The following is a 57,671-nucleotide window of genomic DNA, read 5'->3' on the forward strand; positions in this document are numbered from 1 at the left end:
AGGAACGGACGCTTCCTTCGTACTCACCGCGAGAGACTCTCTCGGGCTTTCCTCCGGGCGCTTCCCTTCGGTCTTGCGTCTCCGACTCTATCAGATCCTTTTCCGATCCGATTTCCTCGGTGCTTTCCAGGTTCCCGCTTCCGCGTTTCCCTTTCCGGCGCTTCCGACTTTATCAGAGGTTCCGAGTCGGAATTTCCGCCCCGCTCCGGGGAGTCGGTCCCAGAGCTTGGAGCGTCCGGGTTCCCCTGCGGCGGAGCCGTAAACGTACTGGAGCGGGGCGCCTCGATGCAAATCGAGGCGCCCCGCTCCCGGTTGACGCGTGCGCGAGCCCGCGGGACGGGCCGTGCCGGTGGGTCAGACCTCCACGACGACCGGGAGGATCATCGGCCTGCGGCGGTAGGTGTCCGACACCCACTTGCCCAGCGTGCGGCGGATGAGCTGCTGCAGCTGGTGGGGCTCCACTACGCCGTCCTGGGCCGAGCGCTCCAGTACGTCCGTGATCTTCGGAAGGACCGCGTTGAAGGCGGAGTCGTCGATGCCGGAACCGCGGGCCTGGACATGGGGGCCGGCGGTGATCTTGCCGGTGGACGAGTCGACGACCACGAAGACCGAGATGATGCCCTCGTCGCCGAGGATCTTGCGGTCCTTCAGCGCGGGCTCCCCGACGCCGCCGACCGAGAGGCCGTCGACGTACACGTACCCGGCCTGGACCTTGCCGGAGATCTTCGCCTTGCCCTCGACGAGGTCGACGACCACGCCGTCCTCCGCGATGACGATCCGGTCGTGCGGAACGCCGGTCATGGCGCCCAGCTCGGCGTTGGCGCGCAGATGGCGCCACTCGCCGTGGACCGGCATCAGGTTCTTCGGGCGGCAGATGTTGTAGAAGTACAGCAGCTCGCCGGCCGAGGCGTGGCCCGAGACGTGCACCTTGGCGTTGCCCTTGTGCACGACGTTGGCGCCCCAGCGGGTGAGGCCGTTGATGACCCGGTACACCGCGTTCTCGTTGCCGGGGATGAGCGACGACGCCAGGATGACCGTGTCGCCCTGGACGATGCGGATCTGGTGATCGCGGTTCGCCATTCTCGAGAGCGCCGCCATCGGCTCGCCCTGGGAACCCGTGCACACGAGCACGACCTCGTGGTCCGGCAGGTCGTCCAGCGTCTTCACGTCCACGACCAGGCCCGGCGGGACCTTGAGGTAGCCGAGGTCGCGGGCGATGCCCATGTTCCTGACCATGGAGCGGCCGACGAAAGCCACCCGGCGGCCGTACTCGTGGGCCGCGTCCAGGATCTGCTGGATGCGGTGCACGTGGCTGGCGAAGCTGGCCACGATGATCCGCTTGCGGGCGCCCGCGAACACCTGGCGCAGCACGTTGGAGATGTCGCGCTCGTGCGGGGTGAACCCGGGGACCTCGGCGTTGGTGGAGTCCGTGAGGAGGAGGTCGATGCCCTCCTCGCTCAGCCTCGCGAACGCGTGCAGGTCCGTGAGCCGGTTGTCCAGCGGGAGCTGGTCCATCTTGAAGTCGCCCGTGTGGACCGCCATGCCGGCGGGGGTGCGGATGGCGACCGCGAGGGCGTCCGGGATCGAGTGGTTGACCGCGATGAACTCGCAGTCGAAGGGGCCGATGCGCTCGCGGTTCCCCTCGGCGACCTCGAGCGTGTACGGGCGGATGCGGTGCTCCTGGAGCTTCGCCTCGATGAGGGCGAGGGTCAGCTTGGAGCCGATGAGAGGGATGTCCGGCTTCTCGCGGAGCAGGAACGGGACGCCGCCGATGTGGTCCTCGTGGCCGTGCGTGAGGACGATGCCGTCGATGTCGTCGAGGCGGTCCCGGATGGACGAGAAGTCCGGCAGGATCAGATCGATTCCGGGCTGCTCCTCCTCGGGGAAGAGCACCCCGCAGTCGACGATCAGAAGGCGGCCGCCGTACTCGAAGACGGTCATGTTGCGGCCGATCTCGCCGAGACCGCCGAGCGGGGTGACCCGCAGGCCGCCCTGGGGGAGCTGCGGCGGCGGGCCGAGTTCAGGATGCGGATGACTCAAAAGACTCTCCTCACCATGCGCGCCACGTGCCTCCGAGGCACGTGGCGCGCATGACGTTCGTGCAAAAGCAGTTGTTGGTGGGGTGCAGGCACTTGTGTCCTGCCTATTCAGTTGTGAAGTCCGGTATCAGAGCTGTACCCCGCCGGCGGCGAGATCGATCTGCAGCTGGGCGGTCTCCTCGGGCGTCAGCTCGACCATGGGCGCCCGCAGCGGACCGGCGGGAAGTCCCTGGAGGGCCAGCGCCGCCTTGGTGGTCATCACGCCCTGGGTGCGGAACATGCCGGTGAAGACCGGGAGCAGCTTCTGATGTATCTCCGTCGCCTTCTGGACGTCACCGGAGACATACGCCTCGACCAGGGCGCGCAGCTCCGGGGTGACGACGTGGCCGACGACGGAGACGAAGCCGACCGCGCCCACGGAGAGCAGCGGCAGGTTCAGCATGTCGTCGCCCGAGTACCAGGCCAGGCCGGACTGGGCGATGGCCCAGCTCGCGCGGCCGAGGTCACCCTTGGCGTCCTTGTTGGCGACGATCCGCGGGTGCTCCGCGAGCCGCACGAGGGTCTCCGTGTTGATCGGCACACCGCTGCGGCCGGGGATGTCGTACAGCATGACCGGCAGTCCGCTGGCGTCGGCGACGGCCGTGAAGTGCCGGTACAGGCCCTCCTGCGGAGGCTTGTTGTAGTACGGCGTGACGACGAGCAGGCCGTGCGCGCCGACCTGCTCCGCCGCGCGGGCCAGTTCGATGCTGTGGTGGGTGTCGTTCGTGCCGACCCCGGCGACCACGTGGGCACGGTCGCCGACGGCCTCCAGGACGGCTCGTACGAGGTCCGCTTTCTCCGCGTCGCTGGTGGTGGGGGACTCGCCGGTGGTCCCGTTGATGACCAGGCCGTCGTTGCCTGCGTCCACCAGGTGGGTGGCGAGCCGCTGTGCGCCGTCGAGATCGAGTGCGCCGTCCGCCGTGAAAGGCGTGACCATGGCGGTGAGGACCCGCCCGAAGGGGGTCTGCGGAGTGGAGGTCGGAGCCATGGGTAACACGCTACTCGTTGCTCAAGGCGCGGTCTGCCCTCGGGGTGCGCGAAAAGTCCGGACAAAGGGGGAGCCCGGCACTGCCTGCTCGGGGGTTCAAGCAGTGCCGAGCTCGTTTGATCAGGCTAAGTGAACTTCGCGAAGGCCCGCAATCCAGACACTTCGCCTGGCTGACCCGCACATGCGTGCGCCCAGGATGTCAGGGACACCACCGGGCGCTGCCGAGGGCGTCCCCGACGCCCTCCGCCGTCACGGGGCCACGCGTCCGTTCGCGTTGAAGGCCGCGTACGTCAGCGGCATGAGCTTCGCCCACTCCGCCTCCATCTTCTCGCCGACCATCTCGATCTCCCGCTGCGGGAAGGAGGGCACCTTGGCCAGTTCGTGCTGGGTGCGCAGGCCGAGGAAGTGCATCAGCGAGCGCGCGTTGCACGTGGCGTACATCGAGGAGTACAGGCCGACGGGCAGGACCGAGCGGGCGACCTCGCGGGCGACACCCTCGGCGAGCATCTTCTGGTACGCGTCGTACGCGGCGGCGTACGACTCCTCCATCACCCGGCCGACGAGCTCCTGCTGCGCCTCGGTGCCCGCCACGAAGCGGTACTTGCCGGGACGGCCCTCCTGGACGAGCTTGCGGGACTCGTCGGGGACGTAGAAGACCGGCTGCAGCTCCCGGTAGCGCCCCGACTCCTCGTTGTACGACCAGCCCACGCGGTGCCGCATGAACTCACGGAAGACGAAGATCGGGGCGCTGATGAAGAAGGTCATCGAGTTGTGCTCGAAGGGGCTGCCGTGCCGGTCCCGCATCAGGTAGTTGATCAGGCCCTTGGATCGCTCCGGGTCCTTGCCCAGCTCGTCGAGGGACTGTTCCCCGACGGTGGAGACGCGGGCGGCGAAGAGCACGTCGGCGTCGGACGCGCTGTGCTTGACCAGCTCGACGGTGACGTCGCTGCGGAACGCGGGCTGGAGTTCGCCGGCGGGGGTGTCGGTCACGGCTCGGGGAGTCCTTCCTTCACTTCTCTCGTGCGGCGCCCACTCTACGGCCCGGCACCGACAACGGCGGTTTCGTGGCGTGCCGGAACTTTCGGCTGCGAACTTCTGCGAAGTTCTGCGAATTCGGTGATACAGGGCACCTTTTTGGCCACTCGTTCGTCTGTGTTGATGTCAGTGTTCCGTGCGAGTTCCCGAGGAGGAGCACCACCCATGTCCCGTCGGCGCGAGTCCGTTCCGTTCGCCTTCGTCGCCGAAGCCGAGAAGTTCCGCAGCAACGTCACTCCCCCGCCCCGCGAGCGGGCCACCGTGAGCCAGATAGCCGGGCGGTGGCTGATGGGGCTCACCATCACCGCGGGGCTGGTCGGCTCCGTGATCCTCGGGCTGCCCGCGATGTCGACCGACCAGAACCGGCCCCCCGCGCAGTCGCAGCAGTCCGAGGTGTCCCAGAACCGCTGACGACGTCCGCGTTCGGCCGTTGGGGCGCGGGGTCCGCCGTCCGAATGGCGTGGCGCGTGCCTCCCGGGCCGCCGAGGGTGGTACGCGGCGATCCGGCTCGATAACCTCACCGGGCACAGCCCTGGTGATGGAGTGAGGATCAGCCGTGCCCCTGCCCTTCCTGACCGCCGACCGCGCTTTCGACGAGGCGGCGGACGACATGGCACTGCCCTTCGACGACCGCGACCGCTGGCGGCGGCCCTACCGTCCCGGACCGTGGCGGGTGGGCGCCGCCGCGCTTCTGCTGCTGTTCGCCTCGTACGTGCTCGCCGCGGCGGTCATCATCGGGTTCGCCGACGCCCTGTCGGCCGGCGCGGTGTGCTTCGGCGCGGCGCTGCTCGTGATCGTGGGCGCCGTGCGGCTGCTGCGCATGGGGATCTGGGTGAGTGCGCGGGGACTGCGCCGGGTCGGCTTCCTCACCACGCGCACGGCGCCCTGGGAGCAGGTCGTCTCCGCGCGCACGGTGCAGCAGCCGGTGCGCTGGCTGGGCGCGCCGCGCACGGTGCAGGGGCAGGCGCTGGTCCTCGCCCGGAGCGGCCGGGCGGCCGAGGGCGCCGTACCGCTGATGACCACGCACAACGCCGACTTCCTGGGCCGCCCGATGGCCTTCGACCGGGCGGCGGACACGGTGGAGGCCTGGGTGGCGGAGTACGGGCGCGCCTGAGCGCCGAGGTGTCGTGAAGGGCCGGTCCGCGGGACACCGCGGACCGGCCCTTCACACATGTACGCGCTTGCCCCCGGTGCCCTCAGGCCGACTGGACCGGCTTGCCGTCGTGCAGGGCGATCGCCCGCTGCATCGCCTTGCGGGCCCGGGGAGTGTCCCGGGCGTCGTGGTAGGCGACGGCGAGCCGGAACCAGCTGCGCCAGTCGTCGGGGGCGTCCTCGGTCTCGGCCTTGCGCCTGGCGAAGACCTCGTCGGCCGAGTCACGGTCGATCCGGCCTCCGGGCGTGCGCTTCAGCTCGTCGACGGGCAGGCCGCCCTCGGCGTCGAGCTCGGCGGCGAGGGCGTTGGCCCTGCGGACGAACTGCGTGTTCTTCCACAGGAACCAGAGTCCGATCAGCGGCAGGACGAGCACCGCCACCCCGAAGGCGATCGTCAGCGGGGTACCGGCCTCGATGAGCAGCACGCCGCGGCTGCCGACCAGGACGAAGTAGACGACCAGGACGGCGGCCGTGACGGCGTACGTGATCTTCGCGCGCATCGTTTCGGTGTCGGCTCTCGGTTCAGCCCAGGTCGAGGAAGTGCTCGAGGCCGAAGGTGAGCCCCGGGGTGCTCACCACACGGCGGGCGCCCAGCAGGATGCCCGGCATGAAGCTGCTGTGGTGGAGGGAGTCGTGGCGCACGGTGAGCGTCTCGCCCTCCCCTCCGAGCAGTACCTCCTGGTGGGCGAGGAGGCCCCGCAGGCGCACGGCGTGCACGGGCACCCCGTCGACGTCCGCACCGCGGGCACCGTCGAGGGCCGTCACCGTGGCGTCCGGCTGCGGGGCGCTGCCCGCGTCCCGGCGTGCCTGGGCGATGAGCTGGGCCGTGCGCGTGGCGGTGCCGCTCGGGGCGTCCACCTTGTTCGGGTGGTGCAGCTCGACGACCTCCACCGACTCGAAGTACGGCGCGGCGATCTGCGCGAACTTCATGGTCAGGACCGCGCCGATGGAGAAGTTGGGCGCGATGAGCACGCCCGTCCCCGGGGCCTGGTCGAGCCACCCCCTCAGCTGCGCGAGACGGTCGTCGGTCCAGCCCGTCGTACCGACCACGGCGTGGATGCCGTGCCGTACGCAGAAGTCGAGATTGCCCATGACCGAGGCCGGGGTGGTCAGCTCGACCACGACCTGGGCGCCCCGCTCGGCCAGCGTCTCCAGTCTGTCGCCGCGGCCGAGGGCGGCCACCAGTTCCATGTCCCCGGCCGCCTCGACGGCCCGTACGGCCTCGGATCCGATCCGGCCCCTGGCCCCGAGGACCGCCACACGCAGCTTGCTCATGTCGTTGCTTCCTTGTGAGTCGATGACCGCCGGCCGTCAGGCGACGGCGTCGTGCAGCCGGGCGGCCTGCTTGTCCTTGAGCGGGCCGATGACCGACAGCGAGGGCCGCCGGCCGAGGATGTCGCGGGCGACCTCGCGGACGTCGTCCGGGGTGACCTCGGCTATCCGGCCCAGCATGTCGTCGACGGACATCTGTTCGCCCCAGCACAGCTCGCTCTTGCCGATACGGTTCATCAGCGCGCCCGTGTCCTCCAGACCGAGGACCGTGGAGCCGCGGAGCTGGCCGATGGCCCGGTCGATCTCCTCGTCGGGCAGACCGTGCTCGGCGACGTGGTCGAGCTCGTCGCGGCAGATCTTCAGCACGTCGTGCACCTGGCTGGGCCGGCAGCCCGCGTAGACACCGAAGAGTCCGCAGTCGGCGAAGCTGGAGGTGTACGAGTACACGCTGTACGCCAGTCCGCGCTTCTCGCGTACCTCCTGGAACAGCCGGGAGGACATGCCGCCGCCGAGCGCGGTGTTGAGCACGCCGAGGGCCCAGCGGCGCTCGTCGGTGCGGGCGATGCCGGGCATGCCGAGGACGATGTGCGCCTGCTCGGTCTTGCGGGTCAGGAGCTCGACGCGGCCGGCGGTGCGGATGGCGCGCCGGCCGTCGCGCGGGGCGATCGGGGTGGCGTCGGTGCGCGTCAGGGCGCCCGCGCGCTCGAAGGCGGCGCGGACCTGTCGTACGACCTTGTTGTGGTCGACGTTGCCGGCGGCCGCGACGACGAGGTGCGTCGGGTCGTAGTGCTTCTTGTAGAAGCGGCGGATGCGGTCGGCCGTGAGGGCGTTGACCGTGTCGACCGTGCCGAGGACCGGGCGGCCGAGGGGGGTGTCGCCGAGCATCGTGTGCGCGAACAGGTCGTGCACGCAGTCGCCGGGGTCGTCCTCGGTCATCGCGATCTCTTCGAGGATGGCGCCGCGCTCGACGTCGACGTCCTCCTCGAGGATGAGCGAGTCCGTGAGCATGTCGCAGACGACGTCGATGGCGAGCGGCAGGTCGGTGTCGAGCACGCGCGCGTAGTAGCACGTGTACTCCTTCGCCGTGAACGCGTTCATCTCGCCGCCGACCGCGTCGACGGCCGAGGAGATGTCGAGCGCGCTGCGCCGCGAGGTGCCCTTGAAGAGCAGGTGCTCCAGGTAGTGGGTGGCGCCGTTCAGGGACGGGCTCTCGTCGCGGGAGCCGACGTGCGCCCAGATGCCGAAGGTCGCCGAGCGCACGGAGGGCAGGGTCTCGGTGACGATGCGCAGGCCGCCCGGGAGGGTCGTCTTGCGGACCGTACCGATGCCGTTCTCGCCCTTGATGAGGGTTTGGGTACGGGCGACGGCCCGCGCCTCGGTGGAGGTGCGGGCCGTCGCCTTCGTGCTACGGGACGTCACTGCTCGGCGTCGTCCTTCTTGTCGTCGGAGCCTTCTTCGCCCTCGCCCTCGATCACGGGGATGAGGGAGAGCTTGCCGCGGGAGTCGATCTCGGCGATCTCGACCTGGACCTTCTGGCCCACGCCGACCACGTCCTCGACGTTCTCCACGCGCTTGCCGCCGGCCAGCTTGCGGATCTGCGAGATGTGCAGCAGACCGTCCTTGCCCGGGAGCAGCGAGACGAACGCGCCGAAGGTCGTCGTCTTCACGACGGTGCCCAGGTAGCGCTCGCCGACCTCCGGCATGGTCGGGTTCGCGATGCCGTTGATCGTGGTCCGGGCGGCCTCGGCGGCCGGGCCGTCGGCGGCACCGATGTAGATGGTGCCGTCGTCCTCGATCGTGATCTCGGCGCCGGTGTCCTCCTGGATCTGGTTGATCATCTTGCCCTTGGGGCCGATGACCTCACCGATCTTGTCCACGGGGATCTTGACGGTGATGATCCGCGGGGCGTTCGGGGACATCTCGTCCGGCGTGTCGATCGCTTCCATCATCACGTCGAGGATGTGGAGGCGGGCGTCGCGGGCCTGCTTGAGGGCCGCGGCCAGGACGGAGGCCGGGATGCCGTCCAGCTTGGTGTCGAGCTGGAGGGCGGTGACGAACTCCTTGGTGCCGGCGACCTTGAAGTCCATGTCGCCGAAGGCGTCCTCCGCACCGAGGATGTCGGTGAGGGTGACGTAGTGCGTCTCGCCCTCGATCTCCTGGGAGATCAGGCCCATGGCGATACCGGCGACCGGGGCCTTCAGCGGCACACCGGCGTTCAGCAGCGACATGGTGGAGGCGCAGACCGAGCCCATGGACGTCGAGCCGTTGGAGCCGAGGGCCTCGGACACCTGGCGGATCGCGTAGGGGAACTCCTCGCGCGTCGGCAGCACCGGCACGAGCGCGCGCTCGGCGAGGGCGCCGTGGCCGATCTCGCGGCGCTTCGGGGAGCCGACGCGGCCGGTCTCGCCGGTGGAGTACGGCGGGAAGTTGTAGTTGTGCATGTAGCGCTTGCGGGTCACCGGGGAGAGGGTGTCCAGCTGCTGCTCCATGCGGAGCATGTTGAGGGTGGTGACGCCCAGGATCTGGGTCTCGCCACGCTCGAACAGCGCGGAGCCGTGGACCCGCGGGATGGCCTCGACCTCGGCGGCCAGGGTGCGGATGTCGGTGACACCGCGGCCGTCGATGCGCTTCTTCTCCTTGATGACGCGCTCGCGGACCAGGGTCTTGGTCAGCGAGCGGTACGCGGCGGAGATCTCCTTCTCGCGGCCCTCGAACTGCGGCAGCAGCTTCTCGGCGGCCAGACCCTTGACGCGGTCCAGCTCGGCCTCGCGCTCCTGCTTGCCCGCGATGGTCAGCGCCTGGGCGAGCTCGTCCTTGACCGCGGCCGTGAGGGCCTCCAGGACGTCGTCCTGGTAGTCGAGGAAGATCGGGAACTCGCCGGTCGGCTTCGCGGCCTTGGCGGCGAGGTCGGCCTGGGCCCGGCAGAGGACCTTGATGAAGGGCTTCGCGGCCTCGAGACCGGCGGCGACGACCTCCTCGGTGGGCGCCTCGGCGCCGCCCTCGACCAGCTTGATGGTCTTCTCGGTGGCCTCGGCCTCGACCATCATGATCGCGACGTCGCCGTCCTCCAGGACGCGGCCCGCGACGACCATGTCGAAGACGGCGTCCTCGAGCTCGGTGTGCGTCGGGAAGGCCACCCACTGGCCGTTGATCAGCGCGACGCGGACGCCGCCGATCGGGCCGGAGAAGGGCAGGCCGGCCAGCTGCGTGGACGCGGACGCGGCGTTGATCGCGACGACGTCGTACAGGTGGTCGGGGTTGAGCGCCATGACCGTGGCGACGACCTGGATCTCGTTGCGCAGGCCCTTCTTGAAGGACGGGCGCAGCGGGCGGTCGATGAGGCGGCAGGTGAGGATCGCGTCCTCGGAGGGCCGGCCCTCGCGGCGGAAGAAGGAACCGGGGATCTTCCCGGCCGCGTACATGCGCTCCTCGACGTCCACCGTGAGGGGGAAGAAGTCGAGCTGGTCCTTCGGGTTCTTGGAAGCGGTGGTGGCCGACAGCACCATGGTGTCGTCGTCCAGGTAGGCCACGGCGGAGCCGGCGGCCTGACGGGCCAGGCGGCCCGTCTCGAAGCGGATGGTGCGGGTGCCGAAGGAACCGTTGTCGATGACGGCCTCGGCGTAGTGGGTCTCGTTCTCCACCAGCGTTTTCTCCGTTACTTTTCGTCTTTCGCCCCGGCCGCCCGTGTGGCGGAGGGGCTGATGGCGGAGAAGCGCGCCGTCCTGTGCGGGCCGGTCTTCGATCGAAGCACCCGGGGACCGCTGTCCCCCGGGGGCCACTACCGAGGACCGGCGGCGGCGAGGTGCGCTTCTCCTCGTTCGTGTCATTCGTACTGCGTTGTGCTAACAGCCTACAAAGCGGCAGTGACACCGCGCACGTTCCCGTACGCACGGCAGGTATGCACAGCGGATCCATACGGCGGGTGCATACGGCAAAGGGAGCGGCCCCCTTGTCCCGGGAACCGCTCCCTCCACGGCGTCTTACTTGGCGCCCGCCGCACCGCGGCGGATGCCGAGGCGGTCGACCAGCGTACGGAAGCGCTGGATGTCCTTCTTGGCCAGGTACTGCAGCAGGCGGCGGCGCTGACCGACCAGGATCAGCAGACCACGACGGGAGTGGTGGTCGTGCTTGTGGGTCTTGAGGTGCTCGGTCAGGTCCGAGATCCGGCGCGAGAGCATGGCGACCTGGACCTCGGGGGAGCCGGTGTCGCCCTCCTTGGTACCGAACTCGGCGATGATCTGCTTCTTCGTAGCGGCGTCGAGCGACACGCGTACTCCTTATGGGTCTTCTTCGTCTGCCACCGAGTGCCCCTGGTCTTCCTCGCAGGGGAGCTTCCACGACTCGGGAGGCGGGGATCCGCCGGCCGCGGCCACCGGACCGCTGCGGGCAACCGGAGGCGCGTGCACAGACGGCCGTCACACAGCGTACCAGCCCGCACGTGACCGGTTCCCCGCGGTGGCCCGACGGCCGGTGCGCGGCCCTCAGACGCCGCCGCGGACCTTGGCGTAGACGTCGAGGACGGCCAGGCAGACCGGGATCAGGGAGAGCAGCACCAGCGAGTCCGCGAGGTCCAGCATGCGGCCCCAGAAGGGGGACAGCCCCTTCCGCGGGACGATCAGGGCGATCGCGATCAGGATCAGCACGCCGGCCGCGACCGAGGCACCGAGCCACAGGGTCCGTACGTCGACGGGGCCGGTGTTGCCCTGGGCCAGTTCCACGAGGATGTCGGCCGGGGGCGAGATCGCGAGGCCGAGGACCAGCAGGCCGAGGGTGACGACACCCGCCACGAACAGGCATGCGACCTGGGCCGTGTAGCGGAACAGACGCGCCCGCAGCATCGCGGCGAGGCCGGTGCACAGGGCCAGCAGCTGGGCCCAGCCGTTGTCGCTGAAGCCGAGCACCGCGCCGCCGGCGCCGACGACGACGGCGGCGCAGCCACCGACGAGGCCGAGCAGCAGCTCGTGGCCACGGCTGGTCTGGGCGACGATCTGCTGGACGTCGAAGGCCTCCAGGTCGCCCTCGCGGCCCTCGCGACGGGCCCTGGCCAGCTCCTCCGGGTTGCGGAAACCGATCGGCAGCTTGGCGAAGCGGGCCGACCAGCCGGGCAGGAAGCCGACGACCGCCAGGGCGACGACGGCGGCGCCGGCGGCGATCTCGCGCGGCCGGGCCTCGGTGAGCACACCGACGAACACCGCGAGCGTGCCGATGGCGGCGGCCAGCGCGGCGCCCACGAACGGGGCGTCCCCCTGCGGCAGCAGCATGATGAGCACGACGGAGAGGACCAGTACGGTCACGCAGCCCACGAGGAACTGGATCCTGCCGGGTCCCTCGCCCGCGTCCTGGGGGATGATCCCGGAGCCCGCGATGAGCGCGTGGGGCAGCGCCGAGACACCGAACGCGACGGCGCTGCCGCGGTCGTCGTACACCCGGGCCCGCACGCCGGCGAGTGCCGTCAGGGCCACCGCGGTCACGCCCGCGAGGATGCCCTGGAGGCCGTTCATGTCGTGCCGCACCGGGTCCGCGAACCAGAAGACGAAGCCGAGCATGACCAGCAGCAGCGCACCCGCGACGAGACCGGCCACCCGCATGAGGTCGTCGTTCCAGCCGCGGAGGTCCCGCTTGACCGCGGCGGCGATCGCGTCCACCACGTCGTCGTGCACGGCCGGCGGCAGCGAGTCGGCGAAGGTCCGCAGCAGCAGTACGTCGCCGTCCCTGACCCGCTGCTCGAGCAGCGAACGGCTCGCGTCCAGCACCTGGCCCTCACGGCTCACCAGGTGGTAGCCGGCGGGCCCGGCGTCCGCCTGGACCAGTCCCGAGAGTCTGACGATCTCCGGAAAGAGATCCTGGATCGGCAGGTCCTCCGGCAGCGCGACATCGACACGACTGTCCGGCGCTGCGATCGTGATGCGGCAGAAACCTGTCGATGTCCCCGTGCTCACGTGGTACTTCCCCCTGTAGGACAAGACTTCTCGCGTCGTACGTCTCCGACGCCTCCCGGGCCGTCCGCACGAAGCCCCTCGGGGGCCGTACGTCCGACGCCTCTCACGCCGTACGTACGACGCGGAGCGCCACCATATCCGCTGCCCCGCCGGGCACAGGGCCTGCCTCCCTCATTTCTCCCCCCAACCTCCCGGCATCTCCATCCTCCTGCCTCTCTCGGGCATCCGGCGCATCAGTAGGATCGACGCTCACGCGGTCGACGCCTACGCGAACGGAGCACGTCGCGATATACGGGGGCGTCATTACCAGACGTAGCAGACGTAGCAGACGTATCAAGCGCGAAGGATGAGTGCATCGGTGAGCGTCGTCATCATCAAACGGCCGCCGCGGATAGCGCCCCCGGTGGTTCCGGACGGCGAGGTCAAGCTCGAGACACCGCCCGAGATCCCTCGTGAGGGCGACGAGAGCATGCTCATGACCCTGCTGCCCATGATGGGCATGCTGGGTTCCGTCGGTTTCTTCTTCATGCCCAACCTCCCCTCCTACATGCGGGTGGTCGGCGGGCTGATGCTGGCCTCGACGCTGGCCATGGCCATCGCCCAGTTCGCCAAGTCGCGGCAGCGCGGCGGCGCGGGGATGGCCCAGGAACGGCGCGACTACTTCCGCTATCTCGAGCAGGTCCGCAAGGACGTGCACAAGACCGCCGAACTGCAGCGGCGCAGCCAGCTCTTCCAGCACCCCGAACCGGACCAGCTGTGGGCGGTGGCCGCCGACAGCAAGCGCCTGTGGGAGCGGCGGCCGACGGACGCGGACTTCGCCTCCGTACGGGTCGGCCGCGGCGTCCAGCAGCTGAACACGCCGCTCGTCGCCCCGGAGACGGCGCCCAAGGACGAGCTGGAGCCGCTGACCGCCGCGGCCATGAAGGCCTTCCTCGACGCGCACGGCAGTCTGTCCGACCTGCCCCTCGCCGTGTCGCTGCGCGCCTTCTACCACCTGACGGTCTGCGGGGACACCGACACGGTCTACGGCAACGCCCGTGCGGCCCTGGCCCAGCTGGCGACCCTGCACTCGCCCGAGGACCTGCTGATCGCCGTGGTCGCCCACCCCTCCGCGGCGGCGGACTGGGACTGGATCAAGTGGCTGCCGCACAGCCAGCACCCGAAGGCCAAGGACGGAGCGGGTTCGGCCCGGCTCCTCTTCGACGACCTCGGGGAGCTGGAGGAGGCGCTGGCGGACCAGCTGGCCGACAGGCCGCGCTGGAGCCGCGACGCGAACCCCGTCTACGACCAGCCGCATTTGATCGTGGTGCTCGACGGCGGCACCGTGCCGCCGGACTCCGAGCTCGCCAGCGCCGAAGGGCTCCAGGGCGTCACCTTCCTGGAGATCGCGCCCGGCGAACTGGAGGAGGAGCTGCGCGCCGGCCTGACCGTCTACGCCAAGCCGGACCGGATGCGGCTGTTCGTCGGCCACGAGTCGGCGTACAGCGGCAGGCCCGACGTGCTGAACGCGGCGCAGGCCGAGTCCCTGGCGCGGCAGCTCGCCCCCTTCCGGGTGGGCTCCGCCGAGGAGGGCGAGCCCCTGCTGTCCAACCTGGACTTCACCGACCTCATGGGCATCGGCGACGCGGGTTCCGTCGACGTCTCCCGCACCTGGCGGCCGCGCACGCTGCACGAGCGGCTGCGGGTGCCGATCGGTGTCGGCGAGAACGGCGAGCCGGTCATGCTGGACCTCAAGGAGGCCTCGCAGGAGGGCATGGGCCCGCACGGCCTGTGCGTCGGCGCGACCGGTTCCGGCAAGTCCGAGCTGCTGCGCACGCTGGTGCTCGGACTCGCGGTGACGCACTCCTCGGAGACGCTGAACTTCATCCTCGCGGACTTCAAGGGCGGTGCGACGTTCGCCGGTATGGCGGACATGCCGCACACCGCGGCCGTCATCACCAACCTCGCGGACGACCTCACGCTCGTCGACCGCATGCGGGACGCGATCACGGGTGAGATGCAGCGCCGGCAGGAGCTGCTGCGCACCGCGGGCAACTACGCCAACCTGCACGACTACGAGAAGGCCCGGGCGGCGGGCGCGGCCCTGGAGCCGATGGCCTCGCTGGTGATCGTGCTCGACGAGTTCTCCGAGCTGCTCACCGCCAAGCCGGACTTCATCGACATGTTCATCCAGATCGGCCGCATCGGCCGTTCGCTGGGTGTGCACCTGCTGCTGGCGTCGCAGCGCCTGGAGGAGGGCAAGCTGCGCGGCCTCGACACCTACCTCTCGTACCGGATCGGTCTGCGCACCTTCTCCGCCGCCGAGTCCCGCACGGCGATCGGTGTCCCGGACGCCTACCACCTGCCGTCGATCCCCGGCTCCGGCTACCTGCGGTACGACACCGACACCATGGTCCGCTTCAAGGCCGCGTACGTGTCGGGGCCGTACCACGGCGAGGGCCCGTCCCGGGTGAGCCGCTCGACCCAGCTGCGGCCCGCGCTGTTCACGGCGGAGCACGTGGCGCTGCCCCCGCAGCCGGTGATCGAGGAGCCGGAGGCCGACGACCGGGTGGACGACGCGCTCGCCGACACCGTCCTCGACGTCATCGTGGCCAAGATGGTCAACCAGGGGCCGCCCGCCCACCAGGTGTGGCTGCCCCCGCTGGAGGAGGCGCCCTCGCTGGAGCAGCTCCTCCCCCAGCTCGCCGTCACCCCGGACCGCGGCCTGACCGCCCCCGAGTACACGGCGCTCGGCCGGCTCACCGTGCCGGTCGGCATGGTCGACAAGCCGTTCGAGCAGCGGCGCGACGTGCTGTACCGCGACTTCTCGGGCGGTGCGGGCCACGGTCTGTTCGTCGGTGGCCCGCAGTCCGGCAAGTCGACCCTGCTGCGCTCGCTCATCTCGTCGTTCGGCCTCACCCACACACCCGCCGAGGTGCAGTTCTACTGCCTGGACTTCGGTGGCGGCGGTCTCCTCTCGATGGAGGAGCTGGCGCACGTCGGCGGGGTCGCCAACCGTCTCGACGCCGAGAAGGTGCGCCGGACCGTCAGTGAGGTCGAGGGCATACTCAACGCGCGCGAGGAGTACTTCCGGGCGAACAACGTCGACTCGATCGCGACGTACCGGCAGCGCAGGGCCGCGGGACAGCTGCCCGACCAGCCCTGGGGCGACGTCTTCCTCGTCATCGACGGCTGGGCCACCTTCAAGACGGACTACGAGCTGCTCGAGGCGACCGTCACCGACATCGCGACGCGCGGCCTCGGCTTCGGTGTGCACCTGATCATCACCGCCAGCCGCTACACCGAGGTCCGGCCCGCGCTCAAGGACATGCTGCAGAACCGCATCGAGCTGCGGCTCGGCGACCCGACCGAGTCGGAGATCGACCGCAGGGTCGCGCAGAACGTCCCCGCCACCGTGCCGGGCCGCGGCCTGACGCAGGAGAAGCTGCACTTCATGACCGCGCTGCCGCGGGTCGACGGATCCTCGGAGACGGAGGACCTGGCGGAGGCGACGTCGATCCTCATCCGCGGTATCAACGACAACTGGCAGGGCAACCGCGCCCCGGCGGTGCGGCTGCTGCCCACCCTCCTGCCGTCCGACCGGCTGCCCAAGGGCTTCGAGCACCCGGACCGCGGAGTCGCCTTCGGCATCGACGAGTCGACCCTCTCGCCGGTCTTCGTCGACTTCGAGACCGACCCGCACTTCATCGTGTTCGGTGAGAGCGAGTCCGGTAAGTCGGCGGTGCTGCGACTGCTCATCAAGCAGATCACCGAGCGCTACACGCCGGACCAGGCGAAGATCGTCATGGGCGACTACCGGCGCGCCCACCTGGAGGGCGTCCCCGAGTCGCACCTGTCGCGGTACTGCGCGTCGGCACCCGCGCTGCAGGAGACACTGGAGGGCCTGGCCGGTTCGATGAGCCGCCGTATGCCGGGCCCGGACGTCACGCCCGAGCAGCTGCGCAACCGCAGCTGGTACAGCAGTCCGGACGCGTTCGTCATCGTCGACGACTACGACCTGGTGGCGACGGGCGTGAACCCGCTGGCCCCGCTCCTCGAGTACCTTCCCTTCGCCCGCGACATCGGCCTGCGCGTCATCATCGCGCGCGCCTCGGGCGGTGCCAGCCGGGCGCTGTACGAGCCGGTGATGCAGCGCATGCGCGAGCTCGGCGCCCAGGGCATCGTGCTCTCCGGCGACCGCGCGGAGGGCGCGCTGCTGGGGAACATCACGGCGTCGCAGCTGCCGGCCGGGCGCGGGTACTTCCACACGCGGCGGCGCGGCGGACAGCTGATCCAGACGGGGTGGCTGCCGCCCCGGTTCTGACCGGTTGTACGAGGTGTGGCGGAGGGCGGTACCCGTACGGGTGCCGCCCTCCGCATCGTGCGCTGCGCCATGTGCTGTGTTCGTTGTGTGAGCGTCGTGTTGTGTGAGCGTCGTGTGGAACGAGTTGTGAGGCTGGGCTTGTGTCCGAGGCGCCCGTTAGGGTGGCGTGGTCGCGACGGAAAGCCGAAACACGGGGGGCAGTTGTGACGAGCGACGGTCTGCGCGCCGATCCGGAGGTCCTCAAGACCGAGGGCTACAACATGTTCACGGTGGGCCAGGACTTCAGCAAGGCGGTACAGGCCCTGCAGACGGGTCTGAGCGCGCTGGAGGGCGGCAACGGCGCCACACCGCCGTGGGGCGACGACGACATCGGCGAGAAGTTCGGCACCGTCTACACCGGTCTGCGGGACGGCATGTACGAGTCGATGGGCAGCCTGGCGGAACGCCTCGCGGGCATGGGCCTGGCCTTCACCGAGATGGGCGTGCGCCACGAGCGGAACGAGGGCGACGAGGACGCCGCCTGGACGGCTCTGACCTCCGAGTACGACGGCCAGGTCGAGGTGCCGGCGGGGGTGCAGGTGTCGTTGCGGCCCCGGCAGGAGTGGTGAGCCGGGGCTCAACGACCCCGGGCTGCAACAGGTCTGTGACAGCCACAGGTCTGTGACAGCCACAGGTCTGTGACAGGAACTGCCTGAAGTCGCTCGGGGTGAGTCCGTAAGCTGTGCCGACGGTTGTGCGTCTGTGTGATCTCCCGTGCTGACGAGGCCGGTTGAGTCAGGTGTGCGGCCGGGTCGTTCTGTACGGGGGTGCTGTACTGCTATGTCGATGATGCTGCCGGACGAGCTCGAGTGGGTTCTCCAGATGCTCGGCTACAACTGGCCGACGGCGGACGAGGACAAGCTCAGGGAGTCCGCCACGATCTGGCGGACGTTCGGCGACGACGTCGTCGAGCTGCACACCTCGGCGAACACCAGCGCCCGGCAGGTGACCGCCCACAACGCCGGCGAGTCGATCGACAAGTTCACCGAGACGTACGCCAAGTTCGACGGTGGCAACGGCTCCGACGGCTACCTCACGAACGCCGCCCAGGCCGCGCACACCATCGCCAACGTGCTGGACATGTGCGCCTACCTGGTCGAGTTCGCCAAGTGGGCGGTGATCGCGCAGCTGATCGCGCTGGCCATCGAGATCGCCGCGGCCCAGGTCGCCGCGCCCTTCACCCTCGGCCTGTCCGAGGTGGCCGCGCTCGGTGCCACCCAGGCCACGCGGCTGATCGTGCGTCGCCTGCTGGACGAGCTCAAGCAGGCGCTGATGGACGCGGTCGTCGAGGCGCTGAAGGAGCCCGCCGTCTCCGCGGTCGAGGCGATGGTCACCGACTTCGTACGGCAGTCGGTGAACGTCGGTTTCGGCGCCCAGCAGGGCTATGACCTCAGCCAGACCGCCAAGGCCGGCGCCCAGGGCGGCTGGGAGGCCGTCAAGGCGACCCCGCAGACGCTGGCCGAGGGGGTGCGCGACAGCCTGGGCCAGAAGGCGGGGAACCGGTTCCACCATGCGATCGACAGCCGGGTCGACGGGACCGGCGGAATCGACGGGACGTCGGGGACGTCGGGGAGTAGCGGCGGTGATGGCGGGACCGGTGAGCGTGGCGGCTCCGGTGGCTCCAGTGGCTCCGGCAGCGGTGACTCCTCGTCGTCGGCGCGTACGGGGACCGGGTCGGGGGCGGGGTCGGGTATTGGTGGCGGGATCTCCGCCGACGGCGGAGGCAGCGGTGTCGGCGCACCCGGGGTGGGTGCGGGACCCGACCCGGGCACCGGGGCCGGGTCCGGGTCCGGGTCCGGTCATGGTGCTTCTTCCTCGGACACCCCGGCCCCGCGGCCGACGCCGGTACTGAACGGGCCCACTCTCTCGGACTTCGACGATCCCTCACCTGGTGGCTTCTCAGGCGGCAACGGTTCGTCGGGCGGCGCCGGTACGGTCGGCTCGTCCAGCGGTGGCGGCGGCTCGTCCGTGTCCGGCCTCTCCTCGCCGACCGTGCAGTCAGCGCCCACCCACACGTCGTCCGGCGGTACGTCGTCCTCGACGGGCGGCGGCTCGATCGGCACCCAGATCGACAGCTTGGCCGCCGGCGTCCCCACCCAGGCCAACGCCGCCCCGGCCACTACGACGGCCGACCCCTCTCCCACCGGCACCGGCGGCCGTACGGACGGCGCCTCGGCCATGCCGACGTCGCCCATGGCTTCTTCGCACACCGGCGGGGCGACCACCCGAGCCGGCGCCCACACCCCCAACAGCGGCACCTCGGCCACCGGCCCCACCGGTCCGACCCCTCACTCGGGCGCGGCACGCACCCCCGCCTCCGCGACGTCCGGCACCCCTGCCTCCACCGGTACCGCGGCCGGCCCGACCAGCCCGAACGCCTCCTCCGCGGGCACGGCGCGCACCCCTTCGGCCGCCACATCCGGCACCCCCTCGTCCACGGGAGCCGGCCCCGCCTCCACACCGAGCGTCGCATCCCCGACGACTCCTCGGACGGCCCCGACCGCATCGCCGGACGGCCGAGCACCCGGCACGGCGGCGGACAGGGCGGACAACCGGGTACCGGGCACGGCGGACAACCGCGCCCCGGCCCAGAACGCCCCGGGCACCGCATCGGGCGACCGCACTCCGCCGCAAAGTACCCCGCACTCGACGACGCCCCGGACCACGCCGGCCCCGACGCCGGACGGCCGCGTCCCGACCCAGCGCACGCCCGGGACGACACCGGGCGACGACCGCACGGCACAACGAGACACCCCCGGCACCGGCACCACGCAGGGCACCGGCACCACACCGCGGAACACCCCGGAGGCGACCGGTACCCGCACCACCGCTCCGGGGCCGAACACCGCTCCGGGGCCGCACACCACGCCGGGGCCGAACACCACTTCGGGCCCGAACCAGACAGCGAACCAGCCCCAGCCCCAGCCCCAGCCCCAGCCCCAGCCCCAGCCCCAGCCCCAGCCCCAGCCAGCGAACCAGAACCAGACGGCGAACCAGAACCAGACGGCGAACCAGAACCAGACGGCGAACCCGGCGACGAGCCGGAATGCGGGTACCACCGCCCCCGCCCCGGCTCCCGCTCAGACTCCGGCCCAGCCGTCTCCCCACAGGACCGCGTCGTCGTCCACCGGCACGCCTGGTACGACGACGCCAGGGACGGGGCCCTCGACCTCGCCCAGCACTGGCGGTCCGGAGCGGACGAGTCCGTCCCCGACACCGGGCAGCCACACGGCGCAGCACACGCCGCCCAACTCGCAGGAGCAGCAACAGCAACAGCAACAGCAGGTGACGGCGGTCCCGATCCACACGATCACCCCCGCCACCAGTTCCTCGGCGTCGCCGTCGCAGGCAAGCCCTGCCACGCCGCCGTCACCGGGTACGCACCAGCCCGATGCCGGCGTCCCGACCCCCCAGCAGCCGCAGCAGGACAGCCTGCAGGACATCCGCGCCGACCTGGACCACCACCCGGGAGGCCTGACCCCACCGCACCCCGGCGACCAGCAGGCCCTGGCCAACGCGGTACCGAGAAACCCCGACGGCACCCCGCAGCGCTTCCCCGACCCGTTCGCCGGCAACTGGGCACAGCTCCAGAACGACGGCGGCAACACCGTTCCCGGCCGCAGCAACAATTGCGCCGACTGCTCCCGCTCCTTCCTGGAGACCTGGTACGGGAACCCCCAGGTGTCAGCCCCCCGGACCCTCGACACCGACGCGAACGGCAAGCCTGACTTCTGGTCCCCCGAAAGCAACGCGAACGAGAACCAGATCCGCTGGACGGGCGCCGCCCACACCTACGCCGGCCCCGGCAACGACCCCTACACCCCGGCCCGTATCGCGTGGGACCTCCAGCAGGCCGGCCACGGCTCGGCGGCCATCGTCCAGGTCTCCTGGCCCAACGGAGGCGGCGGCCACGCCTTCAACGCCGTCAACCACAACGGCTCCATCATCTGGATCGACACCCAGAGCGGACAGGTCAGCCACACCCCACTCCACATCGCCAACGCGGAGAACGTCTGGCACATCCCCCTGGACGCCAACCGCAACCCGATCCACCCCACACAGTCCCAGTCCGAGGCGGACGGCTCCCAGAGCACGAACGACGAGTCGCAGAACCAGAACGGTTCGTCGCAACCAGAAAACAATCAGAACCCGCAGAACGACGTCCTGGGCGACCAGCAGCCGCAGCAGTCCTCTCCCACGGCTCCTGCGGAGCACGACCGCCCCTCACCGGCCAGGACAGCGGAGGCCACGTACCAGCCGTCATACCCGGACGAGACGGCGCACTCCGACGAGCGGGGCCGCACCCCCGACAAGGGATCCGCACAGCCGAGCGCGGCGACGGAGAGCCCGACCCGGCAGGACCTCCCGCCGCAGCACCGGCAACCACCCGCCCATGACGCACCCGACGACGGTGACGACGGCGACGGCGACGGCGACGGCGACGGCAGCGACAGTGGCCCGCCGGACAAGGGCACGACTCCCACCCGGGAGGTGAGGGACACCCCCATCGGTCCCACGACCGACGCGGACGCATCTTCACGGGCCACCACGCCCACGGATCCTCGTACGTCCCTTACGCATCAGCACGCCACGGATCCCCGAGCGACCGACCCGCGCACCACGGGTTCCCGCACCGCGGATCTCCGCACAGCAGATCCCCGTACAGCAGATCCCGGCGCCTCGACCACGCGTACGCCGAATCCCGCTCAGGACGCATCCACGCGGCCAACGCACGGGACCAGTGAGCACCTGGACGGCCGACACCCGGACACCCGGCCACGAGCCGACCGGACCCCTGAACACGTCGATGACCTACGGTCCGAGCCGTCGGACAGGGACCGGACCGGGGCCCCGGACCAGACACGTCCCGCCGAGCCGACCCGGTCACCGGCCGATGGCCATCGCGACCGCCCGAGCGATATGACCAAGAACTCGGCGGTCCTCACGCGCGAGAGCCTGCCGGACGGCAGGAACGCCGATGCGGCCACTTATGTGAGGGACTCCGTCAACGGGAGGAAGCCGCTGTACGGCAACATCGTCACGGAGGATCCGGCGGCGCGAACCTCCCGGCCGCCGAGCACCGAGCGGCCGGCAGCTCCGACGGCTCCGACGGCTCCGGCAGGTCCGGCCGGTCAGGCAGGCCCTGCAGATCCGGCAGGCCCTGCAGGCCCGGCAGGTCCGGCGGGCAACTCCCCCGACGCCGACCCGAACAGCCGCCGGCAGCGCGATCTGGCGATGCTCGCGCGCGCCAATTCGAGGGATCCGAAGGACAAGGAGTGGTTCGAGAAGCACTACTGGCCCAGAAGCGGCTACCGCAGGAGCAGGACAGCCCCCGCCGAGGACGGGCGGCCCGTTCCCCAGCTGCACCCGACGGGTGATCCCAACGCTCCCTGGAAACTGGCGAGCGACACACCGGATGCCGAACCGGAGGAGTACATCCCCGAGGGCGCAGGGTCGGGTGACCGGAAAACCGGAATCTCCGACGGGAACCTGAAGCGGCTGGACGGAGCCGCGAAAGCCCGCCAGCAGGCGATCGACGCGGACCGGCAGCCCCACAAGGACCGCCAGGCGGCCAAGGAGGCGTACGAGAGGAACAGAACACCCGAGAATAAGCAGAAGTTCGAGGAAGCAAGCGCGAAGCACAGCCCTCTGCATGGAAAGATGACCCGAGCGAGCGAGGATTACGGTGATCAGGTCGCCGAATTCCACGCCATGCCCCGGCACTTCCGCGATTACGACCGGATCGACGATCGAGGCACCGGCAACAATCGCTTCGACCAGATCTGGGTCGACCCGAACACCGATCCGCCCGAGTTCGTCGTTGTCGAGGCGAAGGGGTCACCCACTGCCGGCCTCGGTGAACGCTACGGTGTCCCGCCGGCGGGCGATGGGGGCGAGACCGGCAGACCGGAGGACACCGGCCAGGACCAGAGCGACAGCAACGCCGACGACGACCGGACCGCACAGAGCGATCCGCGTCCTGGTGCAGTGAAGGTGAAGCAAGGCACCCGGCCTTACTTCGAGGCGATCCTGCACGAGATGGGCAGCCGCGCACAGCGGGTACTCGCCGACCCGAAGGCGACTGCCGCCCAGAAGCAGGCGGCCCTCGACGAAGCACGGCTGGCCCGGCAGCTGAGAGCCGCCCTGGAGGAGCGACGCATCACGTACGTCCTCGTCAAGGGCCACCCGGACGGCGAGCGGCACAATGGCTACGAGATGCACCAGTTCGACATCAGGACACAAGAGGAGAAAGACGCGGACAATGCTCAGCATTCCGAGGCATGACACACGCTCGACCAGTCATGCAGACCTTCAGCTCGAGCTCCTGGACGGCGATTTCTGGCAGTACATCGGCTTCATGGAGAAAACCCCCGAGTGGTTCACGAATGCCTTGGCCACGGCGGTCTCGATCCTCGACGTGCGCTGTGATGTCGATCCACAGGCCGACAAGGTCGAGACCTGGGAGGCCTGCGTCACCGCCATGCAGGTGGGCTCGGCCCTGTTCGAATCGGCGCAGGCCGACACCACCACGATCGAATGCCGCATCGCCCACAAGATGTGCACCATCCGGGCCGGCGCCCTGCCCCGCGCGCACGCGGGCAATTGGCTCACTGCCTTCTGGCTGGCCTGCATCTGCCGTGAGAAGAAGCGGATGACCAGGTTGTGCCAGTTCCCTGTCGCACGGATGCGGGAGGCCGAAGGGGACCTGGATGCCTACATCTACGACTGGGTGGAAGCGCTGCAGGCGTACTGGCTCGAGCGCCCGGAATTCGGCGACAAGCTGGTGGCCGCGGTGGAGGGAACCGATCCCGAGGTCCTGCGACACGCATCGCGCGACAGCGTCCTGCAGATCATGTATCCGCCCATGAACCTCCTGACCCAGTTGGCCCGCGGCGACCAGGAGAAGTTCAACGCCGAACTGGCCAAGGCTCTGGAGTGGCACAAGGAGTACTGGACCGGCAACGAGGACCGCGCCCTGGACCCGGAGGGCGCCATCGCCCTGGGCCCACTGGCCGTGTCCTGCCTCGCGGTGGAGGCTGGATTCACCCTCACTGTCGAGTCCGAATACCTCCCCAAGTCCCTGCTCGACGGCGGCTGGGTCAACGAGTTCCCCACCTGACCGCCCGCACACCGCCCCTCGGTACGCCTGAGCACCAGGCCGACGCACGTGCCCGGTCAACAGCGGTTCGGCGAGGAGACGGCGCACACGTGCCAAGGCTCCCGCAGCGCAGCTGCTGTGTCGGAGTCGGGGCTCTCGGGCAGTGGATCATGTTCCACACTGACGCGTGCACCAGCACCAGCTGTGCAGCGGCCGCGGTGCGACGAGTACGGGGCACCTGGCCAGGCACCTGACAGGCCATGCACCCGGAACGGGACCTCCCACCGGTGCGGCAAGTGAACAGTAAGGAGACCAACGGCATGACCTCGGACACCCCGGTTCCCCCGACCACTCCGGAGGAAGCCCTGGCCATCGTCCGCAGCCGCTACGCCCAGCCCACACTGCCCGACGGGACCGCGGCCCCCCTGCACGTCCACGAGTTCGACCTCGGCTACCTGGTGTACGCGACCTTCCCGCCCACCACCGACGCCGCGGGCCGGCCGCAGCCGGCACCGCCGGGCGGCAGCAAGATCGTGGTCGCCAAGGACACCGGTGAGACCGTCACCGTTCCCAACTACCCGACCGAGGCCGCCGTCGACCTGTATCGCCAACAGCGCCGGCAGCGGGAGGCGCGAGGGCAGGATCCGCGGCAGTGACCCGACTGTCGCGGAGCGGCCGGCGCATCGTCGTGGCCCGTTCCGGGGCCTCGGACCGCCCCACGATCGGCGCCTAAGATCGGCGTCGTACGCGAACGTGTCCGCGACGACGACGGCGACGACGGAGGACGGGGAGGGCGGCGGGTACCCATGACCGGCTCGAGCGAGGACTACGCACCGCACCCGCACATCGGCGGCCGGGCCGCCGCGCTGCGCGCGCTCGCGGCGTGGCGCGGAGCCGCCCCCGGCGCGCCGCGCGTGGTCGTGCTCACCGGCAGCCCCGGAAGCGGGCGGTCACGACTGATCACCGGTTTCCTGATGTTGTGCGAACCGGAGTACCGCAAGCAGCTGCCGCTGGACGAGATGGATCCGTCGACGGTGCCGCCGGACCTGCCCGCCCCGGCAGTGCCGGCCGCCGAAGGGCTGACCGCGGCCCAAGTACTGTGGCTGCTCGCCGATCACTTCCAGCTCGACGCCGCCCGTACCGAGGACGTGTACGTCGAACTGGCCGCGCTCGACCGGCCGGTGACCGTCGTCGTGCCGGACGTCGACCGGGCCGGTCCGGTACGGGCCGCGGGCGAGCCCGAACGGCTCGTGCGAGAGGTGCTCACGCCTCTCGCCGCCGTGGAGAACGTCCGGCTCCTGGCCGAGTCGTCCCGTCCGCTGGCCGCCGAGCTGGCCTACGTCCTGCCACCCGGCACCGTACAGATCATCGATCTCGACGAGCCGGAGTGGGCCGACTCCGAGGGGCTCGTCCTGCACGCCCAGGCGGCACTGAACCCCGGTACCGGGACCGAGGTGCCCGAGCTGCCGTTCACCGTCGATCCCGCGGCGCGCCTCGCCCTGGGTGCGGCCATCGGCCGCCGGGCGGCAACCAGTCCGCTGGTCGTCGAGCTCGCCGTCAACTGCATCCTCATGGCTCCCGAGGGTTTCGACCCGGCCGACGAAAGCCGGCTGCCCACCACTGTCGGTGGGGCCCTCGACCTGCACGCCCGACGCCTCGGCGCGGACCCGGAGACGCTACGGCTCATGCTGGCACCGCTCGCCCTCGCCGAGGCCGGCGGCATCCCCGCCCAGTTGTGGGCACGGTTGGCGAGCGCGGTCGCCGGCCGGGACATGAGCCGGGCCATCGCGGACGGGATGCTGCTGGCCGGACCCTTCGTGCAGTTCGAGGGAGAGGAGAAGGAACAGGAGAAGGAACAGGGCGGCACGCACACGAGAGGGGACACGGGAAGGGGCACGGGAGGGGATGCGGGGCCGGACGCGGGGCGGCAGTACCCGGAGCGCGGGGGCAGCATGCGTACGCTGCTCCGGCTCCTGCATCCGGCCGTCGGCGACGAGATCCGCGCCGGCCTGCCGAACGTCCGCGCCGCCCAGGCCCAGATCGCGATGACGCTGCTGGAGGCCGTGCCGGACCAGGACTGGAGCAAGGCCGACCCCTACGTCCGCGACCACATCGCCGGCCACACCCTGGAAGCGGGACTGCTGCCCCAACTCCTCACCGACCCGGGGCTGTTCGTGCACGCCGATCCCGTACCGCTGCGCGCCGCCGTCGAGGCCGTCCCGGCCGAGACACTGGGCGCGCCGGCCCGTACGTACCTCCGCACGGCACCCCTGCTGACCCGTACCCAGGCACCCGCCGTGCTCCGCGCCGCCCTGCTGGAGACCGCCTTCGTCGAGGACGGCCTGCCCGAGTACGCCGACGCCATCCACCAGCGGCTCGGCCTCGACCTTCCCTGGCAGACCCTGTGGAGCCTGCCCGTCCCCGGCGTCACCGCGGTGACGGTCGGCAGCCTGCCCCGCCCCGAGGGACCGGCCGCTCCCGTCGCCGTCCTCGTCGTCCCCGCGGCCACTCCTGGAGCGGTCCCGCTCGGCGACCCGGGTGACGAGGGCGGCCCGGCAGTGCTCGTCCACGGCCTCGTACGACCGGATGCCCTCGGAGCCGGTGTCACCGACGCCGGTGCCGGTATCCCCGCTGGTACCGGTACTGGTACCGGTACCAGCGGGGATACCGGCACCGGCGAGGGCACGGGCATCGACCCTCGGCAGATCCTGCGCCCGTCCGAGGACGAGCGGGCCGCCGCCCCTCTGGTGCTCAGCCGCGGCGGCCACCATCTGCGCGTCTGGGACCGGGCGAGCGAGGAGGTCGTCGCCGCGCTCGTCTCCGACGCGCCCTTCACCGCCGCCGACCTGTCCCCCGACGGCATCCTCCTCGTCGCCACCGAGCGCGGGGCCAAGGCCCTCCGCATCCACCCGGCGGCACGGGCGACAGCCCCGTAGACGACCCGCCGCGTTCGCCCGCTCCCTGGCCCTGCTCGCCGTCGCGCGACAGCGGATGCGGGGCGCGGACCCGATCACTGTCGGTCGGTCGACCGTGAAGTCGCGGAGCTGCGGGAGCGGTTGGCCGCCGTAGACGCATCGGCACCGGAACGCGGACACATGGTGGCCGCCGATCGTCGAGCAGATGCGGGACGGGCTGTTCCGGCACCCTCACTGATAACTTGCTGCCATCGCCTAGTCACGCTCCACATGCTCCGCACGCTCCACGGGGGAAGCCTTGAGCCAGCCGCAGTTTCAGCCGTCACAGCCATCACCGCAGCAGCAGCCACAACCTCCTTACAACCCGTACGCCCAGCCCGCCACGCCCCAGCAACAACCGGGGTTCGGCCCGCCACCTGTCCCCGGCCAGCCCCCGATGCAGGCCGGACCGCCGCCCGTACCTGCACAAGCTCCCGTGCACCCGGTGCACGCAACGAACGCCGCACAGCCGTATCCCGCACCTCACTCCGTACACGGACAACATCAGCCGCAACAGCTACCGCAGCCGCAGCCGCAGCCGCAGCCGCAGCCGCAGCCGACGACAAGCGGCAGTACGGTCGGCGCGATCATCCTCGGGCTGTTCGTCTCGGTGGTCGTCTCGCTGCTCTACAGCGGCCTCAACTTCGCCACGTACAAGGACCAGTCGGAGACGGCGGCGCACGCCCTGTACGCGGGCCACGCACTGCTCAACGGAGTCGCCGTCGGCGCACTGGCCGGCCTGGTAGGCCGCCGCAGCAAGGGCGCCCGGGTCGGTGCGGCCGTCATCGCCCCACTCGGCGCCTTCTTCGGCTACACCAACTCCGTCCCCCTCGTCATCGCCGACGGCCAGACGCCCCTGTACGTCAGGTACATGCTGGAGGGCGACCCCTTCCTCCCGGCCAGGCTCTGGTGGGGCAGCTCGGCCGACAGCACCTTGGTCTCCCTGCTCGGCCTGGTGGTCGCCGCGGCCGCTGCCTGGGGCCTCGCGTACGTGGTCGGCAACAGGGGCGGCCGCGCCTGACACCCCTGGTGGCGGCGGGCCCTGACCCGGTGGCCGAGTGGCCGGGCGAGTACCGGCAGAACCGTACCGCGCCAGGCCCGTCCCGAGTCAGTAGAGCGAGAACCCGCCACTGTGCCGTCCCTGACTCCTGTTGTTGCCGGGCTGCGCGGCCTCACCGTCCGAGCGCTTCGTCCCGGCGGAGCCGGAAGAGGGAACGTCGCCCGACGGAGGACCCGACGGAGCGACCGACGGAGCACCCGCCGGTCCGCTCGTCGGCGGTGCCTCCCCCCTCCTGATCCGTTCCCGCTCCTCCTCCGACAGCGCCTCCCACTGCCCGCGCAGGTTCGCCATGCCCCCGCCCAGCGCCCGTGCCATCGCCGGGTCGTCCAGGGCATCGCGCAGCGCCAGGCGGCCGGTGAGCATCCTCTTCGCCGCGTCCTGCAGGTCCTTGCCGGCGCCGTCGCTCTCGGAGAGTCCGCGCAGGGCGGCGTTCAGGGAACGTACCTGCTCCGGTTCGAGTGCCTCGTCCAGCACGCCCCGGTCCGGCGAAGGGCCGTGCGGCGTCGATGAGTTGTCGGGCTGCCTCGTCATCGCGGTACTCCTCGTTTCCCCTCGCGTGTCGCCACCCGCAGTATCCCAAGCCACCGGAACCCACGCTCGTCCCGATGAGGTACACCTACCCGTCACTCCTCACCCGACAGCACAAGTGCCATGCTGACCTCACCGGCCGACCGGCCGGAGAGGGAAGGACGGCGCCGTCATGGCAGGAGCGCAAGGCCCGGAGAAGAGCACGGGGAAGGGCTCGACCATCGACCGCTTCCTCTCCAAGCTCGTCGCAGGCACCTTCGGCCGCCTCGGACGCGCGGGAGGTCTGGCCTTCCTCGCCGCGGGTCTCGTCCTGAGCGGCTTCGGCGCGTACGAGGGAACGTACGCGGCGGGCTGGGCGGGCACGCGCGGCACCCTCACGGTGGAGGAATGCACGGTCAGCTACCCGAACAACGCCTCGCGCAGCAGCCGCAAGAACCGCCGTCCCATCCGCTGCGAGGGCACCTTCGTCTCCGAGGACGGAAGGAGGAGGGACACCAGCGCCGCAGTCCAGATGAGGCAACGGTACGAGCAGGGCGCCGAACTCCCGGTCACGCAGACGGACCCGCCGACCTCGGCCGACGCCACGGACGCCGACTACACCGCCACCGGCATGGACCGCGCCCTGCGCTGGTTCGCCGCCTTCTTCGGCGGCTGGGTCCTCACAGGCCTCGGCGTCTTCTGCCTCGCCACCGGATACGCGCCGTTCGGCCGGAGCCGCGTTTCGTACGGCGCCGCGTGGGAGGCATCAGGACGGGGAGCGACTCGGCCGGCCGTGGTTGCGATGATCGGCGTGGGTCTTGCGGGGGCCTTGGTGACGTTCCTGGTCAGCTACTCCTTCTGACGGGCGGACGCCGTACGGGTGTTCAACGAATCAGGTCGATCAGCCACATCAGCAGGGCGACCGCACCATCAAGGAGAACGACTCCCACACCGACCATGGCTGTCAGCAGCGAATAATCCGCGATCACCTCTCGCGACGACCGGCCGGCCCCTCTCCGTGTGACACCTCTGGGAGCGACCGCGCTGGATACACAGAGCATGAGGACACCGAAGCTGAGGCCGACTTTCCAGAGTTCGCCCAGCACCGGCCATAGCCCCGTAGGCCGATAGGTATCGGAGTCGAGTCCTCGACGCATTTCGACGGTCGCGCCATCCTTATAGTTGCTGCCGTCCTTCAGATGAACATGTACTGCGTCGCGCTGATCATCGTGCGGGGTGAAAACGCCATCACATTCGTAGTCAGAATTGTTACGACCTGGGTTCGTGTCGTAACAATGACTCACCCTGTACTGTCCCGGATCTCCGTAGAGCCCTGCGGACAGCGCACTGTTCCCCGCGGAGTCGATGAGGTAGACCACGGAGAAGAGCGAAACGATCGCCCCGGCTATCCAAGTTGCGACTCGTGACACATCTTTCTTTCATCTGGCGTCGAGGTCAGTATCGCGCTAACTGTCGCCGAGACTGTTCGACGCTTTGCAGTCTCGGCGACTGGCCTTCACCCGCACACACCATGTCGTGATGTGCATTTAATTGATGTAAGTGACCCTCGGTTCCTTCTCCACCAACTGGGTAAGACCTGCTTGCTGCGCCCGGGCGATACGCGCGGGATCGGCCTGCTCACGCTCATCGGCGTACTTCTGCCAATCCGACGGCTGCATGAAGAGCATGTCGTTGGTGCCGGGGACGATCATGACCCCTCCGAAGGCGAGATCGCCGGCGATCCAGGCACCACCGTCCTCGGCACCCTTGGGCCAACGACGAACCGTCGACGCGTTAATCGCGCGCATCAACGGTGCACCGTGCTGACCGCGAGTGGACACCCTGACGGTGAAAACCGTGCCGAGGAGCAGCCACTGCTCGCTCTTCTTGTCCACCCGCGTGCGGTACTCAAGGGGGTAGGTGCGCAGCACCCTTTCGCACACGGTGAGACGTCGACCGTGCCAGGTACGAAGGAGCAGGAACAGCAGGACGAAGACACCGACGGGAATGGGCAGCACCAAGAAGAATGAATCTGGCGCACCCGCCACGTTCAACACGTACGACAGCGCGATCAGACCCACCCCCAAAGCCAGACGCCCCGCGAAATGTCTCGCCCATCTGATTCTGTTGTGCCGCATTACCTGCTGAACATCGGGTGCCGGCGTAGAGCTCGTCATAGGTTTCCCCGTCCTCATCCGAAGTCCGCGCGCATCGAGGCTGCCGCGGTGCCCAGCTCCGGCTCATCACCGCTTCCCGCTTCAGGCAATGAGGGGTCGGTGAACGTTACCGTGTGAGCGACACCGAGCAGGATGTTCCTGTAGTCGTCGGCGGACTCGACAGAGGACGTCACCATCTGAAGCATGATGATGTCGGAAGTGCCGGTTCCCGTCAGCGCGACCGTACCCTGCCAGACCTGCCCCTGCGGAGGCGCGTCACTTCCCTCGGACGGCCGGCCCGGAGCGGTGACGTTGCGCTTCCTCTCGGCGAGGAATCCGGTACCAGACGGCAACACCAGCGGCCGCATGCCCTCGTCGGGCCTATCCGCGGCCGTACCCGCCAGACTGGCGACGACCAGTTCGGCGTTGCTTTCCGATGCCGGGACGGTCGAGATAGTGAGCACGGAGAACACGATGCTACCTGCGTCGTCCGGGTGGAAACCGAGAAGACAGGCCTGCACACGGTGCGCGTTCAGCGAAGTGACGACACCGGCGTAGAACCGCAGCACTTCTTCCGCACGGTCGCGCATTTCGTCCGGCAGGCCGAGCATCTGCCGAACCAGCCCCGTGACCCGCTCCACCGGAGGATTCAAGTCCATCTGCAGGTAGCCGTGCGGAATCGCGTACCAGAAAGCTGGCTCCTGCTGGCCAGCCGCCTCCGTTCTGCGTTCGGGCACTGGGGGTCCGCCTTTCAAAAGATGTAGCGATGTGCGTCATACGAGGTTCAGCAGCCCCGCGAGGCCGTAGAGGCCGGCCCCGCCCTTGACGAACTCCGCGGCGTTGTGGGCATCGCCTTCCTTCGGCAGCACCCCTTCGGCTTCCAAGGAGGACACGACATTCGCCGCGACATTCAGGCCGTTAGCGCTGATGTCGCCCATCAGCTTGACCGAACCGGTAGCACTCGCGGCTGCTGCCGCCCATGCCTCGTCGGCTCCGGTCCTGGCGCTCGTCTTGAACACATGGCCGAACTCCCGGACGAATTCGGTCGCCTTTTCCGTGTTCTTCACCGCTACGCCCATGTTGTCGGCCATCCGCAACCCGTCGGCTAGTTCCCGCCCTGCTGTACCGAGCGCCTTTCCACCGGGAAACATGCCGAGTGCGTCACCTCCGAACGAGGCATAGGCAGAGAAGGTGTCCATGTTCCACCCGAATTTGTCTCCCCACGGCAGGAGAGCCGCTCTGAAGTCGGGGTCGGCGAAGTTCTTGCTCATGGAAGCCGCGCTAGCCACCAGGGCAATGCCGGCGAACACTGGCGCAAGCGGGGTCGGGAAGAGGGCGAGCAGACCTGCGATGGCGCCGATGGTTCCCGCGTGTTCCAGCAGGAACTCGCCCGTTGCCTTGATGCCGTCCCAGATGGCATCGACGGCCTTGCTCAGCCAGCCCGGCTCCTTCGGTGCCAGTTTGTCAGTCGCGTCATCGAGCGACTTGGCTACTGCCTCGGCGCTGTCCGAGTGGGTAGTCTGCAGTTCCCGGGCCTTCGCGATGACGTCGTCGTACTCGCCATTGGCCCTGCTGAGTGCGGCGGCCGCTTCATTGAGGCTGCGCTCAGCGGCCCGCAGTCGCGCCGTCGCCGCGTTGGCCTCCTCCTGTGAGGGGAACTGCTGGCCGGCGAGCCCCAGGTCCGGGTGCTTCTCGGCCTCGGCGTACCGCTCCTTGGCCGATGCGATCGCCGACTTCTTCTCAGCCGCCGCATCGTCGTACTTCTTCGCCAGTTCGCGGTTCGAGGTCAGGTGACCGTCCCAGTTACCCAGCTGAGTCGCAGCCTTCTCGAGCGATCGGGCAGCGTTCTTGATGTAGGTCGGCAGCTCGCCGTCGATCGCTTCACGAAACGCCTTCGCCGCGTCCCCTTCCCAGTAACTGCTCTCACCGATCAGCTTGTCGAGCTGGGTGTGGCAGCTGCGCAGCGCGGTAGCGGCCGCGCTCACCTTCTGCTTCAGGGCGTGAACCTCACTGGGTATTCCAGGTACGGGATTCCAACCCAGGTTCGGATAAGGGTTGACCGCCATTACTTCGCGCCTCCCTGTCCGGATGTTGCTTGCTCCGCCATGTCCTTGAATGCCTTCTGCAGAGCGTCCTCGACCTCTTCGTAGGCCTTCTTGTTTGACTTCACGCCTTCGCTGACGGCCTCAACCATTTCCTTGGTCTGCTCGGCCCCGTACTTCCAACGGTCCTGGAACCCGTCACAAGCCTCATCGAGACGCGCAGTTCCGATCTGGTCGGCACGGACATGAGCGAGAGCCGTCCGCGCCTCGTTCAGATCCCTGACGCACCCCTCGAGCGCTCTGAGGAACTGCCCCAGTTGATCCGTATCCGTCTTGAAGTGATCCCCCATCAAATTGCTCCCACGTTGGCAGAGAATAAGCGGACTTACGATGCACGCGGGCCCGAACTAGGTCTCGGCGCCGGCAATGAAGACATCGGGCACAGCGGCACGGCTGAAGTGGGGGCCGAGACGTGTCTGCCAGTGGCATGCGGTGGCGGCACCGATCACAGAAGTGGAATGAGAACGCCAAGCGGTGACACGGCCCCCGTCGGGCGACGATTGCTCATACGGATTCACGCCGTCTGATGTGCCAGGCCGCAGATACGGCATGTCTTCCCGCTCCCCCGTGAGAACCGGCTCGATCAAGTAGTCGCCCTCTTAGCTGGAGCAACGCTCGGCTGGCCGGCTCGGTCTCATCGTGCTCGGCGCAGGATACGACAGGCCATGACAGCCGCTGACCACCAGGGTCCGATGACGGCAAGAGATCGTGAAGATATTGCGAACGTGAAGAGATGATGGCGTCCGATCCTCAGTGCGGCACCGGCCCGAGGTCGACGGGGACTCGAAACCCACATCCTCGGCACCCAGCTGCTCAAGGTCGACCATTCTCTCCAAGCGGCGGTTGCCAGGCCGACGCGGCGTAGCCGCTGCCGGTCATTGCTGCCCCATGACCCGATGGAGAGGAGGAAGAGAATGAAGAGCAGCTTCATGCCGTCTACTACACCAGCAGCTGTACCGACGAGAGCAATTGCTCGAGCGGCGCAAGCCCGCGCGAGCACGTTGCTTGAAAGAGATACGCAGAAGACCCGTGCGCCACGTGCGATGGCTCGCCCATACACGTGCGCTGCGCTTCCACCGATATTCTGAAGCGGTGATCAGGTGGCCACCGTTCACTGGAGACGACTCTATTTGCCTCCCGACTCAACAGCATCGGGCGCGAGGTTGAAGTGAGGGTTTGCTCCCACGAGCACACTGAGCAGGCCGGTGATTGCAACAGCCCAGCGCCATCCAGGGGCGAGGTCGAACGTGAGGAGGCCAGCGCAGGCAGCAGTCACGACGTAGCAACCAAAGAGTGTCGCGGACGTGGAGAGCAGCCACTTGGCACGGGGATCCCACACACGCAGAGGATGCGTCCGCTCGGCTGGACCATCCATCTTTCCTACGGAAACACCCGCCGTTCTCAGCGCCATCGCCTTATTGACGTTCAGCATTCCGTGCATCACCCAGCCGCTGTCGAAGACCAGCGCCGCTGGTGTCCTCTTCACAGAGAGGCGCCCACCCCGCGTTCCCCGACTCGCGTCCCAGCACAACCAGAGCCGCTGGCCTCGAAGGGCCTCTGGCGGCCCAGGCTCGTCGATCTCCGTGAGGAAGTGCACCCACCCGCTGCCGGTATGGACTTCGAGGTACCTGCCCTTGGCCGGCTCCCCTCGCCCCCCTGCCTCATCATGGTGGTACTGTCCCATCCGCGTGTACTGCCCACGAATGGCCCTGTCCGTTTGATTCATTCGAGAGAATGCGCGGAACCCGTGTCGCCTATGGACATCGTTGAGGACAGCGAGAACTCCGAGAGCCCACAAGACGACAAGTCCCCAGCGCATATATGCGGGCATTGTCTCTCCCCGCAACTCCGGACCGAGTCGGCGCTCATCTCCCGCCACGGCTCCTAGGTTCGGCTGGGAGGGGGCATACAGCACTTGTACCTCATCACCGGGGCGCGGGCGTTCATATGTTTCCGTTTTGACAGTCGCCGAAACCGGACTAGTCGACGCGGCACCGGGAAGCTGAACGACTACTGTCGCTACGTAAGGGTCCCTACCGGTTCGAGAAAGTTGGCGCACATCACTTACTTTTTCTGCCTGCACCCAGGCGAACTCGGCACCGGAATCGTGCAGGCGCTGTACCAGGCTTGATCGTTGGGGTTCCCCCACACCCAGTGCAACAACTCCTACAATCGCTGTGCAGACACCAACGCCCCAGAGAATCGCTCGCTGCTGCTGCCCACGCCGCGACGGGAGAAGGCGCGGCACATCAGGCAAGTCGGGCCCGGCTTCCAGAGCCCCCTCGCCCATCTCGGAGAATTCGGCCGCGACGATCTCCTTAAACGGACGCCATCCCCCTGCGCGCCTCTGCTGCACAAAGAGCAATATAACGCAAGCAAGCGCACACCCGAGAGCCAGCAGAATTGCCATCCTGCGCGGCTCTGGATCTTTATTGAACAGCCATAGCGCCGGCACAAGGGCCATCACCAAGAATGCCGCGCCCGCGCATACCCTTCTTACTCTGGACGCCCTAGTGTCCATGAGCGCGCTATCGATCCGCATCAGCCAAAATCCTCGCGAATCCTGTCCATAGCCGATCCACGCTCTCCTGCTACTCTCCTCGCCGCACTCTCTTTCCCGTCTTGCGCGCCTTCTTCAACATCCGACACCCCGTCCTTTGCGTAATTCGCAGCAACACCGCTGATCAGCGGTGTGCTGGAAGCGAAGGCGGTATCGATCGCGAACTGCTCGTGTTCTGGCCGATCCTGACTGTAGGCGAAGTCATTCTCGTTCCTCACGCCGCGAGCTATGTCATCGAATCCCCGATCAAATGCTCGCGCTCCACCCGCAGCACCGCCCGCAGCACCCCCAGCAATACCTGCGATCACAGTTTGCTCGAGGTTGAAGTCCTCACCCTTACGCGCATTATCGACAGTGTCCCCGGCCATCACGCCTGCCGCACCACCAACAGCGTTACTGACTATCTCTTTGCCGCCCACGGCTGTTACGGCTTTGCTCGCTGCAGTGCCAACCGTCGCACCGGCGAGGCCACCGATCATGTTCGTCTGTACTTCCCAGCCCTTACCGCTGAGCTGGCTAGTAATCATTCCTCCTGCAGTTCCACCAGCCCAGTTGAGCAGGCCCTCGGCTATGATTTTCCCAGGCTTCCCCGCGTTATAAAGCCGCCGGAAGATGTTGGAGATGCCTCTCAGTAGTCGACCGAGTCGACCAGCGGCATCAAGAGCCCTGGTAACCAGCATCGTGACTCGCGCGGTACCTGCGGCTGCCGACACGCCCAGCGTAAAGAACGACATTCCCACCGAGACGGCAACAGAAATTCCTATTTCCACATAAATGTCATGAATTTCCTTGTTGACCTCACGGATGCTGTCTGCGGCTTCCTCGAGACCCTTGGCAGCCTCTTCGAAGTCAACGGTCACATCACGCACTGCAACCGCGAAATCGTCCCAGTGTTTTTCGAAAGCGTTGGCGGCCTCCCCACGCCACGTATCTCCGACTGTTCTCTTGACTTCCTTGTCCAGATCCCTGACGAGACCTTCGACGTCGGTCTTCAGCTTGCGCCAAGCTGCGGCGGCTGCTTCCAACTCGTCCGGACGCCCACCGGGGTTGATGACCTCGATGCCGAGTTCAATAATCTCCTCGGCTGCCGACTCATTGCCACTCACTTCTGTCCACCGCCAGGCTTGCCGAACAGGGCCGCAAGGTCACCATCGGTCACCTCTGTATCGCGGTTCACTTTCCTGAGGGCATCCGCGATCGCATCCAAATGTTCATGAACGACCCGCATCGCAGCAGCGACATCAGTGGAATAGCCAATGTAGGCAGATGTCACCTCTTTTGATTCGGTGAGGACACCGAAACCATCGCTGATGGCTTCCCCTCCTGTCGCTTCTTGGAACTCCTTGAGATATGCACGCAGGTCGTACGCGTATAGCTCGAACTTACGCGCCAAGTTCCTTCCCGCTCCGGGGTCGTAGAACGAAGTCTCACCGTCAGACACTCCCGCTGCCCTCTTCTGTGCGTGTTGTAGGACCTAAGGCGATAGGTGCTTGCCGCACCATTGCGCAGTGAGTTCGCACCATCTACTCCATCTCTCCCCTATGCCAACGATGCCGACGACGAGACGATCAGATCCATTGAGGTAGATACCCTTTCGTTCTCTGGTTACTGCGCTGCGCTGTCGGTGTCTCCGGGCGCCTTGCCCTACAGCTGCCTCGAAGCAGCCAGCCCTCCCCGTGGGCGCGTGCTGGGGTACCCGTCGTCGTAATAGCTCAGTAGGGGAAACGCACTGCCGTACCCATGGTCTGATGTGACAACGGGTACGGCCGCGCGCTTACGCGCTTTTTTGCCTCGATCGAGGGATGCGGTGAGATTTCGAGCCATGGCTCGGCTCGGTTGGAGTGTTGAGGTTGACCGCGCCCCGCGACAGGCGATCGGTTATGCCGCGCGAGGTGCCGGGAACAGTGGCACCTCGCGCTTGGCAGACGTGACAGTCAGGGAAGCAGGGGCGCGCTGTCCGCTTACCGGTCGGTCGGAAGGTCGCCTTTACTGTCCTTGGCGCGGGGGCTGGCCATAGGGGTTGGGATACTGCTGTGAGACTCCGGGCGAAGCAGGGTAGTCCTGGTGGGAGTACGGCTGATGCCCCGTCGGAGGCTGGGGCGGGTAGCCAGCGCCCGGGGGAGGATTCCCACCGCCCGGGCCGCCGGAGCCGGGGCCGCCGCGGTTGCGGCGACTGCGAAGTATTACCAGCACGATGGTGATGACGACCACGATGGCTGCTGCAAAGCCGACGACGAGGACTCCGCTGGAGGACGGTTTCTCGTTCTTCTTGGCCTTTTTCGCGGCCTCGTCCTCAGATATGCTACTGTCGCTCGACGAATTGGGTGACGCGGCACTAGCAAGAGGGCCTTCCTCGGGCCCCTTTGAAATATCCATCGTCAACGCCGAACCGGGGCGGGCAATACCATAGCCCAACTCATCGTCCGGAGCCTCCTTGCCCTCATGATGCAGGAAGGACGCCGACTTGATTAGGCGATTGATGACTTGACCTGCGGTTAGGTCAGGATACTCGGAACGCACCAGGGCGGCGATGGCGGATACATAGGCAGTGGCGTCAGATGTCCCGCTGGCCGTTCCGTAACCGTTGGGCATCGTGGAGTCCGCTACTGGAATATTGACTCCAGGAGCGGAGAGGGTGACGCCCTCTCCGGTGTTCGAGTTACTCCAGGGGTTCAAATTCTCATCGAGGGCGGTCACGGCTACGACGCCCGGTAGCGCGGCGGGGTAATTAACCGTTCCGGCATCATTACCCGTGCCCGCCACGACTACGACATCATGCTCCTGGGCGTAAGCGATCGCCTCTGCCCCATCTGAGCCAGGGTACGAGTTAGCGTCATTGAATGAGAGGTTAATAACTTCGGCGCCTTGGTCCACTGCATAGCGGACTCCTTGAGGCCAGGTCTTCGCATCCATTTCTCCGCCTGCGTCAACACGTACAGGCAAAATTTTAGACTCCGGCGCAAGACCCATCACTCCCGCGGAGTTGTTCGTCCCATGGCCGTGACCAGCGATGAGACTTGCCATACCTGTCCCGTGCCCATCGCTGTCCTCGTGAGGATCGCTGCCGGTGAAGTCCTTGCCCGGCAGCACTTGGCCTGTGAGGTCGGGGTGAGTGGCATCGACTCCAGTATCGACAACGGCTACGGTTACGCCTTCTCCGCGGGAGGTCTCCCAGACCTTCTCGGCGTCGTACACCATCAGAGGCCACTGTGCGTCCCGGACAGCGTCCGCTGACGCAACGGGGGCTGCAGTGAGGAGCAAGGCTCCCGTCAACGCCACGACGCCTGTCGCGGACCAGACTCGCTTGAGACTCAATGCCTTGCTCCTCACTCGGTTTGGCTGGGCACATCAGCCCTTATATATGGGCAGAAGACGCCATCCCGTCCAGCCCATCTGCATACTTACTCGATCGTCCGCGGCACATTGCGATTGCGGTCTTCTTCCGAGATCCAGGTCTCTTCGTCCTCGACCAGGTAGTCGGGACGGTCGCCGCGACTGTTCTCGTCTTCGGGCCGTTGGCTGTTGCGGCGGCCCATACCGCCAGCCATTCCACCAGCCATGGCTCCACGCTGCGAGCCGCCGCGGCTGCCGTGCAGGCCTGAACCGCCTCCGGCACCTGCGCCAGCGATTCCCTTAGCCGCGCCGACCACACCACCGCGGGACTTCGCGAGGGCTCCACGGCCGCCGGCGCCAGCAGCGCCTCCTCGACCGGCCGCACTAGCTCCAGCCCCGGCTCCCATGCCACCAATTCCGGCTCGGCCACCAGCGCCTGCACCGCCTCGACCGGCAACACCTGCTCCGGCACCCGTTCCTCCGACTCCGGCTCGACTCCCAGCACCGCGATTCGCTGTCGCGCCTGCGCCGGTCATACCACCGCGACCACCCGTGATCCCCACGCTTCCACGCCCAGCAGTATTACCACCAACGCCGGATCCGCTGCCGGGGGTCACGATGCCCGGGCCTTGACTCCCACTTGTACCGATGCCTCCACCACCTCCCCCGATGCTGGTGTTCGTTCCGGTGCTGGGTCCCGTCAAGCCGGGAGAGATGCTGTCTACTTTCGTTTTAGTGACCGGCAGTTGCGAGCCTCCCGTGATGCCTTGGGCACGAGGAACAGTGGGAGTTGACTTAATGCTGGTGGTTGGGCCTGCACTCCACGGCTTAGCGGAATTAGCCCCGGCTCCCGGTCCATTGCCGCCAGTAGACGGCATCGAAATCGGAGTAGGCATTGGCACATCCGGATTCGGGGGGAGGAAAGGGTCACGATCGTCAATTGGCGGAAGTCTCGACGTGTGAGCCTTGTAATTGACAGCTAGTTGCTCCATAATCGCCACCCCCTTCAACTGCTCTTCCTTACCCTTTGAAAGGGAGTCGGCGTTCGCCTGGCGGGCGGCGTCCGTACTCACGCCCTTGTTGATGTCCTCGAGGAGTTGCTCGTCACTGCGCCCGTCGTCCCAAAGCCTGTCCCACGCACTGGACCAGCCGGAAGGCACCTCGACCTCCCGCATTTTGGCCATAGAGTTTCGAAGATCATTCTGGACCGCGTGCATCGTTTCGCTGTAGTAGTTGGCCCACGCTGCCCCATCACGAATTTTTTTCATGATGTCGTTGGCTGCCACACGGAAGGCCTCGGCCGCGTCGCCCTCCCAGTGCTCGAGGACGTTCTCGACGGCACTCTGCATCAGACCCGCGACACTGTCTTTAGCGGACACCTGATCCACGCCACCGCTCTTGCCGTCGCCATCCCCACCGGAGAGGATGTTATGGACGGACTTCCAGTGCTGGCTGACCTCGTAGATCCGGCCGGGGTCCGCGTCGAGGATCATGGCACGCAGCTCAGGAATTCCCATGCTCATGAATTCCGTGTCAATCTGGCTGCGATCCGGGCCGCTCATGCCCCCGTCAGGGAGCGATTCGAGCTTCTCGTCGTGCTTGTCCTGGATTCGCTGCTCTCTTGCCTCTTGCTGAGCAGCAATCATTTCAGGGCTCTGGTAGCCGTAACCGTACATTTTTTGACATCCCCTCCGTCAGTGACCGTTCGCCGAACCGCTCAGTGAGCCGCGCCCTTGGACCCGCTGTCGGGAACAGCACTCACGCCCTGCTTGTTCGCCTGTTCCTGGTTGCTGTACTTGTCTCTGACTTTCGAGGTGCTGGTACCGAAGTCGTCGATCAGCTGATGCAGCCCCTTGATCATGGTTTCGATCCTGGTCTTCTGCTGCTGATGAGCGTCGTGGAGGCCGTTTGACTCGAGAAACTTCTCGCTGCCGAACGCCGAGCTAGGGATGTCTGTCTCGTACTTGGCCTTGGTGTTGGCCTTGTCCATGTCCGAGAGGAGGCCGTTGAGCTTGCGGATGACCTCATCCAGCGCGCTCAGATCGACCCGCATTCCGTTACTCATTCCCCGTTGTCCTCTCCCCTGTTACCAATTCCGGTGCCGGCCCCCACTCGCCCTGCAGGGACCGAGGTGCCGAAGTTTTTCGCCTGTCTGTTGCCCAGCTGGCTAGCTCGAGTGCCGGGCACGTCCTGCCTGTCCAGGCCGTCCGGTCCGCTTGCTGCGCCAGTCCCGCAAAGCCACCCCGCTCCCCGCAGCCACCAGCGCCAGCGCCAGCCCCGTGCCCAGTACGTATATGGCGACCCGGCGTTCCCGCTCCGCCTCACTCTCCCCCATGGTCACCGCCATAGGAACGACTCCGCTCGAACCGGTCATCGAGGGCGCGTCCGGTTGAGGGGAGGTTCCCGGTGTAAATTCCTCCGAAAGAGCGGCGACCGGGTCGACGACTCCCCAGCCGATGTAGCGGTTGGGGCCGCCGCTCGGGCGTTGGGCGGTTTCCTGGAGGCGGGTGGCGATCTGGGCCGCCGTCCACTTCGGGTGCTTCTCCTTCAGCAGAGCGGCCACGCCCGCGACGTACGGGGCCGCGAAGCTCGTGCCGTCGGCGGTGCACTGGCCGCCCTGCGGGACCGTGGAGACCATGCCGACGCCCGGGGCCGCGATGTCGACGAAGTCGCCCGCCTGTGAGAAGAAGGCGCGCTCGTCGTTGCGGTCGGAGGCCGCCACCGCCAGGACTCCCGGGTACGAGGCCGGGAAGGTGTCCGCGGACTTGCCGTCGGCTCCGTCGTTGCCGGCGGCCGCCACTATCAGGGCGCCTGCGTCCACGGCCGCTGCCACCGCGTTCCGGAGCCCCGTGTTGTCCTCCTTGTTCGCGGTGTCCGAGGAAATGTTGATGATGCTCGCGCCCTTGTCGACCGCGTACTTGATGGCCTCGGACATGGTCCTCGAGTCGCCCTGCTTCTCCTCGCCACCGGTGTAGCGGATGGGAAGGATCTTGGCGTCGGGGGCCAGGCCCACGAAACCGGTGCCGTTCAGCTGCCGGGCCGCGATGATGCCCGCGACCCGGGTGCCGTGGCCCTCGAGGTCCTGCGTGCCGTCCGTGGAGCCGACGTAGTCCTTGCCGCCGGAGGCCATGGCACCGCGCAGCTGGGCGTTGGAGTCGTCGACGCCCGTGTCGATGACCGCGACCGTGACGTCCTTGCCCGTCGCCTCTTCCCACAGCTGGTCGAGGAGAATGCGCTGGATCGACCAGGGCGTGGACTTGATGACGTCGCCGCCGAAGACGCACTCCGTGCTGGCCGACAGGCCGAAGTCCGGACTGTCGGAACCGGCTTCGGTGTTCGAGTCCGTCAGGCGGGTGGAGACCGTCGGGGCGTCGGTCGACGGCCGGGCAGCTGATGTCGGCGCCGACGCGAGGCAGATCCCGGTCACCGCAAGCACGCCGAAAACCCGCTGCAGTGCGCGGGTCTCACTTCTGCGGTTGCGCGAACGGGTTCTCAGACCCTCCACGTTCAGGTCCCCCATGTTCAGTTCCCCAGGGCTTCTTCGCTGCCTGCGAAGTCGGGGTGTGTATTGGTGTGGCGAGTGTGGCAAGCAGTTGTGGGTGCGGAGGTGTGCCGCGTGTACGGAGCGTGCGTTCTCCGGATCTGCATGGAATCTGCGTAGGTCTGCATGAGATCTGCGTGGGTCTGCATGAGATCTGCGTGGGTCTGCATGAGATCCGCGTAGGTCTGTATGGCATCTGCATGAATCTGCAGGGTGAGATTCCGATTCCGCAGATTCTGTGTGCGGCCCCGAAGCAGAGCTCGGCCCAGCGGACGCCATGGCGTCGGCTGGGCCGATTCTCGTCATCTCATACCCTCGGGTCGCCGACGGGATCAGCCCCAGGTCGCGGCGTTGCTCTTCTCGGTGGCCTGGTAGTTCTCGGCCGCGCTCTGCAGTGCCGTGGAGATCTTCAGCAGGGTCGCGTGCAGGGACTGGGCCGTCTGGTCCCACTCGCGCTGCTTGCGCTGGTAACCCTCCTGCGCCTCACCTTCCCAGGTGTTGGCGACGCGCTTGACCGCGGCCTCGAGGTCGTCGAGCTGCTGCTTGATGCGGCCCGCGGTCGTCTTCACGTCCGTGGAGGCGTTGGTGATGGTCGCGTAATTGACGAGGATCGACATCTTCGTTCCCTTTCAGGGCGTGTCTCGGAAAGACAGTGGAGGTCGGTGGATGTCGATCGGACTGGTTGGAGCCGAGTGGGTAAGACGGAACGGCCGGTTCACGGACGCGTCTATCGGTTCGGGCTCGGCTTTCAGGAGTCCGATCGTGCGAACGGGTCAGGAAGAGTCCGACGGCCCGGTCAGCCGAAGTCGGACATGATCTTGCTGATCTCCGAGTTCTGCTGCTCTTCCGACGCGGAGTAGTTGCTCCGCGTGGAATCCACCGCTTCCTTGATGTCGTTGAGGATGTCGCTCATCCTCTTCGCGTCCGAGTTCCAGCGGTCCTGCAGCTGGCGGTACGACTGGGCCGCCTGGCCCTGCCAGCCGCCCGCGATCTGGTCGATCACTCCGTTGAGACGGCGGATCTCGCCCTGCAGCTGACCGTTCACGGTGTTGATGTCACCGGAAAGCTTGGTGAGTTCGTCCTCTGTTACCCGGAACTGGCCGGCCATGATGAACCATCCCCCATGTTGTCGGTGATCCGGGCGGGCCGTGCGACGGTGCCCGGAGCGGAAAGCATCGCGCTCGCAGAGCTGCACTCCAGAGCGCTGTAAGCACTCTATCGTCAGCCTGTCACTCAGCTACAGGCAAGACCGATCAGTTACACGGCTCACACACTTAAGCGTTCATCTTGTGATCTGCGTAGGGTCTCACCCATAGGTGCACCACTGCGCCTGCCATTGACCGGTCGGCGGGCCGCGGCGCGGCCGCGGTCCGGCTGCCGACCGGCCGTCCGGGCGGGTGCACCGCCCGGCCGACCGGTCATCGGACGCCGGTCACTGACTCTGCTCCTGCGCCGCGCTGCCCGTGTCCAGCGTCGGCCCCTTCGGGATGAACGTCGCCCAGGACTGCGGCACGATCGCCGGGTTGGAGACGTCCTCGTACCCCAGCCGGGTACGTGCCTTGTCCGTCTCGCTCGCCCCTTCCGCGGCCGAGCCCTCCGTACCCGGGTCGCCCGAGCCGCCTCCCGTCGGGGACGAACCGGTGCCGCTCTCCTCCGCCTCGCTGTCGTTGTTCGCCGGCAGCGAGTACCGCAGGCCCGTGTCCGTCAGCAGGTACGTCGCACCGCCGCCGCCCGCCGCGCCCGTGACCTCCTGGAAGAGGAGCCCGGAGCCGGACGAGACATAGGCGTTGAGGGAATCGGCGATCACCCTCTTGGGGTACGTCGTGCCGGCCCAGGCGGCGAGCTGCGGCTTCTTGTCGTCACCGATGGTGCCGTCGTAGACGCTGCACGAGGTGGTGCGGGCCTCGTCGGTCGCCGTGGCCGCGGGGTTGGCCTGCCGCGGCACGGACTGGGGCCAGCCCTTGTCCGCGGAGAAGCTGTCCGCCGCGCCGCCGTTGGCCGCGATGATGGTCGGGGTGTCGACCTGGATGTCGCCGATCGGGTCGGTCCCGTACGCCTGGCGGGCGGTGGTGGATGCCTTGAGCAGGTCGGCCACGAAGGGGGTGACGGCGGCGACCTCGTCCTTGAGGACGACGTAGTACTGGTCGCCCTGTGCGTCCCGCGCCTTGAGGACCCGGCCCACCGTGCCCGCCTCGGCGGGGAGCCCCCGCACCGAGGTCGGCTCGCCGATGGACGGGACGGTCGGGAAGGAGATGACGCCGCCGTCGTTGAGGGTGCGCAGCCACTGCTGGCTCACCGGCTGCGGTTCGGCCGCCGTGCCGATGACGGCGGCGCGCAGCTGCTCCATGGTGGTGCCGTCGAGTTCCGACTCGCCGCCCAGCAGGAAGGCGTTGCCCTCGCCGTCGACCAGGTATTCGCGCGAGGTCGTGGTGTCGACGACGTACAGGGCCTCACGGGAGTCGACCTTCCCGTCACCGCCCAGCGACTTGGCGTCCTCGGCGTCGAGGACGAACACCGCGCGGTCGATGGCGCCGTCCGAGCCGGGCGCCGGGCGTTCGCAGACCGCCCAGGTCTTCGCCTTCTCCGCGTCCTCCTTGGCGGGCAGCCGGTCGGGGGCGTACGGGATGCCGAGTGTCGCGCCGTGCGGGATGCCGCTCTTGTCGATCTCCTTGCCGGGCACCTCGATGACGCTGCCCTTGCCCTTGTCGAGGAGCAGCTTGGCGGAGGCGTAGTTGAGGACGGGATGCAGTGTCTTCGTCCTCTTGCCGTTCGACGTCTTGTCGTTGAGGACGACGTAGCGCGTCGTGGAGTCGCTGTCGACGATGATGTGCTCGCCGGGAGTGTCCCAGCCCTGGGGCGCCGCCGGCTTGATCACGCCCCAGGCGATGAAGCCCAGCACCAGGACGACGCCGACCGCCATGCTGGGCATCACCGTACGGATCGGGCGCGGCGCGCCTTCCTCCGAGCCGCCCGGCGACGGCGCCAGGAACGCCGCGACGGTGCGCTTGCGAGCGAACGTGTAGGCGGCGAGCTCATCCCGACGGTCTGCCATGGTCCCCGTGTCTCCCGTTTGTCATGCTCGTGGTGATGCCCGGTGGTCGGTGGTGCGCGCGGGCGCCGTCCCGTGAGGTCGGTACCACCCGCAGGGCCGGCGCCACCCGCAGGGGCGGTACCACCCGTGAGGTCCGGTACTTTCCGTGGGGCCGGTACGTCCCGTGCGTGGGGCCGGTACGTCCCGTGGGCCGACCGATCGCGTCCGCGCGCGTGACGCCGGTCGTGTTCCGAAGGCCGCTCCGACACCGAGCAGGCACCTACTATGCCTTGCGCCGTCCGGCGGCGGCCCACGAGGTGTGCGGCCGCCCCCGCATCTTCACAGAGCCTCACCACGGTGCCTCCCCATGCCAGTCCGGTCCGTGACAGGCTGGGTCACCTGGGGTTCAGGCGTCCCCTGTGTCGCCTCGTGCGCACCAGCGGGTACCGTGAGCCACTCGCATAGATGATGAGGGCCATCGGCGCCCCTGGCCCGTCGCCGGAATCCCCGACGCCTGTCGCAAGGACGCACGGATTCCGGCCGGCGCAAGGCCACCACTTCGCGAAAGGGATGTCCCGGGGGATGAGCAGCGCTACGAGCACTCGGCGCGGACGCCGCGCACAGCAGCAACAGGGCGATCCGGGCGGCAGACGCGCGTCGACGCCGGCTCCGGCTCCCGCCGCCTCGCCGCGCGCGCTGCCCAGCCCCGGCGGTATGGGCCCGGTGCGCCTGCAGCAGCTCATCCTCGTGGAGCTGGCGGCGGCCGTCATGGTGGCCGCCTGGGCCGCCGGTACGTCCTGGCTGCTGGCCCCGGCCGGTGTCGTGGCGGCGTTGCTGCTCCTCCTGGCGGTCCTGCGCCGGGGGCGCCGGCCGCTGCCCGAGTGGTACGAGACGGCGCGGTCGCTGAGGCGCCGCCGGCGCGAGGCCAAGCTGCCCGTCGCGCCGGGGACGGAGCCCCTGCTGGCCCCCGCCGTGGAGTGCGACCCGGCGCTGCGGACGTACAGCTTCGTGTCCCGTGACGACCGCTCCATCGGCATGATCGGTGACGGTACCTTCCTGACCGCCGTCCTGTTCGTGCAGCCGGGGGACCAGCCGCTGCGTCCCGGCGGCTCCGGACGGCAGCTGCCGTTGCAGCTGATCCACGACGCCCTGGAGGTCGACGGCATCCGCCTCGCGTCCGCGCAGGTCGTCCAGCACACCCAGCCGGCGCCCGCGCCGCACCTCCCCCAGCAGTCACTGGCCGCACGGTCGTACGGCCCCCTCCAGGCGCAGGCCGGTTCGCCGGCGCTCCGGCTCACCTGGGTCGCTCTCAAACTCGACCCGGAGCTGTGTCCGGAGGCCGTCCAGGCCCGCGGGGACGGCGTTCCCGGAGCACAGCGCGCACTGCTGCGGGTGGCGGACCAGTTGGCGAGCCGACTGGCCGGGGCCGGTTTCCAGGCGACCATCCTGGACGAGAACGAGCTGGTGCAGGCGATCGCGACGTCGAGCTGCCTGAACCCGCGGGCCAACGCGCAGCACGCGCAGGACGGCCGGCCGAGCCAGCGGCGCACGGTCGAGGCGGTGCGGACCTGGCGGGTCGACGACCGCTGGCACACCACGTACTGGATCTCCCGTTGGCCGCACATGGGGAACGGCGGTGCGGCGCTGCCCGCGCTGGTCGCGCAATTCACCTCACTGCCGGTGCTCGCCACGACGTTCAGCATGACGCTGAGCAAGGCCGGCGGCCGGGGCGTCTCCCTCGCGGGCCACATCCGCGTGACCGCCCGCGGCGACGACGAACTCGCTCAGCTGGGGCGTGAGCTGGAGCGCGCCGCGAGTGCGGCGAAGGTCGGTCTGGTCCGTCTCGACCGCGAGCAGGTTCCCGGGGCCCTCGCCACTCTGCCGCTCGGAGGTACGTACTGATGTCCCAGCCCACCACGGTCACGGACGCGGGACAGCACGGCCGGTCCACCGGGCGCACACCGGCCCACGTGGCCTCGCCCACCGACACCGGCGTGCTCCCCGTCGCCCACCAGCCGCAGTCACCGCAGCAGCAGCGGCGCATCGTCAGTCCGGGCTTCGGCCTGAGGGGGCCGCGCCGCAACCGCCACGTCGTCACCGCGGACGAGCTCGCGGCCGTCAGCATGCCGATCGGTGACGACGGAGTCATCATCGGTACCGACCCCGAATCACAGCCGGCCGTACTCGGCCTGTCCCGTCCGACCGCCTTCGACATCGTCCTGGTGGGTGGTCTGTGGCTCGCCCAGGTGTTGACGCTGCGCGCCGCCGCGACGGGCGCGCGCGTGGGCGTCGAGACCGGCCGCCCGCAGGCCTGGCAGCAGTTGGCCCAGGCGGCGGGCGGCGGCCAGCAGTGCGTGACGGTCTACCCGGTGGGACGGGTGCCCGCGCAGGGTCCCTCCGTCTCGAGTCCCGTGGTGCTGATCCGGGACTGCGGTATCCGCCCGCCGCGCGGGCGGGTGACCTCGCTGCCCTGGCAGTCCGTGGTGACGGTGCTGCCCTTCGTCGGCGAGCACGCGCCGCGCTGGCTGGCGCAGGCCCATCTGGTCGGCATCCAGCGCATCTCGCCCCAGGAGACCGAGATCGTACGGGACACCCTCGGCATCCCCGGTGAGCATCTCGAGCTCCTCCCGACCCTTCACGACGGCGTCGCTCTGTGGTGCACTCGCAAGCACCACAAGTTCGTCATGACCGAACCCACGGACGCGGAGACGGGCCTGCTCGGCGTGGCCCGCCGGATGGACTGACGCGTCGTCCTCTCCTGAGCGGGTGCGCGTCTTCCGGCTCTCCGCCGCGGGCGCGCGTTCACCGGGAGCGGCTGCGAGCCGGCCACGCCCATGGGGGCTTTTCCGTCACGCCATACGAGTGATTAGGCTTCTGATGATGCGGTGACGATCGCAGTCGCGTGGGATTCGCCACTCGGTCCGCCGGCCCGCGACGACGACCAGCTCAGCAGTGGCTGACCAGGAGGCAAGCAGTGAACAGGGATCGGTCCGAGTACGACGGCGCCAGCCCTTCCTCGGACGGGGACGATCACGAGGTGGATCTCACCGGCGAGTTCGAAATCGTCTACACACCTCCTGCCTGGTACGCACAGAGCACACAAGGGGGCTCCACGGCCGGCGGACAGCAGGACGCCGGGCAGACGTCGCCGCCTCCGCCGAGCGGACCGCCCGTCGGGCCGCCCACCGGTCCCCCAGGGGGTTCCGCGGCGCCGCAGAGTCCCGTACCGCCGCAGGCACCCGCCCAGGGCGCACCGCAGCAGTCCGCGCCGGGCGTCCAGGGCACGCCCGGCGGCAACCAGCCGGGCACGGGTGGCTACGGGTTCCCCCAGCAGCCCGCCCCGGGCCCCGTCCCCACGGCCGACGGCGTGACGGCGCCCGGCGGGTACGGCTATCCCCAGCAGCCGGCCCAACCCCCCGCGGCCGCGCCCGGCTTCCCCGTGCTGCGCCCGGTCGACGAGGACGCCCAGGACAACCAGCCTCCTGCCGCCGCCCCGACGGCGGATGTCCCTGAAGCGCCCGTCCCCGTGCCGTCGGCTCCCGAGCAGCCGACGGGCGAGCTCAACCATGCCGCCGCCGACGCCGAGGCCGCCAGGCTGTTCGGCGGCGGTACCGACGACGAGCAGCCCGCGGAGAAGCCGGACGCCACGTCTGAGCCCGCCGACCCGGCCGGGGCCGCGTCCACGTCCGGCGCGGAGGACGACGACAAGGCCGGCGCACTCTCCACCGCGGACTCACCCGCTTCCACTGCGGACGCTCCCGCCTCTGCCGCGGACGCCCCCGCCTCCGCCGCGGACGCCCCCGCCTCCGTAGATGCCGGACCCGCGCCGGCCGTTGCGGGTCCGGAGGCGGAGACGACGGCGGATCCGTCGTCCGCGCTCCCGCCGCAGGGTCAGCAGCCACCGCCGCCGCCCGCCGTGCCCGCCCCCGCACCGCCCCAGGTCGACCAGGCACTTCCGCCCCTGCCGCAGGGGTACATGCCCGCACACCCGGTCCAGGGAGCACCGCAGCAGGCGGGGCAGGCAGGGCAGCCGGACCAGCAGGCCGCGGCCGCCGCGCAGGCCGCCGCCGGATACGGCTATCCGATGCCCCCCGCTCAACCGCAGCAGCCCGGACAGCCCGCGCACCAGGCGCCTCCGCAGGGCGCGTTCGGCCCGGCACAGCCGCTGCCCGGCTACCCGGCGCCGGGCGGTCAGCCCGCACCGGTGGACCCCCGGTACGCGCACCAGGCCGGCCGGCCCCAGCCGCCCGTACAGCCGCAGCCCGGCCAGCCGCAGCCGCCCGTCGGATACGGCTACCCGTATCCCCCGGCCCAGCCGATGCCGCAGCCGATGCCCCAGCCGCCGGGGCCGGACGGCTACGGCTACCCACCCCACCTCGCCGCCTACGGCTACCCCCAGCCCGGACAGCCGCAGCAGCCGGCATCCCAGCAGCAACCCCCGGCTCAACCGCAACCACAGCCCATCCCCCAGCAGCAGCCTTCCCAACAGCAGGCACCGCAGCAGGCACCCCAACCGCAAGCACCCCAACAGCAGCCCCCTGCCGCTCCTCCCGCCGCCTACGGCAACCAGGGCTGGACCGCCCCGCCCGGCCCGCAGGCGGGGCCGGGTGCGCCGCAGCAGCAGGCCGCGCCCGGTACTCCGCTCGGCTACAACGCCGCCGTGGAGCTCTCCTCCGACCGGCTGCTGCGGAGCCAGCCCAAGGCCCGCAAGAACAACCAGGGCCCGTCACGCTTCAAGTTCGGTGCCAAGAAGGAGGAAGCCGAGCGGCAGCGGAAGCTGGGGCTGATCCGCACTCCCGTCATGTCCTGCTACCGGATCGCGGTGATCAGCCTCAAGGGCGGCGTCGGCAAGACCACGACGACCATGTCGCTCGGTGCCACGCTCGCCACGGAGCGGCAGGACAAGATCCTGGCGATCGACGCCAACCCGGACGCCGGCACCCTCGGCCGACGGGTGCGGCGCGAGACCGGCGCCACCATCCGTGACCTGGTGCAGGCGATCCCGCAGCTGAACAGCTACATGGACATCCGCCGCTTCACCTCGCAGGCGCCGTCGGGGCTCGAGATCATCGCCAACGACGTGGACCCGGCGGTCTCCACCACCTTCAACGACCAGGACTACCGCAGCGCGCTCGACGTGCTGGGCAAGCAGTACCCGATCATCCTCACGGACTCGGGCACCGGTCTGCTCTACAGCGCGATGCGCGGAGTCCTCGACCTCGCCGACCAGTTGATCATCATCTCCACCCCTTCGGTGGACGGTGCGAGCAGCGCCTCGACCACGCTCGACTGGCTGTCGGCGAACGGCTTCGCCGATCTCGTGCAGCGGTCGATCACCGTGATCTCCGGTGTCCGCGAGACGGGCAAGATGATCAAGGTGGAGGACATCGTCGCGCACTTCGAGACCCGCTGCCGCGGCGTCCTCGTGGTGCCCTTCGACGAACACCTCGCGGCGGGCGCCGAGGTGGACCTCGACATGATGCGGCCCAAGACCCGCGAGGCCTACTTCGACCTCGCCGCCCTCGTCGCCGAGGACATCGCCCGTACGCAGCAGGGCTTCGGCAACCCGGGCTCGCAGGTCCAGCAGTCCTGGCAGGGCGGGTACGCGCCCGGGCAGCAGCCCCAGGCGCCGCAACAGCCCTACGGCGAGCAGCCGTACGGGCAGCAGCCCTACGGCCAGCCCGGCGGTGCTCCCCAGCCGGGACAGGCGTGGCAGCAGCCCCCGCAGCAGCAGCCCGGGCCGGGACAGGGCTGGCAGCAGCAGCCGCAGGGGCAGGGCGGCGCCGTACCGCCCGGCTGGACGCAGCAGTAAGCGGACGACGCGGAGGGCCGGCACCGAGACGGGTGCCGGCCCTCCGCGTCACTGCCGCGCGCGGACGTCACCGCCGCGTGAACGCCGCTGCCACCGCACTACTGCAGGTCGAACTCCCCGTCGCGCGCGCCGAGCACGAACGCCCGCCACTCCGCCGCGGTGTACCGCAGCACCGTGTCGGGATCCGCGGAGTTGCGCATCGCGACGGCGCCGCCCTCCAGATAGGCGATCTCCACCCGCTCGTCCTGGGGGCCATCAGGGGAGCCGACCCACTCGGCGCCGCTGATGTCCATGGCGTACAGCGCTTCCTTCTCCTGCTCGGTCGCCACCGGGTCCACTCCGTTCCACCGACCTTACGGACGCGGGAGAGTCTACAACCGGGCCTGTCAGCAGGGGTTTTGCGAAGCGTGGCGGAGCGGTTGAGTATCGGATCGGACAGGATCGGAGCGAACGGGGACGGAATTCGCTCAGCCCGGTCGGCCGTTCAGACGGAGTGCTGCTCGGCCTCGATCAGTTCGCGGCAGCGCTGCACGTCCGCCGCCATCGCCTCCAGCAGCGCTTCCAGCGTGTCGAACTTCTGCTGCCCGCGCACGAAGGCCAGGAAGTCGACGGCGACGTGCAGGCCGTACAGGTCGAGGCCGACCCGGTCGATGGCGTACGCCTCGACGGTCCGCTCGGTGCCGTCGAACTGCGGGTTCGTGCCGACGGAGACGGCGGCGGCCATGGCCTCGCCCTCGACGTGCAGCCACCCGGCGTAGACGCCGTCGGCGGGGACCGCCGTGTGCGGGAGCGTCTCCACGTTCGCGGTGGGGAAGCCGAGTTCGCGGCCTCGCTGCGCGCCCCGTACGACGACGCCCTCGACCCGGTGCGGGCGGCCGAGGATCTCCCGCGCGCCCTCGACGTCCCCCTCGGCCACCAGCCGCCGGGTCAGCGTCGAGGAGAAGGGCTCACCGCCGCCCGCCTCGCCGGACACGAACAGGTCGACGACCTCCACCTCGAAGTCGTACGTCCCGCCCTGCTCGGCCAGGAACGCCACGTTTCCCGCCGCCCTGTGGCCGAAGCGGAAGTTGGGGCCCTCGACGACGGCCTTGGCGTGCAGCTTGTCGACCAGGACCTTGACCACGAAGTCGGCGGGCGAGAGCTTCGAGAACTCCTTGGTGAAGGGAAGGATGAGCACCGCGTCCACGCCCAGCTCCGCCATCAGTTCGGCACGGCGGTGGTGCGGGGCGAGCAGCGGGGGGTGGCTGCCGGGGCGGACGACCTCACTGGGGTGCGGGTCGAAGGTGACCACGACGGACGGGACGCCCAGCTCACGGGCGCGGTCCACGGCGTGCCGGATGATCAGCTGGTGCCCGCGGTGCACTCCGTCGTAGGAGCCGATGGTGACGACGCTGCGCCCCCAGTCCTGGGGGATGTCCTCCAAACCACGCCAGCGCTGCACTGTGACTGCTCCTTGTCGAACGTCGCGAAGCCGAACCCGAACCCGTGCCCGTGATGACCAATACGCATGCTCCTGCGCAGGTCTAAGGGTGCCATGCCGGGGGCTCGCCGTTCGCACCGGCATGGGGGCTGTGACGGGCGGCACGCGCACGGTGGGACGCCGGTCGGCAGGCCGATGATCGGCGGGGCAGATCGTGTGGTGAACGCGCCCCCTTCCGCTCCCTCGGTTCACTCCGAGCGCCTGCCCGTTGGGGTGAATAGTCGCGAGCCGCTGGATACACCTCTGGGAGGGGGGAACCGAGGGGGGACCGTGGAGCGGCGTATCCGGGAGTCCCCGTGATCCGCCGCTCCACGGGCAGGACGTCACCGTCCCCGGCACCGGCAGGCTCCGTCAGCCGAACACGGCGACGCTTCTGGCCTTGCCCCTCTGCTCCTCGACCAGGGCCAGGAAGCGGCCGTCCGGGTCGAAGACCGCCACGGGACCCGCGCCCGCGTACGTCTCGGGCATCTCCAGCCGTACGCCGTTCAGCAGCAGCCGGGCACGCTTCACGTCCACGTCCCAGCGCGGGAACGCGGCGGCGGCCGCCTCGGCGACGGGCATGACGGTGAGGGACTCCTGGAGCTGGTCCAGGGTCCTCGCCGTGTCCAGCCGGTACGGTCCGACGCGCGTCCGGCGCAGGGCGGTGAGGTGTCCGCCCACGCCCAGGCCGGCCCCGAGGTCCCGGGCGAGCGCCCGGATGTAGGTGCCGGAGGTGCAGACGACCGACACGACGAGGTCCAGCACCGGGGTGCCGTCCTCGGCCACGGCGTCCCGGACGTCGTACACGGTGAAGGAGGAGACGGTCACCGGCCGGGCCGGGATCTCGAAGTCCTCGCCCTCCCGCGCCCGCTTGTACGAACGCACACCGTTGATCTTGATGGCGCTGACCTTGGACGGCACCTGCATGATGTCGCCGGTCAGCTCCGCGACGCCGGCGTCGACGGCCTCCCGGGTCACCGCGGAGGCGTCCGTGGACGAGGTGATCTCGCCCTCGGCGTCGTCGGTGACCGTGGTCTGGCCGAGCCTGACCGTGCCGAGGTACTCCTTCTCGGTCAGCGCGAGGTGACCGAGGAGCTTGGTCGCCCGCTCGACACCGAGGACGAGCACACCGGTCGCCATGGGGTCGAGGGTTCCGGCGTGGCCGACGCGGCGGGTCCTCGCGATTCCGCGCATCTTGGCCACGACGTCGTGCGAAGTGAAACCCGACGGCTTGTCGACGATGACAAGGCCGTCGGGCGTGGTGGTCTGCTGGGTCATGCGGTGGTGTCGTCCTCGTCGTCACCCGGCTTCTTGTACGGGTCCGCCTCCCCGGCGTACTTCGCTCCGGAGGCCGCCTCGCGCACCGCCTCGTCGGAGGCGCGCGCCCGGTCGAGGAGGTCCTCGATGGTCCGGGCGGTGTCCGGGAGGGCGTCCGCGACGAAGGTGAGGGTCGGCGTGAACTTCACGCCCGCAGCCCGGCCGACCTCGGACCGGAGGACGCCCTTGGCGCTCTCCAGGCCCGCGGCCGCGGCCTTGCGGTCCTCGTCGTCCCCGTACACCGTGTAGAAGACGGTCGCCTCCCGGAGGTCACCCGTGACCCGGGTGTCGGTGATGGTGACGTGGGAGCCGAGCCGCGGGTCCTTGATCCCGCGCTGCAGCTTCTGGGCCACCACCTCTCGGATGAGGTCCGCCAGCCTCTTAGCCCGCGCGTTGTCGGCCACTGGTCCGTCTCCTCGTTCTTCCTGCTGTTGTTCTGTGTTCCTGGTTCGCGGTCGTTCAGTCGTCCTCGCCGTGGAAGCGGCGCCGCACCGAGAGCAGCTCCACCTCCGGGCGTCCGGCGACCATCCGCTCGCACCGGTCGAGCACGTCGGTCAGGTGCCCCGCGTCACCCGAGACCATGGCCAGGCCGATGCCGGCTCGGCGGTACAGGTCCATATGATCGACCTCCGCCGCGCTGACCGCGAACTTCCGCTGGAGCTCGGCCACGATCGGGCGGACGACGGAGCGCTTCTCCTTCAGCGAGCGTACGTCGCCGAGCAGGAGGTCGAAGGACAGAGTCCCCACGTACATGTGAGTCCGGATGACCCGCCGGTCCGGGATCGATGGCCCCGCCATCCGTATGGGCAGGGACATCAGAACCGTACATCGAACGGGCCGGCCGCTCGACAGGGTTTCCGTGGGGTCTCCGTCCCCCGTTCGCACGCCCCCGGACGGCGTGTGTCCGGGGGCGTGCGAACGGGGCCGAAAGCCGGGTGGGGCCGGCCGGCGGGAACCCGTGTCCCGTCGGCCGACCCCAGCCCGGTTCAGCCTGCCGCAGGCGTCACGCCCGCGGCTTCTCGCGCATCTCGTACGTCGCGATGACGTCGTCGACCTTGATGTCGTTGTAGTTGCCGAGGTTGATACCGCCCTCGAAACCTTCGCGAATCTCGGTGACGTCGTCCTTGAAGCGACGCAGACCCTCGATGTTGAGGTTCTCCGCGATGACCTTGCCGTCGCGGAGCAGGCGGGCCTTGGTGTTGCGCTTGACCTCGCCCGACCGGATGAGCACACCGGCGATGTTGCCCAGCTTGGACGACTTGAAGACCTCGCGGATCTCCGCCGTGCCGAGCTCGACCTCCTCGTACTCCGGCTTGAGCATGCCCTTGAGGGCCGCCTCGATCTCCTCGATCGCCTGGTAGATGACCGAGTAGTAGCGGACGTCCACACCCTCGCGCTCGGCCATCTGCTGCGCACGCCCGGCGGCGCGCACGTTGAAGCCGATCACGATGGCGTCCGAGCCCATCGCCAGGTCGATGTCCGACTCCGTGACCGCACCGACGCCGCGGTGCAGGACCCGGATGTCGACCTCTTCGCCGACGTCGAGCTGGAGCAGGGAGGACTCCAGGGCCTCGACGGATCCGGAAGCGTCACCCTTGATGATGAGGTTGAGCTGCTGGACCTCGCCGGCCTTGAGCACCTTGTCCAGGTCCTCGAGGGAGACGCGGCGCGTGCGCTTGGCGAACGCGGCGTTCCGCTCGCGAGCGGCGCGCTTCTCGGCGATCTGACGGGCCGTACGGTCCTCGTCGACCACGATGAAGTTGTCGCCCGCACCCGGGACGTTGGTCAGACCCAGGACCTGGACCGGCGTCGACGGGCCGGCCTCGGCCACGTTGTTGCCGTTGTCGTCGAGCATCGCCCGGACGCGGCCGTACGCGTCGCCGACCACCATCGTGTCGCCGACCCGCAGCGTGCCTCGCTGCACGAGCACCGTGGCCACGGCACCGCGGCCGCGGTCGAGACGGGACTCGATGGAGATGCCCTGCGCGTCCTGCTTCGGGTTGGCCCGCAGGTCGAGCGAGGCGTCGGCCGTCAGGATCACGGCCTCCAGCAGCGAGTCGATGTGCAGACCCTGCTTGGCGGAGATGTCGACGAACATCGTGTCGCCGCCGTACTCCTCGGCCACCAGGCCGTACTCGGTCAGCTGACCGCGCACCTTGGTCGGGTCCGCGCCCTCGACGTCGATCTTGTTGACCGCGACGACGATCGGCACGTCGGCCGCCTTGGCGTGGTTGAGCGCCTCGACCGTCTGCGGCATGACGCCGTCGTTGGCCGCGACGACCAGGATCGCGATGTCGGTCGACTTCGCACCACGGGCACGCATGGCGGTGAACGCCTCGTGACCCGGGGTGTCGATGAAGGTGATCTTGCGATCCTCTTCGTTGACCTCGGTCGTGACCTGGTAGGCACCGATGTGCTGGGTGATGCCGCCGGCCTCGCCCGCGATGACGTTCGTCTTGCGGATGGCGTCGAGGAGGCGGGTCTTGCCGTGGTCGACGTGACCCATGACGGTGACCACCGGCGGGCGGACCACGAGGTCCTCCTCGCCGCCCTCGTCCTCGCCGAACTCCAGGTCGAAGGACTCGAGCAGCTCGCGATCCTCCTCCTCCGGGCTGACGATCTGAACCGTGTAGTTCATCTCGTCCGCGAGGAGCTGGAGCGTCTCGTCGGAGACGGACTGGGTCGCGGTGACCATCTCGCCGAGGTTCATCATGACCGCGACGAGCGACGCCGGGTTGGCGCCGATCTTCTCCGCGAAGTCGGTGAGCGACGCACCGCGCGACAGGCGAATGGACTCGCCGTTGCCGCGAGGCAGCATCACGCCGCCGACCGACGGGGCCTGCATGGCCTCGTACTCCTGGCGCCTCTGCCGCTTCGACTTGCGGCCGCGGCGCGCGGGACCGCCGGGGCGGCCGAAGGCGCCCTGCGTGCCACCACGGCCACCCGGACCACCGGGACGACCGCCGAAGCCGGGACGGCCACCGCCGCCGCCGAAGCCGCCGCCACCACCACCGGGACGACCGGCGAAACCGCCACCGCCACCGGGACGGCCGGCGCCACCGCCACCGCCCGGACGGCCGGCGAAGCCGCCGCCACCGGGACGGCCGGCGCCGCCGCCGGGACGACCCGCACCGCCCGGACCGCGGCCGCCGGGGCCACCGCCGGGACGCGGGCCGGCAGCGGGACGCTGCGGCATCATGCCGGGGTTGGGACGGGGACCGCCGGGGCCACCGCCGGGACGCGGGCCGCCCTGCGGACGGGGCATGTTGCCCGGCGAGGGACGGGGACCGCCCGGAGCCTGCGGACGCGGGCCACCGGCCGCACCCTGCGGACGGGGACCGCCACCCTGGCCGGCCTGCGGACGCGGGGCGCCGCCCGGGGCACCGGGGCCGCCGGGACGCGGGGCTCCGCCGCCCGGACGGGGCGCCTGCGGGCGCGCCATGCCGGTGGAGCCGCCGGAGGTGAAGGGGTTGTTGCCCGGACGCGGGCCGGCCTGACGGCCGCCGGGACGCGCGCCCTGGCCCTGGCCGCCGCCGGGGCGCTGGCCACCGGGACGCGGGCCCCGGTCCTGGCCGCCGGCACCACCCGGACGGGCACCGGGCTTCGGGCCGCCGGGACCCGGACGGGCGCCGGGACGCGGACCCTGGTTCTGTCCCTGTCCCTGACCCTGGCCCGGAGCCGGGGTCGGCGACGGGGGCGCCGTGAACTCGGGCGCGCTCGGGGCCGGAGCCGCCGGGGCGGGCTTCGGTCCGGGACGCGGGCCGGGGGTGGGACGCGGGCCCGGGGCGGGCGCCGCCGCAGGCTTGTCGGCCGTGGGGGCCGCGGGCGGCTTGGGCGCTGCCGGACCCGGGCGCGGCGCGGCCGGGCGTGCGGCCTGCGCGGGGGTGGGCGCCGCCGGCCTCGCCGGGGCGGCCTTGCGGGGGGCCGCCTTGGC

44 protein-coding genes (1 of these 44 running past the window's edge) are annotated in these 57,671 nt (G+C 69.2%); 13 read left to right on the top strand and 31 right to left on the bottom strand.

From position 1 onward, the window contains the following. Positions 1-354: 354 nt before the first annotated feature. From IEZ04_RS32260 to thyX, 3 genes are all read right to left on the bottom strand, one after another. Entirely contained in the window at positions 355-2,040 is a 1,686-nt protein-coding gene (locus IEZ04_RS32260) for a ribonuclease J (protein ID WP_189220539.1), read from the bottom strand. Positions 2,041-2,166: 126 nt separating this feature from the next. Beyond that, on the bottom strand, positions 2,167-3,066 hold the full coding sequence (gene dapA, locus IEZ04_RS32265) for a 4-hydroxy-tetrahydrodipicolinate synthase (RefSeq protein WP_189220540.1): 900 nt from the start codon (positions 3,064-3,066) through the stop codon (positions 2,167-2,169). A 249-nt stretch (positions 3,067-3,315) separates the two neighbouring features. Next, complete coding sequence (gene thyX, locus IEZ04_RS32270) at positions 3,316-4,056, bottom strand: FAD-dependent thymidylate synthase (RefSeq protein WP_189220541.1); 741 nt, start codon at positions 4,054-4,056, stop codon at positions 3,316-3,318. A 210-nt stretch (positions 4,057-4,266) separates the two neighbouring features. Here thyX and IEZ04_RS32275 point away from each other — a divergent pair, with 210 nt between their 5' ends. Together IEZ04_RS32275 and IEZ04_RS32280 are read left to right on the top strand one after the other, a co-directional pair. Continuing rightward, complete coding sequence (locus tag IEZ04_RS32275) at positions 4,267-4,512, top strand: hypothetical protein (protein WP_189220542.1); 246 nt, start codon at positions 4,267-4,269, stop codon at positions 4,510-4,512. Positions 4,513-4,657: 145 nt separating this feature from the next. Then, a complete protein-coding gene (locus IEZ04_RS32280; RefSeq protein WP_189220543.1) occupies positions 4,658-5,215 on the top strand; it encodes an SCO5741 family PH domain-containing membrane protein in 558 nt (185 codons plus the stop codon). 82 nt (positions 5,216-5,297) lie between these two features. On the opposite strand, the gene IEZ04_RS32285 is transcribed toward IEZ04_RS32280, so the two are convergent. The 6 genes from IEZ04_RS32285 to eccD all read right to left on the bottom strand — a co-directional run bounded on the left by IEZ04_RS32285 (position 5,298) and on the right by eccD (position 12,464). Continuing rightward, the gene (locus tag IEZ04_RS32285; RefSeq protein WP_189220544.1) at positions 5,298-5,753 is read right to left on the bottom strand and encodes a tetratricopeptide repeat protein; all 456 of its coding nucleotides are present in this window, start codon (positions 5,751-5,753) and stop codon (positions 5,298-5,300) included. Between the two features lie 22 nt (positions 5,754-5,775). Continuing rightward, on the bottom strand, positions 5,776-6,528 hold the full coding sequence (dapB, locus tag IEZ04_RS32290; protein ID WP_189220545.1) for a 4-hydroxy-tetrahydrodipicolinate reductase: 753 nt from the start codon (positions 6,526-6,528) through the stop codon (positions 5,776-5,778). A gap of 36 nt (positions 6,529-6,564) precedes the next feature. Further along, on the bottom strand, positions 6,565-7,944 hold the full coding sequence (locus IEZ04_RS32295; protein WP_189220546.1) for a M16 family metallopeptidase: 1,380 nt from the start codon (positions 7,942-7,944) through the stop codon (positions 6,565-6,567). Further along, positions 7,941-10,166, bottom strand: coding sequence for a polyribonucleotide nucleotidyltransferase (locus IEZ04_RS32300; RefSeq protein WP_189220547.1), 2,226 nt, complete (start codon positions 10,164-10,166; stop codon positions 7,941-7,943). Before IEZ04_RS32300 ends, IEZ04_RS32295 begins: the two co-directional genes overlap by 4 nt. Positions 10,167-10,505: 339 nt before the next feature. Next, positions 10,506-10,793 carry a 30S ribosomal protein S15 gene (rpsO, locus tag IEZ04_RS32305; protein WP_030583699.1) on the bottom strand — a complete coding sequence of 96 codons (288 nt, stop codon included), beginning with the start codon at positions 10,791-10,793 and terminating at the stop codon, positions 10,506-10,508. A 213-nt stretch (positions 10,794-11,006) separates the two neighbouring features. Continuing rightward, entirely contained in the window at positions 11,007-12,464 is a 1,458-nt protein-coding gene (eccD, locus tag IEZ04_RS32310) for a type VII secretion integral membrane protein EccD (protein WP_189220548.1), read from the bottom strand. Positions 12,465-12,822: 358 nt separating this feature from the next. Between eccD and eccCa the strand changes: the two genes are divergently transcribed. The 7 genes from eccCa (at position 12,823) to IEZ04_RS32345 (ending at position 27,880) form a co-directional block, all read left to right on the top strand. Then, positions 12,823-16,767, top strand: a complete 3,945-nt coding sequence (gene eccCa / locus IEZ04_RS32315; protein ID WP_189220549.1) for a type VII secretion protein EccCa — start codon at positions 12,823-12,825, stop codon at positions 16,765-16,767. A gap of 203 nt (positions 16,768-16,970) precedes the next feature. Next, positions 16,971-17,375 (top strand): hypothetical protein, encoded by a 405-nt coding sequence (locus IEZ04_RS32320; RefSeq protein ID WP_189220550.1) that lies wholly within the window; start codon positions 16,971-16,973, stop codon positions 17,373-17,375. Between the two features lie 211 nt (positions 17,376-17,586). Next, positions 17,587-23,091, top strand: coding sequence for a toxin glutamine deamidase domain-containing protein (locus IEZ04_RS35720; protein ID WP_189220551.1), 5,505 nt, complete (start codon positions 17,587-17,589; stop codon positions 23,089-23,091). Continuing rightward, positions 23,069-23,926, top strand: coding sequence for an immunity 49 family protein (locus IEZ04_RS32330; RefSeq protein WP_189220552.1), 858 nt, complete (start codon positions 23,069-23,071; stop codon positions 23,924-23,926). The genes IEZ04_RS35720 and IEZ04_RS32330 overlap by 23 nt, the downstream gene beginning before the upstream one ends. Before the next feature lie 299 nt (positions 23,927-24,225). Continuing rightward, complete coding sequence (locus tag IEZ04_RS32335; protein WP_189220553.1) at positions 24,226-24,561, top strand: SUKH-4 family immunity protein; 336 nt, start codon at positions 24,226-24,228, stop codon at positions 24,559-24,561. A 150-nt stretch (positions 24,562-24,711) separates the two neighbouring features. Continuing rightward, positions 24,712-26,841 (top strand): amino acid adenylation domain-containing protein, encoded by a 2,130-nt coding sequence (locus IEZ04_RS32340; protein WP_189220554.1) that lies wholly within the window; start codon positions 24,712-24,714, stop codon positions 26,839-26,841. Between the two features lie 463 nt (positions 26,842-27,304). Then, entirely contained in the window at positions 27,305-27,880 is a 576-nt protein-coding gene (locus tag IEZ04_RS32345; RefSeq protein WP_229821423.1) for an OmpA family protein, read from the top strand. A gap of 87 nt (positions 27,881-27,967) precedes the next feature. Here IEZ04_RS32345 and IEZ04_RS32350 read toward each other — a convergent pair whose 3' ends face one another. Beyond that, positions 27,968-28,450 (bottom strand): hypothetical protein, encoded by a 483-nt coding sequence (locus tag IEZ04_RS32350; RefSeq protein ID WP_189220556.1) that lies wholly within the window; start codon positions 28,448-28,450, stop codon positions 27,968-27,970. Between the two features lie 169 nt (positions 28,451-28,619). On the opposite strand from IEZ04_RS32350, the gene IEZ04_RS32355 reads away from it, so the two are divergent. Next, entirely contained in the window at positions 28,620-29,288 is a 669-nt protein-coding gene (locus IEZ04_RS32355) for a hypothetical protein (RefSeq protein WP_189220557.1), read from the top strand. A 22-nt stretch (positions 29,289-29,310) separates the two neighbouring features. Here IEZ04_RS32355 and IEZ04_RS32360 read toward each other — a convergent pair whose 3' ends face one another. From IEZ04_RS32360 to eccB, 15 genes are all read right to left on the bottom strand, one after another. Then, entirely contained in the window at positions 29,311-29,805 is a 495-nt protein-coding gene (locus tag IEZ04_RS32360; RefSeq protein WP_189220558.1) for a hypothetical protein, read from the bottom strand. Between the two features lie 168 nt (positions 29,806-29,973). Then, positions 29,974-30,507 (bottom strand): hypothetical protein, encoded by a 534-nt coding sequence (locus tag IEZ04_RS32365; protein ID WP_189220559.1) that lies wholly within the window; start codon positions 30,505-30,507, stop codon positions 29,974-29,976. A gap of 110 nt (positions 30,508-30,617) precedes the next feature. Then, a complete protein-coding gene (locus tag IEZ04_RS32370; RefSeq protein WP_189220560.1) occupies positions 30,618-31,319 on the bottom strand; it encodes a hypothetical protein in 702 nt (233 codons plus the stop codon). A 36-nt stretch (positions 31,320-31,355) separates the two neighbouring features. Beyond that, on the bottom strand, positions 31,356-32,648 hold the full coding sequence (locus IEZ04_RS32375; RefSeq protein ID WP_189220561.1) for a hypothetical protein: 1,293 nt from the start codon (positions 32,646-32,648) through the stop codon (positions 31,356-31,358). Next, positions 32,648-32,974, bottom strand: coding sequence for a DUF6317 family protein (locus tag IEZ04_RS32380; RefSeq protein WP_189220562.1), 327 nt, complete (start codon positions 32,972-32,974; stop codon positions 32,648-32,650). Before IEZ04_RS32380 ends, IEZ04_RS32375 begins: the two co-directional genes overlap by 1 nt. A gap of 836 nt (positions 32,975-33,810) precedes the next feature. Next, entirely contained in the window at positions 33,811-35,226 is a 1,416-nt protein-coding gene (locus tag IEZ04_RS32385) for a hypothetical protein (protein WP_189220563.1), read from the bottom strand. After that, positions 35,226-36,350 carry a WXG100 family type VII secretion target gene (locus IEZ04_RS32390; protein ID WP_189220564.1) on the bottom strand — a complete coding sequence of 375 codons (1,125 nt, stop codon included), beginning with the start codon at positions 36,348-36,350 and terminating at the stop codon, positions 35,226-35,228. Before IEZ04_RS32390 ends, IEZ04_RS32385 begins: the two co-directional genes overlap by 1 nt. Next, positions 36,347-36,637: a hypothetical protein gene (locus IEZ04_RS32395; RefSeq protein WP_189220588.1), complete on the bottom strand. Its 291-nt coding sequence runs from the start codon at positions 36,635-36,637 to the stop codon at positions 36,347-36,349. Before IEZ04_RS32395 ends, IEZ04_RS32390 begins: the two co-directional genes overlap by 4 nt. A 593-nt stretch (positions 36,638-37,230) precedes the next feature. After that, positions 37,231-38,442 carry a type VII secretion-associated serine protease mycosin gene (gene mycP / locus IEZ04_RS32400; protein ID WP_229821424.1) on the bottom strand — a complete coding sequence of 404 codons (1,212 nt, stop codon included), beginning with the start codon at positions 38,440-38,442 and terminating at the stop codon, positions 37,231-37,233. A gap of 203 nt (positions 38,443-38,645) precedes the next feature. Next, complete coding sequence (locus tag IEZ04_RS32405) at positions 38,646-40,253, bottom strand: WXG100 family type VII secretion target (RefSeq protein WP_189220565.1); 1,608 nt, start codon at positions 40,251-40,253, stop codon at positions 38,646-38,648. 41 nt (positions 40,254-40,294) lie between these two features. Further along, positions 40,295-40,630, bottom strand: a complete 336-nt coding sequence (locus IEZ04_RS32410; RefSeq protein ID WP_189220566.1) for a hypothetical protein — start codon at positions 40,628-40,630, stop codon at positions 40,295-40,297. A gap of 114 nt (positions 40,631-40,744) precedes the next feature. Next, complete coding sequence (gene mycP, locus IEZ04_RS32415; RefSeq protein ID WP_373296393.1) at positions 40,745-42,013, bottom strand: type VII secretion-associated serine protease mycosin; 1,269 nt, start codon at positions 42,011-42,013, stop codon at positions 40,745-40,747. Positions 42,014-42,450: 437 nt separating this feature from the next. Continuing rightward, complete coding sequence (locus IEZ04_RS32420) at positions 42,451-42,735, bottom strand: WXG100 family type VII secretion target (RefSeq protein WP_189220568.1); 285 nt, start codon at positions 42,733-42,735, stop codon at positions 42,451-42,453. 179 nt (positions 42,736-42,914) lie between these two features. After that, on the bottom strand, positions 42,915-43,226 hold the full coding sequence (locus tag IEZ04_RS32425; RefSeq protein WP_189220569.1) for a WXG100 family type VII secretion target: 312 nt from the start codon (positions 43,224-43,226) through the stop codon (positions 42,915-42,917). A gap of 324 nt (positions 43,227-43,550) precedes the next feature. Beyond that, a complete protein-coding gene (gene eccB, locus IEZ04_RS32430; RefSeq protein ID WP_189220570.1) occupies positions 43,551-45,170 on the bottom strand; it encodes a type VII secretion protein EccB in 1,620 nt (539 codons plus the stop codon). Between the two features lie 561 nt (positions 45,171-45,731). Here eccB and eccE point away from each other — a divergent pair. The 3 genes from eccE to IEZ04_RS32445 all read left to right on the top strand — a co-directional run bounded on the left by eccE (position 45,732) and on the right by IEZ04_RS32445 (position 50,961). After that, on the top strand, positions 45,732-47,051 hold the full coding sequence (gene eccE / locus IEZ04_RS32435) for a type VII secretion protein EccE (protein WP_189220571.1): 1,320 nt from the start codon (positions 45,732-45,734) through the stop codon (positions 47,049-47,051). Then, a complete protein-coding gene (locus IEZ04_RS32440; RefSeq protein ID WP_189220572.1) occupies positions 47,051-47,893 on the top strand; it encodes a hypothetical protein in 843 nt (280 codons plus the stop codon). Before eccE ends, IEZ04_RS32440 begins: the two co-directional genes overlap by 1 nt. A gap of 230 nt (positions 47,894-48,123) precedes the next feature. Next, positions 48,124-50,961 (top strand): SCO5717 family growth-regulating ATPase, encoded by a 2,838-nt coding sequence (locus IEZ04_RS32445; protein WP_189220573.1) that lies wholly within the window; start codon positions 48,124-48,126, stop codon positions 50,959-50,961. 98 nt (positions 50,962-51,059) lie between these two features. Here IEZ04_RS32445 and IEZ04_RS32450 read toward each other — a convergent pair whose 3' ends face one another. From IEZ04_RS32450 to infB, 6 genes are all read right to left on the bottom strand, one after another. After that, positions 51,060-51,290 carry a DUF397 domain-containing protein gene (locus IEZ04_RS32450; RefSeq protein ID WP_189220574.1) on the bottom strand — a complete coding sequence of 77 codons (231 nt, stop codon included), beginning with the start codon at positions 51,288-51,290 and terminating at the stop codon, positions 51,060-51,062. A 155-nt stretch (positions 51,291-51,445) separates the two neighbouring features. Then, entirely contained in the window at positions 51,446-52,402 is a 957-nt protein-coding gene (locus IEZ04_RS32455; protein ID WP_189220575.1) for a bifunctional riboflavin kinase/FAD synthetase, read from the bottom strand. Between the two features lie 390 nt (positions 52,403-52,792). Further along, complete coding sequence (truB, locus tag IEZ04_RS32460) at positions 52,793-53,698, bottom strand: tRNA pseudouridine(55) synthase TruB (RefSeq protein ID WP_189220576.1); 906 nt, start codon at positions 53,696-53,698, stop codon at positions 52,793-52,795. Then, the gene (gene rbfA / locus IEZ04_RS32465; protein ID WP_189220577.1) at positions 53,695-54,141 is read right to left on the bottom strand and encodes a 30S ribosome-binding factor RbfA; all 447 of its coding nucleotides are present in this window, start codon (positions 54,139-54,141) and stop codon (positions 53,695-53,697) included. Before rbfA ends, truB begins: the two co-directional genes overlap by 4 nt. 55 nt (positions 54,142-54,196) lie before the next feature. Further along, complete coding sequence (locus IEZ04_RS32470; RefSeq protein ID WP_189220578.1) at positions 54,197-54,490, bottom strand: DUF503 domain-containing protein; 294 nt, start codon at positions 54,488-54,490, stop codon at positions 54,197-54,199. A gap of 250 nt (positions 54,491-54,740) precedes the next feature. Then, on the bottom strand, positions 54,741-57,671 hold the 3' portion of the coding sequence (gene infB, locus IEZ04_RS32475) for a translation initiation factor IF-2 (RefSeq protein WP_189220579.1). It continues 168 nt past the right edge of the window; the window shows 2,931 of its 3,099 coding nt (coding positions 169-3,099); its start codon lies off the right edge, out of view; the stop codon is at positions 54,741-54,743.

This window comes from Streptomyces ruber (assembly GCF_014648075.1).
In the GTDB taxonomy this organism is placed as follows: domain Bacteria; phylum Actinomycetota; class Actinomycetes; order Streptomycetales; family Streptomycetaceae; genus Streptomyces; species Streptomyces ruber.

What these genes read in the sequence shown, in the direction of transcription:
- dapA (WP_189220540.1), bottom strand. Translation starts at nt 3,066, where the DNA reads ATGGCTCCGACCTCCACTCCGCAGACCCCCTTCGGGCGGGTCCTCACC.
- IEZ04_RS32275 (WP_189220542.1), top strand. Translation starts at nt 4,267, where the DNA reads ATGTCCCGTCGGCGCGAGTCCGTTCCGTTCGCCTTCGTCGCCGAAGCC.
- IEZ04_RS32285 (WP_189220544.1), bottom strand. Translation starts at nt 5,753, where the DNA reads ATGCGCGCGAAGATCACGTACGCCGTCACGGCCGCCGTCCTGGTCGTC.
- dapB (WP_189220545.1), bottom strand. Translation starts at nt 6,528, where the DNA reads ATGAGCAAGCTGCGTGTGGCGGTCCTCGGGGCCAGGGGCCGGATCGGA.
- IEZ04_RS35720 (WP_189220551.1), top strand. Translation starts at nt 17,587, where the DNA reads ATGTCGATGATGCTGCCGGACGAGCTCGAGTGGGTTCTCCAGATGCTC.
- IEZ04_RS32330 (WP_189220552.1), top strand. Translation starts at nt 23,069, where the DNA reads ATGCTCAGCATTCCGAGGCATGACACACGCTCGACCAGTCATGCAGAC.
- IEZ04_RS32335 (WP_189220553.1), top strand. Translation starts at nt 24,226, where the DNA reads ATGACCTCGGACACCCCGGTTCCCCCGACCACTCCGGAGGAAGCCCTG.
- IEZ04_RS32340 (WP_189220554.1), top strand. Translation starts at nt 24,712, where the DNA reads ATGACCGGCTCGAGCGAGGACTACGCACCGCACCCGCACATCGGCGGC.
- IEZ04_RS32350 (WP_189220556.1), bottom strand. Translation starts at nt 28,450, where the DNA reads ATGACGAGGCAGCCCGACAACTCATCGACGCCGCACGGCCCTTCGCCG.
- IEZ04_RS32355 (WP_189220557.1), top strand. Translation starts at nt 28,620, where the DNA reads ATGGCAGGAGCGCAAGGCCCGGAGAAGAGCACGGGGAAGGGCTCGACC.
- IEZ04_RS32375 (WP_189220561.1), bottom strand. Translation starts at nt 32,648, where the DNA reads ATGGCGGTCAACCCTTATCCGAACCTGGGTTGGAATCCCGTACCTGGA.
- IEZ04_RS32380 (WP_189220562.1), bottom strand. Translation starts at nt 32,974, where the DNA reads ATGGGGGATCACTTCAAGACGGATACGGATCAACTGGGGCAGTTCCTC.
- IEZ04_RS32385 (WP_189220563.1), bottom strand. Translation starts at nt 35,226, where the DNA reads ATGCGGATCGATAGCGCGCTCATGGACACTAGGGCGTCCAGAGTAAGA.
- mycP (WP_229821424.1), bottom strand. Translation starts at nt 38,442, where the DNA reads ATGGTGTACGACGCCGAGAAGGTCTGGGAGACCTCCCGCGGAGAAGGC.
- IEZ04_RS32405 (WP_189220565.1), bottom strand. Translation starts at nt 40,253, where the DNA reads ATGTACGGTTACGGCTACCAGAGCCCTGAAATGATTGCTGCTCAGCAA.
- IEZ04_RS32410 (WP_189220566.1), bottom strand. Translation starts at nt 40,630, where the DNA reads ATGCGGGTCGATCTGAGCGCGCTGGATGAGGTCATCCGCAAGCTCAAC.
- IEZ04_RS32420 (WP_189220568.1), bottom strand. Translation starts at nt 42,735, where the DNA reads ATGTCGATCCTCGTCAATTACGCGACCATCACCAACGCCTCCACGGAC.
- IEZ04_RS32425 (WP_189220569.1), bottom strand. Translation starts at nt 43,226, where the DNA reads ATGGCCGGCCAGTTCCGGGTAACAGAGGACGAACTCACCAAGCTTTCC.
- eccB (WP_189220570.1), bottom strand. Translation starts at nt 45,170, where the DNA reads ATGGCAGACCGTCGGGATGAGCTCGCCGCCTACACGTTCGCTCGCAAG.
- eccE (WP_189220571.1), top strand. Translation starts at nt 45,732, where the DNA reads ATGAGCAGCGCTACGAGCACTCGGCGCGGACGCCGCGCACAGCAGCAA.
- IEZ04_RS32440 (WP_189220572.1), top strand. Translation starts at nt 47,051, where the DNA reads ATGTCCCAGCCCACCACGGTCACGGACGCGGGACAGCACGGCCGGTCC.
- truB (WP_189220576.1), bottom strand. Translation starts at nt 53,698, where the DNA reads ATGACCCAGCAGACCACCACGCCCGACGGCCTTGTCATCGTCGACAAG.
- IEZ04_RS32470 (WP_189220578.1), bottom strand. Translation starts at nt 54,490, where the DNA reads ATGTACGTGGGGACTCTGTCCTTCGACCTCCTGCTCGGCGACGTACGC.